58 protein-coding genes and 1 other annotated feature are annotated in these 54,611 nt (G+C 58.3%); of the genes, 35 read left to right on the top strand and 23 right to left on the bottom strand.

All coding sequences use genetic code 11. The features are described 5' to 3' along the window. Positions 1 to 67: 67 nt before the first annotated feature. The 3 genes from D1841_RS06025 to pheS form a co-directional block, all read right to left on the bottom strand. Positions 68 to 676 (bottom strand): DUF1349 domain-containing protein, encoded by a 609-nt coding sequence (locus D1841_RS06025; protein WP_160642286.1) that lies wholly within the window; start codon positions 674 to 676, stop codon positions 68 to 70. A 3-nt stretch (positions 677 to 679) separates the two neighbouring features. Next, a complete protein-coding gene (pheT, locus tag D1841_RS06020; protein ID WP_160642285.1) occupies positions 680 to 3,046 on the bottom strand; it encodes a phenylalanine--tRNA ligase subunit beta in 2,367 nt (788 codons plus the stop codon). Between the two features lie 416 nt (positions 3,047 to 3,462). Continuing rightward, positions 3,463 to 4,491, bottom strand: a complete 1,029-nt coding sequence (pheS, locus tag D1841_RS06015; RefSeq protein WP_160642284.1) for a phenylalanine--tRNA ligase subunit alpha — start codon at positions 4,489 to 4,491, stop codon at positions 3,463 to 3,465. A gap of 153 nt (positions 4,492 to 4,644) precedes the next feature. Then, positions 4,645 to 4,879 (bottom strand) — a binding site (T-box leader). Positions 4,880 to 5,086: 207 nt separating this feature from the next. Here pheS and D1841_RS06010 point away from each other — a divergent pair. Together D1841_RS06010 and D1841_RS06005 are read left to right on the top strand one after the other, a co-directional pair. Then, complete coding sequence (locus D1841_RS06010) at positions 5,087 to 5,980, top strand: metallophosphoesterase (RefSeq protein WP_160642283.1); 894 nt, start codon at positions 5,087 to 5,089, stop codon at positions 5,978 to 5,980. A 32-nt stretch (positions 5,981 to 6,012) separates the two neighbouring features. Next, positions 6,013 to 6,702, top strand: a complete 690-nt coding sequence (locus tag D1841_RS06005; RefSeq protein ID WP_160642282.1) for an MBL fold metallo-hydrolase — start codon at positions 6,013 to 6,015, stop codon at positions 6,700 to 6,702. 130 nt (positions 6,703 to 6,832) lie between these two features. Here D1841_RS06005 and D1841_RS06000 read toward each other — a convergent pair whose 3' ends face one another. The 6 genes from D1841_RS06000 to scfA form a co-directional block, all read right to left on the bottom strand. Beyond that, positions 6,833 to 7,468, bottom strand: a complete 636-nt coding sequence (locus D1841_RS06000; protein WP_160642281.1) for a sugar O-acetyltransferase — start codon at positions 7,466 to 7,468, stop codon at positions 6,833 to 6,835. Between the two features lie 12 nt (positions 7,469 to 7,480). Further along, positions 7,481 to 7,630, bottom strand: a complete 150-nt coding sequence (locus tag D1841_RS05995; protein ID WP_160642280.1) for a VOC family protein — start codon at positions 7,628 to 7,630, stop codon at positions 7,481 to 7,483. Positions 7,631 to 7,666: 36 nt separating this feature from the next. Continuing rightward, positions 7,667 to 8,674: an aspartate--ammonia ligase gene (asnA, locus tag D1841_RS05990; protein ID WP_160642279.1), complete on the bottom strand. Its 1,008-nt coding sequence runs from the start codon at positions 8,672 to 8,674 to the stop codon at positions 7,667 to 7,669. 348 nt (positions 8,675 to 9,022) lie between these two features. Then, the gene (locus D1841_RS05985) at positions 9,023 to 10,372 is read right to left on the bottom strand and encodes a PLP-dependent transferase (protein WP_160642277.1); all 1,350 of its coding nucleotides are present in this window, start codon (positions 10,370 to 10,372) and stop codon (positions 9,023 to 9,025) included. Continuing rightward, positions 10,369 to 11,754, bottom strand: a complete 1,386-nt coding sequence (gene scfB, locus D1841_RS05980; protein WP_160642276.1) for a thioether cross-link-forming SCIFF peptide maturase — start codon at positions 11,752 to 11,754, stop codon at positions 10,369 to 10,371. Before scfB ends, D1841_RS05985 begins: the two co-directional genes overlap by 4 nt. A gap of 145 nt (positions 11,755 to 11,899) precedes the next feature. After that, positions 11,900 to 12,049 carry a six-cysteine ranthipeptide SCIFF gene (gene scfA / locus D1841_RS05975; RefSeq protein WP_160642275.1) on the bottom strand — a complete coding sequence of 50 codons (150 nt, stop codon included), beginning with the start codon at positions 12,047 to 12,049 and terminating at the stop codon, positions 11,900 to 11,902. A 199-nt stretch (positions 12,050 to 12,248) separates the two neighbouring features. On the opposite strand from scfA, the gene D1841_RS05970 reads away from it, so the two are divergent. From D1841_RS05970 to D1841_RS05905, 14 genes are all read left to right on the top strand, one after another. Continuing rightward, complete coding sequence (locus D1841_RS05970) at positions 12,249 to 13,217, top strand: beta-ketoacyl-ACP synthase III (protein ID WP_160642274.1); 969 nt, start codon at positions 12,249 to 12,251, stop codon at positions 13,215 to 13,217. Between the two features lie 257 nt (positions 13,218 to 13,474). Then, the gene (locus D1841_RS05965) at positions 13,475 to 14,419 is read left to right on the top strand and encodes a nitronate monooxygenase (protein ID WP_160642273.1); all 945 of its coding nucleotides are present in this window, start codon (positions 13,475 to 13,477) and stop codon (positions 14,417 to 14,419) included. After that, on the top strand, positions 14,407 to 15,321 hold the full coding sequence (gene fabD / locus D1841_RS05960; protein WP_160642272.1) for an ACP S-malonyltransferase: 915 nt from the start codon (positions 14,407 to 14,409) through the stop codon (positions 15,319 to 15,321). The genes D1841_RS05965 and fabD overlap by 13 nt, the downstream gene beginning before the upstream one ends. A gap of 129 nt (positions 15,322 to 15,450) precedes the next feature. Beyond that, entirely contained in the window at positions 15,451 to 16,188 is a 738-nt protein-coding gene (gene fabG, locus D1841_RS05955; protein WP_160642271.1) for a 3-oxoacyl-[acyl-carrier-protein] reductase, read from the top strand. A 141-nt stretch (positions 16,189 to 16,329) separates the two neighbouring features. Further along, positions 16,330 to 17,565 (top strand): beta-ketoacyl-ACP synthase II, encoded by a 1,236-nt coding sequence (gene fabF, locus D1841_RS05950; RefSeq protein ID WP_160642270.1) that lies wholly within the window; start codon positions 16,330 to 16,332, stop codon positions 17,563 to 17,565. Between the two features lie 65 nt (positions 17,566 to 17,630). Beyond that, entirely contained in the window at positions 17,631 to 18,065 is a 435-nt protein-coding gene (accB, locus tag D1841_RS05945) for an acetyl-CoA carboxylase biotin carboxyl carrier protein (RefSeq protein WP_160642269.1), read from the top strand. 125 nt (positions 18,066 to 18,190) lie between these two features. Further along, the gene (gene fabZ, locus D1841_RS05940; protein WP_160642268.1) at positions 18,191 to 18,610 is read left to right on the top strand and encodes a 3-hydroxyacyl-ACP dehydratase FabZ; all 420 of its coding nucleotides are present in this window, start codon (positions 18,191 to 18,193) and stop codon (positions 18,608 to 18,610) included. A 40-nt stretch (positions 18,611 to 18,650) separates the two neighbouring features. Continuing rightward, on the top strand, positions 18,651 to 19,964 hold the full coding sequence (locus D1841_RS05935; protein WP_160642267.1) for an acetyl/propionyl/methylcrotonyl-CoA carboxylase subunit alpha: 1,314 nt from the start codon (positions 18,651 to 18,653) through the stop codon (positions 19,962 to 19,964). 153 nt (positions 19,965 to 20,117) lie between these two features. After that, a complete protein-coding gene (rbfA, locus tag D1841_RS05930) occupies positions 20,118 to 20,498 on the top strand; it encodes a 30S ribosome-binding factor RbfA (protein WP_160642266.1) in 381 nt (126 codons plus the stop codon). After that, entirely contained in the window at positions 20,498 to 21,460 is a 963-nt protein-coding gene (locus D1841_RS05925) for a bifunctional oligoribonuclease/PAP phosphatase NrnA (RefSeq protein ID WP_160642265.1), read from the top strand. Before rbfA ends, D1841_RS05925 begins: the two co-directional genes overlap by 1 nt. Positions 21,461 to 21,584: 124 nt before the next feature. Beyond that, a complete protein-coding gene (locus tag D1841_RS05920; RefSeq protein ID WP_347563947.1) occupies positions 21,585 to 23,057 on the top strand; it encodes a HAMP domain-containing sensor histidine kinase in 1,473 nt (490 codons plus the stop codon). Then, a complete protein-coding gene (locus tag D1841_RS05915) occupies positions 23,058 to 24,002 on the top strand; it encodes a DUF1385 domain-containing protein (protein WP_160642264.1) in 945 nt (314 codons plus the stop codon). Then, positions 23,999 to 24,862 carry a peptide chain release factor N(5)-glutamine methyltransferase gene (gene prmC / locus D1841_RS05910; RefSeq protein ID WP_160642263.1) on the top strand — a complete coding sequence of 288 codons (864 nt, stop codon included), beginning with the start codon at positions 23,999 to 24,001 and terminating at the stop codon, positions 24,860 to 24,862. Before D1841_RS05915 ends, prmC begins: the two co-directional genes overlap by 4 nt. Positions 24,863 to 25,010: 148 nt before the next feature. After that, positions 25,011 to 25,679: a YitT family protein gene (locus tag D1841_RS05905; RefSeq protein ID WP_160642262.1), complete on the top strand. Its 669-nt coding sequence runs from the start codon at positions 25,011 to 25,013 to the stop codon at positions 25,677 to 25,679. Positions 25,680 to 25,725: 46 nt separating this feature from the next. Here the strand turns inward: D1841_RS05905 and D1841_RS05900 are convergent, their stop codons facing one another. The 11 genes from D1841_RS05900 to D1841_RS05850 form a co-directional block, all read right to left on the bottom strand. Beyond that, complete coding sequence (locus tag D1841_RS05900) at positions 25,726 to 25,992, bottom strand: hypothetical protein (protein WP_160642261.1); 267 nt, start codon at positions 25,990 to 25,992, stop codon at positions 25,726 to 25,728. Between the two features lie 19 nt (positions 25,993 to 26,011). Then, the gene (locus tag D1841_RS05895; protein ID WP_160642260.1) at positions 26,012 to 27,439 is read right to left on the bottom strand and encodes a HAMP domain-containing sensor histidine kinase; all 1,428 of its coding nucleotides are present in this window, start codon (positions 27,437 to 27,439) and stop codon (positions 26,012 to 26,014) included. Then, positions 27,436 to 28,116, bottom strand: coding sequence for a response regulator transcription factor (locus D1841_RS05890; protein ID WP_160642259.1), 681 nt, complete (start codon positions 28,114 to 28,116; stop codon positions 27,436 to 27,438). The genes D1841_RS05895 and D1841_RS05890 overlap by 4 nt, the downstream gene beginning before the upstream one ends. Positions 28,117 to 28,381: 265 nt before the next feature. Next, positions 28,382 to 28,864 (bottom strand): 2-amino-4-hydroxy-6-hydroxymethyldihydropteridine diphosphokinase, encoded by a 483-nt coding sequence (gene folK / locus D1841_RS05885; protein ID WP_160642258.1) that lies wholly within the window; start codon positions 28,862 to 28,864, stop codon positions 28,382 to 28,384. Continuing rightward, positions 28,861 to 29,232 (bottom strand): dihydroneopterin aldolase, encoded by a 372-nt coding sequence (folB, locus tag D1841_RS05880; protein WP_160642257.1) that lies wholly within the window; start codon positions 29,230 to 29,232, stop codon positions 28,861 to 28,863. Before folB ends, folK begins: the two co-directional genes overlap by 4 nt. Continuing rightward, on the bottom strand, positions 29,225 to 30,871 hold the full coding sequence (locus D1841_RS19755; RefSeq protein WP_160642256.1) for a DUF4091 domain-containing protein: 1,647 nt from the start codon (positions 30,869 to 30,871) through the stop codon (positions 29,225 to 29,227). Before D1841_RS19755 ends, folB begins: the two co-directional genes overlap by 8 nt. Before the next feature lie 27 nt (positions 30,872 to 30,898). Further along, positions 30,899 to 31,792 carry a radical SAM protein gene (locus D1841_RS05870; protein WP_160642255.1) on the bottom strand — a complete coding sequence of 298 codons (894 nt, stop codon included), beginning with the start codon at positions 31,790 to 31,792 and terminating at the stop codon, positions 30,899 to 30,901. Positions 31,793 to 31,939: 147 nt separating this feature from the next. Continuing rightward, a complete protein-coding gene (gene pgeF / locus D1841_RS05865) occupies positions 31,940 to 33,625 on the bottom strand; it encodes a peptidoglycan editing factor PgeF (protein WP_160642254.1) in 1,686 nt (561 codons plus the stop codon). Positions 33,626 to 33,666: 41 nt separating this feature from the next. Then, the gene (gene typA, locus D1841_RS05860) at positions 33,667 to 35,502 is read right to left on the bottom strand and encodes a translational GTPase TypA (protein WP_201751227.1); all 1,836 of its coding nucleotides are present in this window, start codon (positions 35,500 to 35,502) and stop codon (positions 33,667 to 33,669) included. 375 nt (positions 35,503 to 35,877) lie between these two features. Further along, on the bottom strand, positions 35,878 to 37,206 hold the full coding sequence (locus D1841_RS05855) for an MATE family efflux transporter (protein WP_160642253.1): 1,329 nt from the start codon (positions 37,204 to 37,206) through the stop codon (positions 35,878 to 35,880). Between the two features lie 8 nt (positions 37,207 to 37,214). Next, the gene (locus tag D1841_RS05850) at positions 37,215 to 37,649 is read right to left on the bottom strand and encodes a MarR family winged helix-turn-helix transcriptional regulator (RefSeq protein WP_160642252.1); all 435 of its coding nucleotides are present in this window, start codon (positions 37,647 to 37,649) and stop codon (positions 37,215 to 37,217) included. A gap of 48 nt (positions 37,650 to 37,697) precedes the next feature. Between D1841_RS05850 and D1841_RS05845 the strand changes: the two genes are divergently transcribed. The 14 genes from D1841_RS05845 (at position 37,698) to trxB (ending at position 48,853) form a co-directional block, all read left to right on the top strand. Next, the gene (locus D1841_RS05845) at positions 37,698 to 38,081 is read left to right on the top strand and encodes a hypothetical protein (protein ID WP_161879918.1); all 384 of its coding nucleotides are present in this window, start codon (positions 37,698 to 37,700) and stop codon (positions 38,079 to 38,081) included. A gap of 28 nt (positions 38,082 to 38,109) precedes the next feature. Next, positions 38,110 to 38,649, top strand: a complete 540-nt coding sequence (locus D1841_RS05840) for a stage V sporulation T C-terminal domain-containing protein (RefSeq protein ID WP_160642249.1) — start codon at positions 38,110 to 38,112, stop codon at positions 38,647 to 38,649. A gap of 190 nt (positions 38,650 to 38,839) precedes the next feature. Beyond that, the gene (gene rimP, locus D1841_RS05835; RefSeq protein WP_237076201.1) at positions 38,840 to 39,328 is read left to right on the top strand and encodes a ribosome maturation factor RimP; all 489 of its coding nucleotides are present in this window, start codon (positions 38,840 to 38,842) and stop codon (positions 39,326 to 39,328) included. 10 nt (positions 39,329 to 39,338) lie between these two features. Beyond that, entirely contained in the window at positions 39,339 to 39,773 is a 435-nt protein-coding gene (locus D1841_RS05830) for a GNAT family N-acetyltransferase (protein ID WP_160642248.1), read from the top strand. Positions 39,774 to 39,822: 49 nt separating this feature from the next. Continuing rightward, positions 39,823 to 40,908, top strand: a complete 1,086-nt coding sequence (nusA, locus tag D1841_RS05825) for a transcription termination factor NusA (protein ID WP_160642247.1) — start codon at positions 39,823 to 39,825, stop codon at positions 40,906 to 40,908. 361 nt (positions 40,909 to 41,269) lie between these two features. Further along, on the top strand, positions 41,270 to 41,560 hold the full coding sequence (gene rnpM, locus D1841_RS05820; RefSeq protein ID WP_160642246.1) for an RNase P modulator RnpM: 291 nt from the start codon (positions 41,270 to 41,272) through the stop codon (positions 41,558 to 41,560). Next, positions 41,550 to 41,879: a ribosomal L7Ae/L30e/S12e/Gadd45 family protein gene (locus tag D1841_RS05815; protein ID WP_160642245.1), complete on the top strand. Its 330-nt coding sequence runs from the start codon at positions 41,550 to 41,552 to the stop codon at positions 41,877 to 41,879. Before rnpM ends, D1841_RS05815 begins: the two co-directional genes overlap by 11 nt. Then, entirely contained in the window at positions 41,876 to 44,263 is a 2,388-nt protein-coding gene (gene infB / locus D1841_RS05810) for a translation initiation factor IF-2 (RefSeq protein WP_160642244.1), read from the top strand. Before D1841_RS05815 ends, infB begins: the two co-directional genes overlap by 4 nt. A gap of 223 nt (positions 44,264 to 44,486) precedes the next feature. Further along, positions 44,487 to 45,761 (top strand): NAD(P)/FAD-dependent oxidoreductase, encoded by a 1,275-nt coding sequence (locus D1841_RS05805; protein WP_160642243.1) that lies wholly within the window; start codon positions 44,487 to 44,489, stop codon positions 45,759 to 45,761. A gap of 2 nt (positions 45,762 to 45,763) precedes the next feature. After that, a complete protein-coding gene (locus D1841_RS05800) occupies positions 45,764 to 46,123 on the top strand; it encodes a DUF1667 domain-containing protein (RefSeq protein ID WP_160642242.1) in 360 nt (119 codons plus the stop codon). A gap of 59 nt (positions 46,124 to 46,182) precedes the next feature. Further along, a complete protein-coding gene (locus D1841_RS05795) occupies positions 46,183 to 46,896 on the top strand; it encodes an HAD family hydrolase (RefSeq protein ID WP_161879917.1) in 714 nt (237 codons plus the stop codon). A gap of 88 nt (positions 46,897 to 46,984) precedes the next feature. Continuing rightward, entirely contained in the window at positions 46,985 to 47,467 is a 483-nt protein-coding gene (locus D1841_RS05790; RefSeq protein WP_160642240.1) for a hypothetical protein, read from the top strand. An 87-nt stretch (positions 47,468 to 47,554) separates the two neighbouring features. After that, positions 47,555 to 47,866 (top strand): thioredoxin, encoded by a 312-nt coding sequence (gene trxA / locus D1841_RS05785; RefSeq protein ID WP_160642239.1) that lies wholly within the window; start codon positions 47,555 to 47,557, stop codon positions 47,864 to 47,866. 75 nt (positions 47,867 to 47,941) lie between these two features. Continuing rightward, a complete protein-coding gene (gene trxB, locus D1841_RS05780; RefSeq protein ID WP_160642238.1) occupies positions 47,942 to 48,853 on the top strand; it encodes a thioredoxin-disulfide reductase in 912 nt (303 codons plus the stop codon). A 138-nt stretch (positions 48,854 to 48,991) separates the two neighbouring features. On the opposite strand, the gene D1841_RS05775 is transcribed toward trxB, so the two are convergent. From D1841_RS05775 to D1841_RS05765, 3 genes are all read right to left on the bottom strand, one after another. Further along, the gene (locus tag D1841_RS05775; RefSeq protein WP_160642237.1) at positions 48,992 to 49,474 is read right to left on the bottom strand and encodes a threonine/serine exporter family protein; all 483 of its coding nucleotides are present in this window, start codon (positions 49,472 to 49,474) and stop codon (positions 48,992 to 48,994) included. Next, on the bottom strand, positions 49,471 to 50,244 hold the full coding sequence (locus D1841_RS05770; protein ID WP_160642236.1) for a threonine/serine exporter family protein: 774 nt from the start codon (positions 50,242 to 50,244) through the stop codon (positions 49,471 to 49,473). The genes D1841_RS05775 and D1841_RS05770 overlap by 4 nt, the downstream gene beginning before the upstream one ends. Positions 50,245 to 50,346: 102 nt before the next feature. After that, entirely contained in the window at positions 50,347 to 50,739 is a 393-nt protein-coding gene (locus tag D1841_RS05765; RefSeq protein WP_160642235.1) for an SdpI family protein, read from the bottom strand. Positions 50,740 to 50,850: 111 nt separating this feature from the next. On the opposite strand from D1841_RS05765, the gene D1841_RS05760 reads away from it, so the two are divergent. From D1841_RS05760 to D1841_RS05740, 5 genes are all read left to right on the top strand, one after another. Then, a complete protein-coding gene (locus D1841_RS05760) occupies positions 50,851 to 51,507 on the top strand; it encodes a response regulator transcription factor (RefSeq protein ID WP_160642234.1) in 657 nt (218 codons plus the stop codon). A gap of 140 nt (positions 51,508 to 51,647) precedes the next feature. Beyond that, positions 51,648 to 53,225: a carboxylesterase/lipase family protein gene (locus tag D1841_RS05755; RefSeq protein ID WP_160642233.1), complete on the top strand. Its 1,578-nt coding sequence runs from the start codon at positions 51,648 to 51,650 to the stop codon at positions 53,223 to 53,225. Between the two features lie 90 nt (positions 53,226 to 53,315). Further along, positions 53,316 to 53,774, top strand: coding sequence for a hypothetical protein (locus tag D1841_RS05750; RefSeq protein WP_160642232.1), 459 nt, complete (start codon positions 53,316 to 53,318; stop codon positions 53,772 to 53,774). A gap of 47 nt (positions 53,775 to 53,821) precedes the next feature. Beyond that, positions 53,822 to 54,190 (top strand): RidA family protein, encoded by a 369-nt coding sequence (locus tag D1841_RS05745; RefSeq protein WP_160642231.1) that lies wholly within the window; start codon positions 53,822 to 53,824, stop codon positions 54,188 to 54,190. A gap of 23 nt (positions 54,191 to 54,213) precedes the next feature. Continuing rightward, complete coding sequence (locus D1841_RS05740) at positions 54,214 to 54,492, top strand: hypothetical protein (protein ID WP_160642230.1); 279 nt, start codon at positions 54,214 to 54,216, stop codon at positions 54,490 to 54,492. Positions 54,493 to 54,611: the final 119 nt, after the last annotated feature.

Genomic DNA, 54,611 nt, shown 5'->3' with positions numbered 1-54,611 from the left:
TGCTCTTTGGGAAAACCCGCCAATCTGTCCTGGCAGATTCCGTATTACTGGATGCAAAGGGCCTTTCTTATGCGTCCGGGGCCTGTCCGGTGTGGGCCTGCCATTGGCAGGGCAGCAGGGCCATGCGGGTGAACACCGCCTTAAAGGAGGAATCCTCCGGGCTGCACGCGTATACCCCGAAGCGCACAGGGCCGTTCCCCTTGTGCAGGTGGCATATGCGCATTTGGCGAAAGCGCGCCCCGTCCTGTGAGCACTCCAGGCAGAAATCGCCCTCCCGGCGGCTGAGACGGTACCACATGGATTTCACAGAAGCCGGAATCTCCGTGGTGGCCCAGTCGGAATAGCCGTTATTGGTCACCACGCTGCCCAGGTGCTGGAACTCCTCATTTTCATACTCCACAGAGGCCTTCAGCCAGTTTTCGCTGTCCAGGTACATCACCACCCCGCACTGGTCGAAGCGGTGATGGCTTTCTGTGAAATCTGTCCTCACCACAAAGGAGAAAAAGGGTTCTGCCGTCTCCATTTGCAGGACGGGGGCGTTATCATTTTGGAAGTGGTAATAGGTGCGCTGCCACAGGTCTGTGCGCGGTTTCGTGACGATTTCGATTTTATCCGGGGCTATGAGGAAGCTTTCCGGCTCCCGCGTCCAGCGCAGGCTGTCTGTTGAAAACTCCATAGCTTACCCCCGCAGCGCCACGCCCATTTGGGCAAGCTTTTCCACGATTCCGTCCACCCAGGGCTGCACTTCCTCCTTGGAAAGGGTTTTCTCCTGGGAGGAGAAGGCGAAGCGCAGGGTGAGGCTCTTCATGGCTCCCTGCTGGAAGGAGTCGATAAGGGATACGCCTGTGAGCAGGGCGGGATCTATCTGCGCCCAAGCGCTCGCCATCCCGCCAAAGGTGACGCCCTCGGGCAGTTGGAGGGAAAGGTCGATGTCAATCCCCGGGAACCGGGAAGGCTCCTGGTAAACAGCGTCCGGGGCGGGCAGGGCGGCAAAAGCGTCCATATCAAGCTGGGCGCACACCACTGCCGCCTTTTTGTCTATCTGGCCCTGCACAGCCGGGTGCAGGGCGCAGAGCCAGCCCAGCTCCTGGCTGCCGCAGGACACTGCCGCTGTGTTCCGGGGATGCTGCCAGGGGTGGAGGGGGGCGCGGTTTGCAAAGGCGAAATCCGCCCCTTTAATCTCCCGGCCCAGGGTGCGCAGGATGCCCAGCAGCTCAAAATACAGCTCCTTTTCGCTGCGTGCGCGGCTGTACAGGGCAAGCCCCAGCTTTTTCCGCTCCCTGCACAGGCCATCTTCGTTCAAACCTTCGCATACCCGGCCTATCTCGAAGAGGCCGAAGTCTGCCCCGAAGGACTTGTTCTCCAGCACAAAGGACAGCAGGGTTGGCCCCATGTTGGTGCGCAGCACCTCGTGATCCGGGGTCTGGGCGTTTATCAGCTTCACGTTCTCCTCTAAGGGGATGCCCAGGCCCTTGCACTTTTTCTGGTCGAACCAGATGTAGGAATGCACCTCGTGGAGGCCCCAGCGCTGCACCAGCAGATCCTTTGCGAAATTGTCCGCCTTGTTCCCCGCGCTCTTTTTCTGGGGATACAAGGGGCTTAAGGTGGTGGAAATCTGGAAGTTGTCATAGCCGTAAATGCGCGTGATTTCCTCAATGATGTCCGCCTTGATGGTCACGTCCTTGGTGGCCCGCCAGGAGGGCACCTGTACGGTGAAGGAGCCGCCTTCCTGCTGTGCCTGGAAGCCCAAGGCCCGCAGCGTCTCCAAAATGCGGCCGTCCTCTATGGCAATGCCGGTGTAGCGGTCTACATAGGCTTTGTCAAAGGTGAGGGAAACGGCGGGGTAGCGCTTTACATATACGTCTGTCAGCCGGGAAACCACCTGGGCGCCTGGATCGATATCCAAAAGCAGCTTCATGAAGCGCCCGATGGCAGGTACGGTCATTTCCGGATCCAGCGTCTTTTCATAGCGCATGGAGGCGTCTGTGCGCAGGCCCAGGCGGGTGGCGGAGCGCCGCACGCTGACCCCGTCAAAGTTGGCGGACTCCAGCAGGAGGCTGTCGGTGTCGTCTTCAATTTCCGATTCCAGCCCGCCCATAATGCCCGCCACAGCCACGGGCTTGCCGCCGGAGCAGATCATCAGGGTGTTTTCGTCCACCTTGCGCTCCACGCTGTCCAGGGTGGTGAAGGTGAAGGGGGCGGGGAAGCGCTTTACTTCAATCTTGTCCACCTTGGCGCAGTCAAAGGCGTGCATGGGCTGGCCCATTTCCAGCATCAGGTAGTTGGTGAGATCCGCCAGCAGGTTGATGGCCCTGCTGCCGCAGTAGAACAAACGGATGCGCATGTCCACAGGGCTTACCTTTTCTTTAATGCCCTGCACCTTCAGCCCGGTGTACCGGAAGCACAGCTCCTTGTCCTCCACCTGGATTTCAATGGGGGGAAGGGAGTCGAAGGCGGAGAGGGCCGCTGTCTCCAGGGGCTTCAGCTCCCGCCCGGCCAGGGCCGCGAACTCCCGGGCAATGCCGTAATGGCCCCAGAGGTCGGGGCGGTTTGTCAGGGATTTGTTGTCCACCTCGAACACCAGGTCTTTTATAGCGAAAAGCTCTGTCATGTCATGGCCGACGGGGGTGCCCTCGGGCAGCTCCATCAGGCCGGAGTGGTCGGCGGAAATGCCCAGCTCGTGCTCGGAGCAGCACATGCCATGGCTCTCGAAACCCGCCAAACGGGCGCAGCCGATTTCCTGGCCCATCACCATGCCGCCTTCTTTTACAAAGGGCACGATAATGCCTTCCCGGGCGTTGGGCGCGCCGCACACCACGTCATAAATGCCGTCCCCCCCGTCCACCTTCAAAAGGTGCAGCTTTTGGGAGTTGGGATGGTTTTCCATTGAGATGATTTTGCCTGCCACCACGTCCCGGAGGTTTTCCCCCATGCGGAAAACCTCCTCCACCTCCGCGGTGGAGAGGGTGAACCGCTGGATAAGGGCGTCTAAATCCAGGCCGCTTAAATCTACAAAATCTTGAATCCAGTTCATGGATATCAACATAACGTTCGCTTCCTCCTTTGTTGAGGCTGCCGCCTCAAACTCTGATTTAGGGCTTGTTTGAAAGTAGAGAAAGTGCCGAGTTTTTGAGACAAAACAGGGCGGTTTCAAGGCGGATGAACCGCAAACGCATATATGCGTTTAGACAGGCTGTCGCCTGTCGAGGATTTCCAACACAGAAAACGCATGTTTTGGACAAAAAGACGGTGTTTGCGATTTTTCAAACAAGCCCTAAGGAACTTTTTGTAAAAAGTTCCTTAAAAATCTTCAAAAACTTTTGTGTACCCCAGTCTCAGGTCAAGCGGTTCGTTTGCGGGAGCCGCGTTCAGCACGGGACAGCCTCAGTAAGCGCGGAAAAAAGTTCTGCGGCGAAAAATTCCCGCTCGCGTTTCCCGCGTCCCAGGTGCAGCAGTATGCTGCTATTCGTGGGTAAACTGGGACAGGGCTTTCAGGTTCCCGCTGTTTAAGTCGCGGATATCCTTCACGCCGTATTTCATCATCACCAGGCGGGTAAGCCCCAGGCCAAAGGCAAAGCCGGTGTACTCCTCCGGGTCAATGCCCCCGGCCTTCAGGACGTTGGGGTGGATCATGCCGCAGGGGCACAGCTCTATCCAGCCGGAGCCTTTGCAGGTGGAGCAGCCCTCCCCGCCGCAGATAAGGCAGGAGATATCCAGCTCAAAGCCAGGCTCCACAAAGGGGAAGAACCCGGGGCGCAGACGGACGCTGATATCCCGCTCGAACACCTGGGAGAGCATGGTTTTCATGAAATAGATAAGGTTTGAAATGGAGATGTCCTTATCAATCATCATGCCTTCCATCTGGAAGAAGGTGTTTTCGTGGCTGGCGTCCAGGGCCTCGTTGCGGAAGCACCTGCCCGGGAATATGGCCCGCAGGGGCGGGCCATATTTGCGCATAATGGCGTTCTGGGCAGCGGAGGTGTGGGTTTTTAAAAGCTGGCCGTTTTCCAGGTAATAGGTGTCCTGCATGTCCCGGGCCGGGTGATCCTTGGGGATGTTCACAGCCTCGAAGCACTCATAGTCCGTCACAATCTCCTTGTAGTCCTCAATGGTAAAGCCCATGGAGGCGAATATTTCCTCCAACTGCCGCTGGACAATGGTGATGGGATGGTAAGAGCCTGCCCCGCTTCCTACAGGCAGGGTTACGTCATACTGCTCGGCGGCTTCCACCAGCCGCTGCTCCTCTGCCCGGCGGATGGCCTCCACCTGCTGGGAAAGCTTGTCCTCCACCGTCTTTTTCAGCATATTGATGTGCTGCCCCAGCTCTTTCTTCTGCTGGGCCTCCACTTCTTTCAGGCCCTTGAGCAGTTGGGTGACAGAGCCTTTCCTGCCCAGATAGGCCACCCGCAGCTTTTCCACTGCGTCGCTGGTGCCCGCCCCTTCCAGCTCCTGCTGGAACTGCCGGGCCAGGGCCTCGATTTTTTCCTTCATGTCCATTCTTCCTTTCCGGCAGCGTGGCGGAGCGCCGCGCCCGCTGCTCTGTGTAAATTTTTCGCTGCTTGCACGGGCATGGCGTACCAGAGGCGCGCCCAGTAAGGCCGGCGCGAAGCTGCGCGGGGGTGGGAACAAAAAAGCCCCGCCCCAACATGGGGCGGGGCATAAAGCCACGCGGTACCACCCAAATTCGGCAGAAAACTGCCCTCATTGTGCCGGCCTGTAACGGGGCCGCGCCGTCGGGGCCTACCCACCGCGACCGGCTTCAGCCCCGCCGCTCCGAAAGGAACTTCCCCCTGCCTGCCCCGTGCCCGGGCTTGCAGCCGATGGCCCAGGCTCTCTGAACGGACGGTACAGGGGTACTTTCTTTCATCCCAGCGTTTCTCATCTGTTTACAAAACAGCCTTCCGGAAAAGCTTTCCCGGAAGCTGGCTTCTGTATCATACCATAAAGCGCAGAAACTTGCAACCCTTTTGTTTGAAAGGGAATGCTTCAAGCAGGACGCCCGGTTTTCCGGCGCCTCTTTTCCTGGGGCGCTTGCCACAAGGCGGGTTTCGTGCTATGATATAGGGGATAAAAAAGGGGGGATCCTATGCTTATAGCGGTGCTCAGCGACATACATGGAAACGCCCGGGCCTTAAAGGCCTGCCTGGGCCACGCCAGGGAGCGGGGCGCCCAGGGGTATGTGTTTTTGGGGGACTATATTTCCGACGGGGCTTATCCCCAAAGAACCATGGAGCAGGTTTATGACTGCGCCGCCCGGTACGACTGCCGCTTTATCCGGGGAAACCGGGAGGAGTATATGCTGGACTACAGGGCCGGGAAAATCTCCGGCTGGCAGGACGGCTCCTCCACAGGCTCCCTGCTGTATACCTATGAAAACCTGACAGCCCGGGATCTGGACTGGTTCCAGAGCCTGGAAATTGCCGGGCGGGAAAGCTTTCCCGGCTCGCCGCCTCTGTTTTACTGCCACGGCTCCCCCTGGGCTGTGGGGGGAAGGCTGGAGCAGGGGGATCCGGTGGCGAAGGAAAAGCTGGGGGAACTGCCGGAGAAATACATCCTGTGCGGCCACACCCACCGACTGGGTTCCTGGTTTTCCGGGCTTTTTGAGCGGGGCTGCCAGCAGGTGGTGCGGGCGGGATCTGTTGGAATCCCCCTTTCCACCCCCGGCAAGGCCCAGATGCTTTTTCTCCACAGCGTGGAGGGGGACATGCCCCGCTGGAGGCCGGAATACGCCCTGGTGCCCTATGACCTGGAGGGGGCTGTGCGGGATCTGGAAGAGTCCGGCCTGCTGGAACGGGGCCGGGTGTGGACAGCCATGGTGCGCCATGCCCTCATTACCGGGGAAAACATGGTAGGCCTCCTGCCGCCCTATGCCCAGGCTCTTTACGAGCGGGACTGCGGGCGCAAGGCTCCTTACCAGGAGATCCCGGAAGAATACTGGCAGCGGGCGGCCCTGGCATACCGCTGTGAAACCGCCTGCTGACTGCCCAATATGGCAAAGAAAGGATGGCCTGTATGAAAGTTACGTTTATACTGCATAGCTGCTACCATGTGGAGCTGGAGGGCTGCTGCCTGCTTTTCGACTATTACGAAGGGGAAGTGCCGGAATCGGACAAGCCCCTGTATGTGTTTGCCAGCCACAGCCATGAGGATCATTTCTCCCCTGCGGTTTTTAGCCTTGCAAAGGAGGGGCGGCAGGTACACTACCTGCTGTCTGACGACATTTTTTCCCGCCGGGTGCCGGAGCATCTCCGCGCCCAGACCACCTTTGTGTCCCCCCACAGCTTCTATGAGGTGGAGGGCCTGCGCATTGCCACCCTGCGCTCTACAGACGCGGGCGTGGCCTTCCTGGTGGAGTGCGAGGGAAAACTCCTCTACCATGCGGGGGATTTGAACTGCTGGGTGTGGGACGGCGCGCCCCGGATGCAGAACGACCAGATGGTGCGCCTTTATAAGGACGAGCTAAGCCCCCTGGGCTGCCGGAAGATAGACGCGGCCTTTGTGCCCCTTGACCCGCGGCAGGAGTCGGACTTCGACCTGGGCATGAAATACTTCTTCGAGGCCGCCAAAGCGGAGAAGGTGTTCCCCATGCACATGTGGGGGGATTACTCTGTGGTGCCCCTGTTCAAGTCCACCCCCACCTACCGGGAATATGCCCCCCATGTAATGGATGTCAGCGCACCGGGGCAGGTGTTTGAGATTTAAGGCAATATGTTTAGAAGTAAATTGCACAAACCTTTTCGGCAGAGGAAGGCCGGCGGAACATGTTCCGCCGGCCTTTTTTGTCCCTTTCAGGCGGCAAAAACCCGGAACCCGCCGGGCCTTCCTCTTTTCTTTACAGCACCTGGTTGTCTGCCAGCACCTCCGGCATATGTGCCATGCTGTCGGCCTCTGTGATTTCCCGTATCACCCGGCAGGGCACCCCGGCGGCAAAGCTGTTTGCCGGGATATCCCGGGTGACAACGCTGCCCGCGCCGATAACGCAGCCATCCCCGATGGTCACCCCGGGGCACACGGTGACATTGGCCCCAAACCAGCAGTCATTGCCGATATGCACAGGCTTTGCGTAGCATAAACGCTTTTCCTCCCCGGCGCCTGTGCGCATAAGCCTGCGCTCGCTGGCCACCATGGGATGCACCGGCGTGACAATGGTAACATTAGGGCCGAAGTTGCAGTCGTTGCCTATGGTCACTTCCCCGTCATCCTGGACGGTGAAATTAAAATTGGCAAAGAAATTTTTGCCGATTTTCGTGTGCTTCCCGTAGTGGAAGGCGATAGGCCCCTGGATACGCACGCCTTCCCCCATCTCCCCGATGATCTCGGAGAGGATGGCGGCCCGCTTTTCCACCTCGTCCTCGTGGGTCTGGTTGTAGTCTACATTCAAATTGTGGGTCTTGCGCTTAATCGCTACAAGCTCTGGTTCGCCAGGGCAGAACAGCACCCCAGCCCTGATTTTTTCTTCTGGGCTCATGGTTTTTCCCTCCTATACGGTAATTTCTATAGCGTTGCCTTCCTTATCCAGCACGCTGCTTTCATAATACCCGTCCTCTGTAACCCGGGGGCCGCTTTTCACAGTGCAGCCGTCCTCCCGCAGCCAGGCGGCGAGGGCGTCCACCTGCTCCCTGCTCCCCATCGCTTTCCTGCGGGGTTTTATAAAAATTGTACAGGATTACAGCAGCGTCACGTGGGCTTCCCGGCAGACCCGGCGGGTTTCCTCGTCCCACAGAGAGGCCTGCACCTCGCCGATGTGGGCCTTGCCCAGAAGCAGCATGCACAGCCGGCTTTGCCCAATGCCCCCGCCGATGGTGAGGGGCAGTTCCCCCCGCAGCAGCATCTGGTGGAAGGGCAGCTCCCGGCGCTCCTCGCAGCCCGCCTCCTGGAGCTGCCGGGCAAGGCTTTCCCCGTCCACGCGGATGCCCATGCTGCTGATTTCCATGGCCTGGCCCAGGGCCTCGTGCCAGAAGAACAGGTCGCCGTTAAGGCCCCAGTCGTCATAGTCCGGGGCGCGGCCGTCATGGCGCTGGCCGCTTTTCAGCTTCCCGCCAATCTGCCCGATAAACACGGTCTTGTGCTCCTTGACAATAGCGTTTTCCCGCTCCTTGGGGGAAAGCTGGGGCCAGCGATCCTCCAGCTCCTGGGCGGTGAAAAAGGCCACGTCCCGGCAAAGCTGGGTGTCCAAATCCGGGAACTGCCATTTCAGTTCGTCTAAGGTGCCGCAGATGGCGCTGACAATGCGCCCCACTGTCTCGCGGAGGTAAGCTTCGTTGCGCATCCCCCGGTCTATCACCTTTTCCCAGTCCCACTGATCCACATATACCGAGTGGAGATTGTCCAGCTCCTCGTCCCGGCGGATGGCGTTCATGTCTGTGATAAGCCCGTTGCCCACAAAGAATTCGTAATCGTGCAGGGCCAGCCGCTTCCACTTTGCCAGGGAATGCACCACCTGGGCCTCCTTCCCCACAGCGGGGATGTCAAAGGCCACCGGGCGCTCCACGCCGTTCAAGTCGTCGTTCAGGCCAGTGGCGGGATCCACAAACAGGGGGGCCGTCACCCGCTTTAAATGCAGGGCGGCGCAAAGCTTCACTTGGAACACATTTTTAATCAGGCCGATGGCCTTCTGGGTTTCATACAGCCGCAGGGCGGCCTTGTAGCGGGAGGGGATGACGGTCATAATCAATCACTTCTCTCTTCTGGTATACGCCTTCCTCAGGCGGTTTCCGGTTTCCTGGGGTTTGTTTGAAAATAGAGAAACTGCCAAATTTTTGAGACAAAACGAGGTGGTTTCAAGGAGGAAACCGCAAAAAACCTGCCGTGTTTCGAGGATTTCCAACACAGAGAACCGCAGACGCATACATGCGTCCCGTTTGGACAAAAAGATGGTATTTGCGATTTTTCGAACAAGCCCTAATTATTATAGCACACCCAAAACCGGGCGGGCAGAAATTTTTCCCGCCGTATCCCCCAGTTTTTTGTCTATTTTTCAGCTTACCGCCTGGAAAGCAGGAGGGCAGCTTGCCCTTTTCCATCATCCTGCCACCACCCGCACGCTCCCTATGCCGTAATATTGGTACACTGCCGCCACAGCCTCTGTGATAACCTCCCCCGGCACTGCCGGGGAAATGGCGGGAGGGCAGGAGGCCGCCGGGGAAGCCGCCGTCCGGCCCAGGGCCGCCTCCAGGGGGACTTCCTCCCAAGGGGAAAGCATGGCCTGCCGGAGGGACATGGCCTGCCGGGGCCTTTCCAGACAGGGAAGCGCTCTCCCGCGGGGAGGCCTTTTTTCTAAGGCCGAAAGGGCCTCATACAGCCGCGCAAAATCCTCCGGCGGGTTTTCCGGGGAGGGCATCAGCACCAGATAGTCCGGGTCGGCATATTCCCAGACAATCCCCTTCCCCGCAAGGCGCGCCCCCGCTTCCTGGCCGGTGTAGCCGTATTCTTTGGCCTTCAGGGTAAGCTTTACAGGCTCGTCCCCTCCAAAGCGCCATCCCCGCCGGGAAAGGCGCTGCCGCAGCTTCTGCACCCGCTCTGCCGTTTCCAGCAGCTTTTCCCTATAGCCCTCTGCCAGATACAGGTTTGCCCTGTCTAAAGACTGCAAAATAAGATAAGACGGGCTGGTGGAGCCGAACAGCCCCATGGCCTCCCTGGCCCGTTTAAAAAACGCCTGGGGCGCCGCGGGGGCAATGTGGAGATAGGCCCCGCCGGTGAGCACAGGCAGGGTTTTGTGGGCGCTGTCGCAGCAGATGTCGGCCCCCTGGTCCATGGGGTGGCGGGAGGGGGAGAGAAAGCGGCGGTATGCCCCGTGGGCGTTGTCCACCAAAAGGGGCACGCCCTTTTTCCGGGATACCCGGGAAAGGGCGTGAATGTCCGCGCAGTTTCCCAGATAGTCCGGGCTGGTAAGGTATACGGCGGCGGCGTTGGGGGTTTCCCCCAGCGCCTTTTCCAGCCGGGCCGGGCTGATATCGCACCGGCACAGGCTGTAGTCCTGGTTTTCCGGGAACAGCCACACAATGTCAAAGTCCAGCAGGGCACAGGCTGTGAGGAAGGACTTGTGGGCGTTGCGCCCGGCGATGATGGCGGGCCTTGCGCCAGGGGATTTTTCCCAAAAAGCCAGCAGGGCCAGGTATGCCATGGCCCGGATGCACTGGGAGGATCCTTCTGTAGAATACAGGGTCTGCCCAGCGCCGAAAAGCCCGGCGGCGTTTTCCTCGCTCTCCCGGATAATGCCCTCCGGGCCATACAGCCAGTCCGCCCCTTCGATTTCGGTGATGTCCAGCCCTTCCCAGCCCAGAAAGGATGCGCCTTTATGCCCAGGCATGTGCATGCGCACCGGGCTTTCCTGTCCATACCGTTTTACAAAGTCGCAGACAGGGGTGTTCATGCTTCCTCCAATGCCTGCTCGGCGGCCTTGAGCATAATGGCGCACTCCATCCGCTTTCTGAAGAGGTCGCAGCCGTACTGGTAGGTGCCGCTGATGGAGCCTGTGGCGTGGTAGGCGTTGGCGGCGCAGCCCCCGGCGCAATACAGCTTTGCCCAGCAGTCCGCGCAGTCCGGGCGGGCATACACGTTGCAGCGGCGGAATTCTTCCTGCACGCCGGGGTTTGCCACCCCCTCGAACACGCTGCCCAGCCGGAACTTCTCCTCCCCCACAAACTGGTGGCAGGGGTATAAATCCCCCCAGGGGGTGACCGCCATATACTCTGTGCCGGAGCCGCAGCCGGATATGCGCTTATAGATGCAGGGGCCGCTTTCCAGGTCTATCATATAGTGGTAGAAGGTGAAGGGCTTTCCCGCCTTTTTCCGCTCCAGCATCTTCTGGGCCAGCTTTTCATACTGCTCCATCACAATCCCCTTGTCCTCCTCCGTCAGGGCGGCGGGATCCTCCGGGGCGCACACCACCGGCTCCATGGAAAGCTCTGTAAAGCCCAGGTCCAGCATGGCCTCTATGTCCTGTAAAAAGTCCGGGTTCCAGTGGGTGAAGGTGCCCCGCATGTAATAATTCCTGTTCCCCCGGGCCTGCACCAGCTTTTGGAATTTGGGCACAATCTGGTCAAAGCTCCCCTGGCCCTGATAGTCCACCCGGAAGCGGTCGTGCACCTCCTGCCTGCCGTCCAGGCTCAGCACCACATTGTGCATCTCCCGGTTTGCAAACTGGATAACATCCTCGTCAATGAGCATCCCGTTGGTGGTGAGGGTGAAGCGGAAGTTTTTCCCCCTTTCCTTCTCCACCGACCGGGCATAGGCCACCAAGCGCTTTACCACATCCCAGTTCATCAAAGGCTCCCCGCCGAAAAAGTCCACCTCCAGGTTGCGGCGGCTGCCGGAATTTTCCATCAGGAAATCCAGCGCCCGCTTGCCCACCTCAAAGGGCATCAGCGCCCGCTCCCCGTGGAATTTCCCCTGGGAGGCAAAGCAGTAGGAGCAGTTCAAATTGCAGGTGTGGGCTACGTGCAGGCATAAGGCCTTCACCACATTGCCGCTGCGGGCCTTGAAATCTCCCGCCATAGGGGCGAAGGCGTCCGGCGTGAACAGTTTCCCGGCCTTCTCCAGCTCCCCCACGGCGTCCAGGCAGGCTTCCACCTCCTCCGGGGTGATTTCCGGCCTGTGGGCGTATTTTTCCAAAACAATCCGGGCAATTTCCTCCCGGCTCTTTTCTTTATATAAGGCGATAATGTCATAGGCTGCCTCGTCCACCACGTGGACTGACCCGGAGCAGGTGTCCAGCACGATGTTCCAGCCGCCCAGCTTATATTGATGCACCATGTTTTCCATTCCTCTTTTCTATAGGCCATACCGCTTAAGGCTCTGTACACAATAGCAGGAAATTGGGCGTATTCAGCGGCGCTGCCTGTATCCATATAACGAAAAAGTGCCGCCCATTACGGCGGCACCGAAACAAACGGCCGTTTTATTCCTCGCTGTCGTTTTCACAGGGCTGGTTTGCGATGCCGCAGCTTGTTTTGCAGGCGGACTGGCAGGAAGTCTGGCACTCGCCGCAGCCGCCGTTTTTGGCGCTTTCGCAAAGATCCCGGGTCTTGAGCGTTTTAATCATCTCCATGGCATATCCCTCCGTTAAAGCCCCTAAGGGCATATTATTTTATTATTTTAGCATATGCTGCCCGGGTTGTCAAGCATGACGGGCAGCGCCCGAATCGCCGCAAACGTTGACAAAGCTGGGCAAATTCGGTAAAATAAAGTGAAACGCCTTTTTCCGGCAAACCGGGGCAGGCGGGCAAATTCAGGACGGGAGAAAAAAGATGAGCTTTCAGATACTGGGCACCGGCAGCTTTGTGCCGGAGAGGGTTGTCACCAATGAGGAGCTTTCCCAGATGGTGGATACCTCCGACGAATGGATTGTAAAGCGGATAGGGGTGCGCAAGCGCCGCGTGTGTACCTCTGAGACAGTCACTGATTTAGGCGTGGAGGCCGCCCGCAGGGCCTTGGCAGACGCGGGCGTGCAGCCGGAGGAGCTGGATCTGATTATCGCCGCCACCATCAGCGCGGACACCATCTCCCCAGGGCTGGGGGGCATGGTGCAGAACCGGCTGGGCGCCCGCTGCCCGGCATTTGACATGAACGTGGCCTGCCCGGGCTTTTTGTTTGCCTTGGACGTGGCGGCGGGCTTCTTTGCGCGGAAGGCGGTTAAAAAGGTGCTGGTGGTAAGCGCTGAGCGCATGAGCGGCCTTATGGACTGGGAGGACAGGGCTACCTGCTGCATTTTCGGGGACGGCGCGGGGGCTGTCGTGCTGGGAGAAGGGGACGCGTACCTGGCTTCCGAGCTGCATACCCAGGGCGGGGACGATATTATCAGCATTCCTGTTAAATGGGACAACTCCCCCTTTTACCAGCGCGAGCTGCCGAAAAATAAGGTAAACATGGAGGGGCAGGCCACCTATAAATTTGCCGTGACTTCCATGGTGTCGGATATTAAATCCGTACTGGAGAAGGCCGGGATAACCGGGGAGCAGGTGAAGGCGGTTATCCCCCACCAGGCAAACTACCGGATTATTAACGAGGCAAGGCGGCGCCTGCCGGAAATAGCCCCGGAAAAGTTCCTTCTCAACATTGAGGAATATGGCAACACCTCCTCTGCCAGCGAACCCCTCCTGCTGGACGAGGCCCGCCGCAAGGGGATGTTCCAGCCCGGGGACTATATCCTGCTTTCCGCTTTTGGAGGCGGGCTTTCCAGCGCGTCCTGCGTGGTACGGTGGACTAAAGCAAAGTAAGAAGCCGTACCAATAGGGCCTAGCACAAATCTTTCCGGCAAGTTTTGCGGGCTTCTGTGTTGGAAATCCTCGACATGCGACAGCATGTCTTGCGGTTTCCGCCTTGAATCCCACAAAATTTTCTCGAAAATCTTTGCACCACTCCTATCGGTACAGCTTCTAAAAGTTTTTGAGGATCCTTAAGGAACTTTTTTCAAAAAGTTCCTTAAGCGGGGGGATGGGGGCGGCGCCCCAAATAGAGAAAGGATGGTTTCATCATGATAAAAACACCGCTGTGTGATTTGCTGGGAATTGAATATCCCATTTTCCAGGGGGGCATGGCCTGGATATCCGACGGGAAGCTGGCGGCCGCTGTTTCAAACGGCGGGGGATTAGGCATTATCTCCGCCATGAACGCCAACGCCCAGTATGTAAGGGAACAGATACAGCTTGCCAGAAGCCTGACAGACAAGCCCTTTGGGGTGAACATTATGCTTATGTCCCCCTTCGCGGAGGAAGTGGCCCAGGTGGCGGCGGAGGAAAAGGTGGCGGTTGTCACCACCGGCGCCGGGAACCCCTCTAAGTTCATGCCCCTGTGGCTGGAGGCAGGGGTGAAGGTTATCCCTGTGGTGGCAAGCGTGGGCATGGCAAAGCTTGTGACAAAGGCCGGGGCCTCCGCCATTATCGCGGAGGGAGGAGAGTCTGGCGGCCATGTGGGGGAACTGACCACCATGGTGCTGGTGCCCCAGGTATGCGACGCCACAAACCTGCCTGTTTTGGCGGCAGGGGGCATCGGGGACGGCAGGGGCATTGCGGCCTCCTTTATGCTGGGAGCCGTTGGCGTGCAGGTGGGCACCCGGTTCTTGGTGGCCCACGAATGCGGCGTACACCCCAACTACAAGAAAAAGGTTTTAAAGGCAAACGACATTGCCACTATGACCACCGGCAAGCGGCTGGGCCATCCGGTGCGGCAGATTAAGAACCAGTTCGCCAAGGATTTCCTCAAGGCTGAGTACAGCCAGATTTCCGACGAAGAGCTGGAGAAGCTGGGCAGCGGGGCGCTGTACCGGGCCGCTGTGGAGGGCGACGAAAAAACCGGGGACTTCCTGGCCGGGCAGATTGCCGGCATGGTGAATAAAGAGCAGCCCGCCGCCGAGATTATCAAAGAGATGTTCACAGAAGCGGAAGAAGTGCTGAAGGGGGCGGGGAAATGGGTAAAATAGCCTTTGTGTTTTCAGGCCAGGGGGCGCAGTATCCCGGCATGGGGGAATCCCTGTGCGGGATAAGCCCTGCCGCAAAAGAGGTTTTCGCCCTGGCGGACTCTTTGCGCCCGGGCACCTCTGCCCAGTGCTTCTCCGGCACAGCGGAGGAACTGGCTGTCACCAAAAACACCCAGCCCTGTGTCTACTGCGTGGATCTGGCGGCGGCAAAGGCCCTGGAGGAAGCGGGGATACGCCCGGACTTCGCTGCGGGTTTTTCCCTGGGAGAGGTTGCGGCCCTCACCTTTGGAGGCGTGTTCACCCCAGAAGCAGGCTTTGATTTCGTGTGCAGGCGGGCGCAGGCCATGCAGCAGGCGGCAGAGGACAATCCTGGCGCTATGGCGGCAGTGCTGAAGCTTTCAAACGAAAAGGTGGAGGCGCTGTGCGGGGAATTTTCCCGGGTGTGGCCTGTCAATTATAACTGCCCGGGCCAGCTTGTTGTGGCGGGGGTTCCGGAGCAGCTTGCGGCTTTCCAGGCAAAGGTGAAAGAGGCCGGAGGCCGGGCCGCGCCCCTGGCTGTAAGCGGGGGGTTCCACTCGCCGCTGATGGAAAGCGCCGCCGGGAAGCTTCTGGAAGCCTTGGGGGAAATTCCCCTGGGGAAGCCCTCTCTTCCCATTTACGCAAACGCCACCGCCCAGCCCTACGAAGGGGATATGGGCGCTTTGCTGGTGCGGCAGGTGAAAAGCCCGGTGCGCTGGCAGGAGACAATAGAAGCCCTGGCGGCAGAGGGTGTGGACACCTTCTTTGAGTGCGGCCCCGGCAAGACCCTCTGCGGGCTGGTTAAGAAAACCGTAAAAACCGCAAAGACATACCAGGTGCAGGACGCCGAGACGCTTCAGGCCGCTTTGGAGGCTTCCCGCGCTTAAGGCCGCGGGACTTCTCTCGCCTGCCACACTTAAGGCCGTGAGGGCGCTGCCCTCACACTCCCGCAGCTTTCTTTCGGAGAAAGCTGGCAAAGAACTCGCGTCCACGCCAAACCAAAGGAGGAAACACACATGAAGCTGGAAAACAAGATTGCCCTTGTGACAGGGGCTTCCCAGGGCCTGGGAAAGGCCATTGCCCTGAAGCTTGCTGAAAACGGAGCGGATATCGCTGTGATTTATGTAGGCCCGGAAGAGCCTGCCCTTGCCGTCTGCAGGGAAATAGAAGCCATGGGCCGCAGGGCCAGGGCCTATTTCTGCGACGTGCGGGAGGAAGAGGCTGTGAACGATACCGTTAAGGCGGTGACAGAGGATCTGGGGAAAATTCACATCCTGGTGAATAACGCCGGGGTTACCCGGGACGGCCTGCTGGTGAAGATGGACGAGAAGGATTACGACATGGTGCTGGACATCAACCTGAAGGGCGCTTTCCATATGACAAGGGCCTGCTGCCGGGGCTTTATGCGCCAGCGCTATGGAAAGATCATCAATATCAGCTCCATTGCGGGGCTGGTGGGCAATGCCGGGCAGGTAAACTATGCCGCCTCCAAGGCCGGGCTTATCGGCATGAGCAAGTCTGTTGCCAAGGAACTGGGAGGCCGGGGCATCTGCTGCAACTGCATTGCCCCCGGTTTCATTGAGACAGACATGACAAAGGACATCAAGGAGGACAACCCCCTTTTGCAGCAGGTGCCTATGAGGAAAATGGGCAAGCCGGAGGACGTGGCAAACGCGGCCCTGTTCCTGGCTTCCCCGGATTCCGACTATATCACAGGCGAAACCATACGGGTGGACGGGGGCCTGGCAACGTAAGAATCCCGGATACAGGGCGGGAAGCCCTGGAAACGCACGACCTTTGTGCGCCGCAAGGTTTTGAAGATTCTTCAAGGGGCCTGGCAAAGGCAGGTTCCTTCAGCCGCCGGAGGCGGAACAGGGAAAGGAGACGTTTACACATTGCGTAGAGTTGTGATAACAGGCATGGGCGCCGTAACACCCATAGGCAACGACGTGCCCAGCTTCTGGGAGGCTTTAAAGGCCGGGAAATGCGGCATAGGGCCGATTACGAAATTCGACGCGGCAGAATACAAGGTAAAGGTTTGCGCAGAGGTAAAGGATTTCGATCCTTTGCGGTACATGGACAAGGGAGACGCGCGCAAGTTTGACCTTTTCTGCCAGTATGCCATGGCAGCGGCCGGGCAGGCCGTGGAGGAAAGCGGCATTGTGGGCACTTTGGAGCCGGAGCGCATCGGCACCTATTTCGGCTCTGGCATTGGGGGCATTGAAACCTTTGCCGCGCAGCAGCAGGCGCTGATGGAAAAAGGCCCCCGGCGGGTGTCCCCCTTCTTCATCCCCGCGCTGATTATCAACATGGCAAGCGGCCTTATCGCCATTAAATACAAATTCCAGGGCGCTGCCATCCCGGCTGTGACAGCCTGCGCCACAGGCAACAACGCTATTGGCGAGGCCTACCGGGCCATTAAGCATGGCTATCTGGACGCGGTGCTGACAGGCGGCGCGGAAGCGGCTATTATCCCCCTGGGGGTGGCGGGGTTTGCCAGCATGAAGGCCCTTTCCACTACAGAGGATCCGGAAAAGGCCTGCGTGCCCTTTGACGCCAGGCGCAACGGCTTTGTTATGGGCGAGGGCGCGGGCGCTTTGATGCTGGAGGAATATGAGCACGCCAAGGCCCGGGGCGCAAAAATTTTCGGGGAGCTTTGCGGCTACGGGGTCACCTGCGACGCGCACCATATCACCGCGCCGGATCCGGAGGCTGCCGGCGGCGCCCGGGCCTTGAAAATGGCCTATGACGAGGCAGGGGGCTGCGGGGATCCCGCGAAGATATACGTAAATGCCCACGGCACCAGCACCCCCTTGAACGACTCCTGCGAAACCCTGGCCATTAAAAAGGGGCTGGGGGAAGAAGCGGCCCGCAAATGCATGGTCAGTTCCACCAAGTCCATGACAGGGCATATGCTGGGCGCCGCAGGGGCTGTGGAGGCCATTGCCTGCGTGAAGGCCCTGGAGGAGGGCGTTGTGCCCCCCACCATCGGATATGAAGAGCCTGACCCCAACTGCGATTTGGACTATGTGCCGAACACAGCCCGGCAGGCGGAGATAGAGCTGGCCCTGTCGGCTTCCCTGGGCTTTGGCGGGCACAACGCCTATCTGGCCTTTAAAAAAGCTTTATAAAAACTTCCAAACCGGGGACTGTCCCGAAAACCGCGGGCAGTCCCTGAACCAGAAAGGATGCAGGTATGGAAATAAAAGAGATTGAAGCCCTGGCAAGGCTGATGAAAGAAAACGGCCTGACCAGCCTTGCGTTTAAAGAAGGCGAGGTTTCCCTGAAGCTGGAGCGCCGGCAGGAGGCCGCGGCCTTCCCCCAGGCAGAGGGTTCCCCCTTTGTGCCGGCCCCTGTGGAGGCCCCGGCCCCGGAGCAGGCCCCTGCCCAGAAGGAAGGCACCCTGGTGGCGTCTCCCACAGTGGGGGTGTTTTACGCGGCGGCTTCCCCGGAGAGCCAGCCCTTTGTGGCTGTAGGGGATCAGGTGGAAAAAGGCGACACTTTATGCATTATCGAAGCCATGAAGCTGATGAACGAGATCCCGGCGGAGGTTTCCGGCAGGGTGGCGGAAATCTGCGTGAGCAACGGCCAGGTGGTGGAATACGGGCAACCACTATTTAGAATAATATAATACTTCTGTTTTGGAATAGTTTAGGCGCAAGCCCTTTTTAAAGGGCTTGCAGGGGATTGGGGGCGGACCATGAGCCGACCGAGTCGGCAGACGAGACAGTTCCCAAGGTCTTAGGAGGTACTGGTATGAACAAGGAAGAAATCAAAAAGCTGCTGCCCCACCGGGAGCCGATGCTGCTGGTGGACGAGGTGGAGCTGATAGACGGCAAGGCCCATGGCAAATGCCATATTAAAGGGGACGAATACTTTCTGCAGGGGCATTTTCCCGGGAACCCGGTGGTGCCGGGGGTTATCCAGTGCGAGATGATGGCCCAGTCGGCCTGCGTGCTGCTTATTGGAAGCGCGCAGGGAAAAACGCCCCTGTTTACAAGCCTGAACAATGTGAAGTTCCGGGGGCAGGTGAAGCCTGGGGACACCCTGGAAACAGAATGCGAGCTTACCCGGCAGCGGGGCAGCTTTTACTTTGCCAAGGGCGTGGGCCGCGTAAACGGCAAGGTGTGCGTAAGCGCGGAATTTTCCTTTGCCCTGGTAGACGGGGCGGAATAAGGGGCGGGCTTTTGGCTCCTCTTGAAAGGATGAAAACAAATTGTTCACGAAGATTTTAATTGCGAACCGGGGGGAAATCGCCATCCGCATTATCCGGGCCTGCAAGGAGATGGGCATCTCCACAGTGGCGGTGTATTCCCAGGCGGACAAGGAGTCCCTTCACGTGGCCCTGGCGGATCAGGCTGTGTGCATTGGAGGCGCACGGGCGGAGGAAAGCTATCTGGACGCAAAGCGCATTGTCAGCGCCGCCATCGCCACAGGCGCCCAGGCTATCCATCCCGGCTACGGCTTTTTGGCGGAAAACGCCGGGTTTGCCGGAATGTGCAAGCAGTATGGCCTGGTGTTTATCGGCCCTCCCGGAGAGGTTATCTCCCAAATGGGGGACAAGGACGCCGCGCGCCGTTTAATGCAGGCAAACGGCGTGCCTGTCACCCCCGGCACAGACATCCTGCAAGACGCCGGGGAGGCCTGCGAGGCAGCAAAAGCCATCGGATATCCTGTGCTGATTAAGGCCAGCGCCGGCGGCGGCGGCAAGGGCATCCGGCTGGTGAAAAGGCCGGAGGACATGGAAAAAGCCTTTGGCACAGCCAGCCAGGAAGCGGAAAAGGCTTTCGGTGACGGCAGGATGTATCTGGAAAAATATCTGGCCCCTGTCAAGCACATTGAGGTACAGCTATTGGCGGACAAGGCGGGGAACACTGTGTGCCTGGGAGAGCGGGAATGCTCTATCCAGAAGAATAACCAGAAGCTGATAGAGGAGTCTCCCTCCCCCGCCGTCACCCCGGAGCTGCGGGAAAAGCTGACGGAAACAGCCGCCCGGGCCGCCAAAGCGGCGGGCTATGAAAACGCGGGGACAGTGGAATTCCTCATGGACAAGGCGGGCCATTTCTATTTCATGGAGATGAACACCCGCCTGCAGGTGGAGCACCCTGTGTCAGAGCTTGTAACCGGGGTGGACATTGTGAAGTGGCAGATCCGCATAGCGGCGGGAGTGCCGCTTGACTTCACCCAGGAGGATATCCAGGTGCGGGGGGCTGCCATTGAGTGCCGCATCAACGCCTTGGGCGCAGGCAAGGTGGGCTTTTTCCACACGCCTGGCGGGCCTTGGGTGCGCTTTGACACCTTCCTTTACCAGGGCTATGACATCCCGCCTTATTATGACTCCATGCTTGGGAAGATGATTGTCTATTCCTCCACCCGGGGGGAAGCCATCCGCAAGATGCAGTCCGCTTTGTGCGAGCTGGTGGTGGGAGGCACCCGCAATAACATTGAGAGCCAGATTGAAATTGTCCGGGACGCCCGCTTCAAAGCCGGGGACTATTATACAGATTTTATGCAGCGCTTTGGGGGATAATCCCGCCCTGCTGTAAAGAATAAATGCAGGAATGAAATAAATGACCGTTCTCCAAGGTTTTTGGAGATGCATAAGAACCTTTTTCCTGAAAAAAGTTCTTATGCCGCCGGAGGCAGAAGCGTTTTGCCTCTGGCAGAGAGGAGCAGCGTAAAGATGGCAGGAAACAAGATAGCCCGGGTGACGGAGGACGTACACCGGGAACTGACGGCAATCCTGCGGGAGGTGAAGGATCCCCGGGTGAAGGACTGCCTGCTGAGCATCGTGCGGGTGGAGGTGACAAACGACCTCTCCTACTGCACCGTATACGCCAGCACCATGGAGGGCATGGAGCGCACAAAAACTGCTGTGCAGGGGCTGAAATCTGCCGGGGGATATATCCGGCGGGAGCTGGGCCGCAGGCTGAAGCTGCGGCACGTGCCGGAACTGATTTTCAAGGCCACAGATTCCATTGCTTATGGCGCGTCCATTTCCCGGATGCTTCAGGATCTGGACATTCCGGAGGAAGAAGAGCCAAAAGAGGAGGAAGAGGACTGATGGCAGACTGCATGAAGGCAGCCGCGCTGCTGCGGGGCTGGGACGACATCCTGGTGCTGTGCCACGCTTCTCCGGACGGGGATACCCTGGGTTCTGCCGGGGCCTTGGTGCGGGGGCTTGGCGCCTTGGGAAAGCGGGCTTTTTTTGCCTGCGGGGACAAAATTGACGAAAAATACAGCTATCTTTTTGAGGGGCTTGCGCCCCTTGACCGGGAGCCTGCCCATATCGTGTCGGTAGACGTGGCCACGCCCTCCCTGCTGGGGGGGCTGGAAAAGGAATATGCGGGCCGGATAGATCTGGCCATTGACCACCACAGCGGGCATGTCCCCTTTGCTTGGGAAAGCTGGGTGGAGCCGGATGCCGCCGCCAACAGCGAGCTTATTTACCTGCTGCTGGAGGAGCTGGGGGTCTCCGTTGACAAGGCCATGGCGGACTGCCTGTACACCGGCATTACCACAGACACCGGGTGCTTCCGTTATGCCAGCGTGACCCCCCGCACCCACCGTATCGCGGCGTCCCTGCTGGAGCGGGGGGCTGACGGGTTCGGAATAAACCGGAAGATGTTTGAAAATAAGTCCAGGGCCCAGGTAGAGGCCGAACGGCTGCTGATGGAGGGCATGGCCTTTTCCTGCGGCGGGAAGTGCGCCATGATGCAGGTGCCCCTTTCCATATATGAACGCACAGGCGTGCGGGACGGCGAACTGGAAGGGGTGGCATCCCTGCCACGGCAGATAAAGGGCGTGCTTTTAGGCGTCACCTTAAAGGAGAAGGAGGACGGCACGGTGAAAGGCTCTGTGCGCAGCAACCCCCCTGCCAACGCCCGGGAAATCGGGGAAAGCTTTGGCGGCGGCGGGCACCCGGGAGCCGCCGGGTTCACCCTGCCCGGGATGACCCTGTCCCAGGCGGCGGAGAAGGTGGAAGCGGCCTGCCGGGAACAGCTTCTGGGGCTGGGGCTGCTGTAGAGACTGCCCCTAAAAAGAAAAAGAATAAAACGCGGTTTTAGGGTCAACCCCTTTTTTCAAAAGGGGTTGCGGGGTGTGGGGCAGCGCCCCACGGCCTTCCCCGCCCGGAGAAAGGAGGCGCGCCGTGACAAGAGGGATTTCCCGCCGGTGGTTTATCAACACCATCGGGGTGGTGTTTCTAATTCTGCTGGTTTCCATCCTCACCCTTTCCATGATGGTGCAAAGCTCCACCTATAACGGCATGGAGCTGGCCCTCACCGGGCGGCTGGAGGAACTGCTCAACTGGCTTCCAGGAAGCTCTGGGGGATATGAAACCTCCGAGTTCACCGCCATTACCCGGGACTACATCGAAAACGTGTTCCAGGAAAAAAACCGGATGGAAATTATGGCTTTAAGCAAGGACGGCAAGGTGTTCATCACCTCCACAGGCTTTGAGCCTGACCAGCAGCAGGCCATGCCCGACTATGAAATGGCCTTGAGAAGCGGGGACAATGCCGGCAAATGGGTGGGGGAGCTGGACACAGGGGAAAAGGTGATGGCTGTCACCCGGGCTGTGCGGGACAGCAGCGGAAGCCTGATTGGGGCCATCCGCTATATGGTTTCCCTGGAGCGGGCCGACCGCCAGACAGCTTTGGTCATAAGCGCCCTGGTGCTGGCCGGAGCCTTTATCATGCTGCTGCTCACTTTAAGCGGCGCCTACTTTATCCGCTCCATCCTGGTGCCTGTGCGGCAGGTAAGCCAGAGCGCCCGGCAGATTGCCCAGGGGGACTTTGAGGTGCGCATTGAGAAGTCCAAGGATGACGAGATAGGCCAGCTTTGCGATGCTATCAACGACATGGCGGGAGAGTTGGGGGCGGCGGAGCGGATGAAAAACGACTTTATCTCCTCTGTCTCCCACGAGCTGCGCACCCCCCTTACAGCCATTAAGGGCTGGGCCGAAACCCTCCAGGGCGGGGCGGATCCCGGCACAGAGGAAAAGGGCATCGGGGTGATTATCCGGGAGTCGGAGAGGCTTTCCGGCCTGGTGGAAGAATTGCTGGATTTCTCCCGGCTGCAAAGCGGGCGCATGCGCCTGATTGCCGAGCGGCTGGATTTGATTGCGGAACTGGACGAAGCGGTGTACCTCTTTACCGACCGGGCCAGGACAGAGCGCAAGGAGCTGCGCTATGCGGAGACAGACCAGTTGGCCCCGGTTTACGGGGACAGGGACAGGCTGCGGCAGGTGTTTGTGAACATCCTGGACAACGCCCTGAAATATACAGGGGAAGGCGGAGCCGTCAGCGTGGCGGCCTCTGTAGAAGCGGGCTATGTGAAGGTGCTGGTGACAGACACAGGCTGCGGCATTCCGGCAGAGCACCTGCCTAATGTGAAGAAGAAGTTTTACAAGGCAAACCAGCTTGTGAGAGGTTCTGGCATTGGCTTGGCGCTGGCAGATGAAATCACCGCCATGCATGGCGGCGCCCTCGCTTTGGAGAGCCAGGAAGGGGCGGGTACCTGCGTTGCCATTTCCCTGCCCTTGTGCGCCACCCTGGAGGCGTCGCCCGGGCTTGTGGAGACGCCGGAGATACAAAAGCTGCTGGAAAGGAATCGGGAATAAATGGAAAAAACAAAGAAAATTACCACCATCGGGGGGCAGGCCCTGATTGAAGGCATTATGATGGTTGGCCCCAAGCGCACCACAGCCGCTTTCTGCGACGAAAAGGGCCGCATCACCACAGAGGACATTACAGCCCCCCGGCTGCGGGATAAATGGCCCATTCTGGGCAAGCCCTTCATCCGGGGCATTTTCTCCCTGGTGGACACCTTCCGCCTGGGCTACAAGGCCTTGTCCATCTCCGCGGACAAGCTGACGGAGGAGGACGGGGAAGAGGAGCTTTCCGGCCTGGACAAGTGGCTGTATGATCACCTGGGGGAAAAGCTTACCGGGGCGGTGATGGCAATTGGCGGCGTGCTGGGCGTGGCCCTTGCCATTTTGCTGTTCTTTTTCCTGCCCACAGTCCTCTTTAACCTGCTGCAAAAAGCCTTTCCCGCTGACATCGCCCCCTGGCGCTCTGTTTTTGAGGGCTTCCTGCGCATTGCCATCTTTGTGGGATACATCCTGCTGGTATCCCTGCTGCCAGACATGCGCCGCACCTTCCAGTATCATGGGGCGGAACATAAAACCATCTTCTGCTATGAAAACGATCTGCCCCTGACTGTGGAGAATGTGAAAAAGCAGAAGCGGTTCCATCCCCGGTGCGGCACCAGCTTCCTGATTCTCATGCTGCTTATCGGCATTATCGTGGGCTTTTTCATTCCCTTTGAAAACCCCTTCCTGCGCACAGTGACAAAGCTTTTGTGCATCCCTCTGATGGTAAACATCGGCTTTGAGCTGCAAAAGGCCTGCGCCAAACACACAGGGCTTCTCTCCCGGATTGTCACCGCCCCGGGGCTTTGGATGCAGCGCATCACGGTGAAGGAGCCGGATGATAAAATGATAGAGGCCGCCATTGCCGCCATGGAGGCGGTTATCCCGGAAAACGGGGAGGATTTGCTCTCGTGACGGAAAAGGCGGACACCTACCGGCAGCTATACCTGCACTGCCTTTCCCGGCTGCGGGCCGCTGGCATAGAAGATCCCGGCACAGACGCGGCACTGCTGTGCCGGCACTTTTTCTCCTTAGACCGCCCCGGCCTTGCGGTTCATGGGGAAGAGCATTGCCCGGAACCTGCCCGGCAGGCCTTTTTGCAGGCAGTCCGGGAGCGGGCAGGCCGCAGGCCCTTACAATATATCCTGGGGCGCTGGGACTTTATGGGCCTTACCCTGCAGGTGGGGGAAGGGGTGCTGGTGCCCCGGGAGGACACAGCCGTTCTGGTGGAGGCCCTTGCCCGGCAGCTTGCGGGAAGGGAGTGCCTTTCGGGGGTGGATCTCTGCGCGGGCACAGGGGCTGTGGCCTTGGGGCTTTGCTCCCTGTGCCCAGGGCTTCAAATGGACTGCCTGGAGCTTTCCTCCCAGGCGTTTTCCTATCTGGAAAAAAACCTCCAAGCATATCCCCAATACCCTGTCAGGGCTTTTCAGGGGGACATCCTTTCAGGGGAAACCGCAGCCCGGTTCCAGGGGCTGGACGTGATTGCCGCAAACCCTCCCTATGTTGCCAAAGACATTCTCCCCTCCCTCCAGCCGGAGGTGCAGAGGGAGCCTGCCATGGCCCTGGACGGCGGCCCGGACGGCCTGCTGTTTTACCGGGCCATTGCCAAGGAATGGGTTCCCCTTCTGAACCAGGGCGGCGTGCTGGGGGTGGAGATCGGGGAGGAGCAGGGAGAGGCTGTTATGGGGCTTTTCCAGGCCTCCGGCCTTTCGCAGATTGTCCTCCACAAAGACTGGGCCGGGCTTCCCCGGGCAGTCACCGCTTTGGCCCTGTGAGGATTCTGTAGAAAAAAAGCGGGGCTGGGAAATGGATTTCAGTGAAAACGTGGAAATTCTTCTGGCGGGGGAAAAACCAGCGGCAGGGGGATTGCGCTTTTCCTGATATTTGTGTAGACTGTACCTGACAAAAAAAGGAGGCAGTGAGATGGGGAAGCGGATAAAATACACAGGCCGGTATGCCGGGCAGCGGCTGCCCAGGCGCATCACCGCCATGCTGGCAGCGGTTATCATTATGGGTATAGGGGTATCCCTGTATGTACTGGGGGGCATGGGCGCGGATCCCTTTTCCACCCTGAACCTGGGCGTCTCCTCCAAGCTGGGGCTGACCTTTGGCACGTGGCAGATTATCTTTAACGGCATCCTGCTGGCAGCCATATTTTTTATTGACCGTTCCATGCTGGGGCTGGGCACCCTGGGCAACATGTTCCTCATCGGCATCACAGCAGACATCTGCAACTCCCTGCTGGCGGACATAGCCCCGCCCACAGAGGAACTGGGCATACCCCTGCGGGTGGCCCTCACCCTCCTGGGCGTGGTGTGCCAGATTTTAGGCTGTTCCTTTTACGTAACCGCCAACCTGGGCATGGCCCCTTATGACTGCGTGTCCTTTATCGTCCCCAACAGGACGAAAATCCCGTTCCGCTGGTGGCGCATTATCAGCGACTTTACCTGTGTGGCCATCGGTTTCCTCTGCGGGGCCACTGTGGGATTGGGCACCTTGATTATGGCCTTTGGCACAGGCCCCCTGCTGCCCCTTTGCAACAAATATATTGCCGCTCCGGCTTTAAAAATTGCGGACATCCCCAAAGGATAAGGCGGGAACCCAAAAGCCCCCCAGGCTCTCAAGGGAGCCTGGGGGGCTAGGCAAAATACCTAAGAAAGCTTTTTACAGTTTTCTTAGGTATTTTTATTTGAGAACCTGTATTCCACAACCTGTAACCACCATCTGAGCGGCCTTTTTTGAAGCCATTCTGTGTTAAATTTTTTGCCACGCGCCAGCATGCCCGCGAAAATCCGCCTTGACTGGCTCCAAAATTCTCGCTCAACTGGCAATTTCGATTATGAATACAGGTTCTGAGTTTGTTTTTTTCTTTTGCTTGATGGCTCAACAAAACATATATTTCCAAATGGCTCCCTTTTTCTATATCACTCCGGCCCGCAGGCGGGCAGCTCGAACCAGAAGACGCTGCCCTGGCCCAGGGTGCTTTCCACCCCATAGGCTCCGCCGTGAAGCTCCAGCACGTTTTTCACAATGGCAAGCCCCAGCCCGGTGCCTATCTGTGCCCGGCGGTGCTCTTTGTCCACTTTATAATAGCGCTCCCAGATGTCCTTGAGCTTGTCCGGCGGAATGCCTTCCCCTGTGTCGGAGACGCTGATGCGCACCCGGCCCTCCAGGACTGTCTGGGCAAGGGAGACGGTTTTATCCGCCCCGGCATAGTGGATGGCGTTATTCACCAGGTTATACACCACCTGGGAGATTTTCAGCTCGTCTGCCTCCACCCAGATTTCCTCCTCAAAGGCAAAGGGGAAGCTGTAATCTGCCAGCTTGTCATAGCGGGTGAGGATCCCCTTAATGCAGGCGGTGAGGTTGAACCTGGACTTCACCAGCCCCACAGCCCCGGCTTCCAGCTTAGAGAGATCCAGCAGGTCGTTGACAAGGTTTGTCAGACGCTCTGTTTCCTCCACAATCACCTGGACATTCTCCGGGGTGTTTTCCCCGGGCAGGTCGCGCATGACTTCGGCATAGCCCTTTATCATGGTAAGGGGCGTGCGCAGGTCGTGGGATACATTTGCCAGAAGCTCCCGGCGGAGCTTGTCCACCTTGGAAAGCTCCCCGGCGGCATAGTTGAGGGTTTGGGCCAGTTCGCTGACCTCCCTGGCCCCTTGGGACTGAAAGCGGATGGAATAATCCCCCTGCCCCAAAAGCTTGGCGGATTCGCTCATAGCGGTGAGAGGCCCAGCAATCCGCCGGGACAGGAAGGCTGCCAGAGCCGCCCCCAGCAGGAGCATCACCAGGGTGACGCAGAAAAGCTGCACCCGCAGCGTGTCCACTGTGGCGTCTACCGGGGTGATTTCCGATTCCACCAGCACCAGCCAGTATTCCTCCGAGGCAGTGGGGGCCATCACCCCTAAAAGCATGATCTGGGCGCCGCCGCTCCGGGAGGTGAAGGTTTCCATATAAGAGCCGCCTAGAAGGTTTACCTTGTCAAAGGCCGCAATGCGCTCCAGGCGGCCCATGCCCGCCACCAGGCTGTCCTTAAAGCTCTGGCGGTAAGCCACCAGGCTGCGCCCGATAGGGTCGGTGATAAAAATATTCACGCCTGTGTGCAGGCAGGTATCATAGGCCAGGGAATCCAGTTCCGGGCTGTCGATGTTTTTCGCAATAGAATCGGCAATGCGCCGTGCCTCCCCGGTTTTAATGGCCCGGTAGAAGGGGTTTAGCAGGACGGTTTGCAGCACCCACAGCAGCAGCAGGATGAGCAGGGCAAAGAGGCAGAACCCCGCCGTAATCTGCGCCCGCAGCCCCAGGGGCCTTGGGGGCAGGCCCTTGCCCCCTTTCTCCCGCCCTCTCATGCGTCAAAGCGGTAGCCCACGCCCCGCAGGGTTACGATAAAGCGGCTGTAAGGCCCTAAAGATTTGCGCAAAAGCTTGATGTGGGTATCCAGGGTGCGGTCGTCCCCGTAAAAGTCATAGCCCCACACATTTGTGATGAGCATCTCCCGGGTGAGGGCCAGGCCCTTGTTTTCCACCAGGTAGGTGAGCAGTTCGTACTCCTTGGGGGAAAGCTCTGCCCGCTGCCCGTCCACTGTCACCACCCGGGCGTCAAAGTCAATGCAGAGGCCCTCCAGCGCCACCTGCCTGCGCTTTGCGTTTTCTTCCTGGGGCCTGGCCCGGTTCATAATGGCGTTTACCCGCAGCATCAGTTCCTTGGGGGAAAAGGGCTTTACCACATAGTCGTCCACTCCCAGCTCAAAGCCATGGATGCGGTCGTATTCCTCCCCCCGGGCAGAAAGCATCAGCACCGGCATGGGGGAAGCCTTCCGGATTTCCCCTGCCGCGGAGAAGCCGTCCAGCTCTGGCATCATCACGTCCATAATCACCAGGTCAAAGCCCTCCGGGCTGCGGCGCACCAGTTCCACCGCTTCCATGCCGTTTTCCGCTTCCGTCACCTGGTGCCCCTCAAACTCTGCGTATTTCCGTATCAGCTTCCGGATTTTTTCTTCATCATCCACAACCAGCAAACGGTACATCCCGCTCCCTCCTTTTTGCTAAAGCGCGCCGGGATTCCGGCGCTTTGCCTCCGGCGGCTTAAGAACTTTTTTGAGGAAAAAGGTTCTTAAGAATCTCCAAAAACCTTTGTTTTTCATTTTTCTGCCCGGTGCCGCGTGGCCCGCTGCAAACTCTATAGTCACCACACTTGAAAAATGGAATTCTTCAAGTGTGCCGATTGTAGTATACCCCGGCAATGTGAAGGCTGTATGAAGGCCCGGTATAAAAATAAGGGCCATATGGCCCCTATTTATATAGCCGCACCCCGGTTTTGTCCACCGCTTGGTATGCTTCGGAAAAATCGAATTGAAAAGGCGGGGCAATGTGCCCGGGGAACAAATCGGACAGGGGCGCCAGCACGAAGGCCCGCTCCAGCATCCGGGGGTGGGGCAGGGTGAGGCGCTCTGTGTCCTTCCGGCAGCCCTCAAACAGCAGCAAATCAATGTCCACAGTGCGGGCGCCATGGTATTCTGTGTGCACCCGGCCGAGCCTGTCCTCAATGGCAAGGCACTGCTCTAAAAGCTCTTCCGGGGAAAGCTTTGTCTCCGCCAGCACGCAGCAGTTAAGATAGTCCGGCTGCTCTGACGCCACGTCAAAGGGAGCCGTCTCATAAAGGTTTGACATGGCAAGAAGCCGCGTGCGGGGCAGCTTTTCCAGTTCTTCCACAGCCATTGCCAGGTTTTCTTCCCGGTTCCCCAGGTTGCCGCCCAGGCCCAGTACGGTTTTCATGGATTTTCCTCCCTCTTTTGGGTGATTTCCACTGCCGCATAGTCAAACACGGCGTTCATGGGGGCCTCCGGCTTTTTAAGCCGGAGGGTGATTTCCTCCACCTGGGGGAAGCCTGCGAACACCGCGTCGCACACAGCCTGGGCCGCCCGCTCTATCAGGTTGTATTTCGTTTCGGTAAAGGCCCCTTGTACGGTTTTGCGCACAGCGGCATAGTTTACCGTATCTTCCAGGCTGTCGCTTTTCCGGGCTTGGGAGAGGTCGGCAAGCAGGGTGATGTCCAGCACAAAAAGCTGCCCATCCCGCTTTTCCTCCGGGTTCACCCCATGATAGGCAAAAATCTCCAGGCCCCTAAGGATTACCTTATCCATCTGCCTGCTCCTTTTCCGCCATGTGCTTGGCAATTTCCCCGTTCACTGTCTCCCGCCAGGCCAGAAGGCTTCCAGGGGATCGGGGATAGGTGGAGAAGGTCATGCCGCCAAAGCCGGGAAGGGCCTGCACGGCCTCCGGGCCTCGGAGGGATTCCAGCAGCTCTAAGGCCCGCATATCCTGGAGGGCGTGATGGAACACCTTCATGCGCAGGGATTTAATGGGGCCGTCGGGGCCGGGATACACAGAGAAGGGGTCGCCCCCGGGGAAGGCCCGGCCTGCGTCTGTTACAGTATAGGGGTCTATCCGGCTGCGGGAGTTCTGGCTGTTCCAGAAGTTCAAGCCCCAGTGGAGGAATCCCGCGATTTTGAATTTATAAAGCTGCCAGCCTAAAATGCGGTTCCGGTAGGAGGGCATAGCCAGGAAGCGGTTCGCCACGTCTACGTTCTGGGAACAGCAGGTGTAGGCCCACAGCCCCGGCGCCTCCCGCTGGAGGAAGCCCTCTATGTGATTGGTGGCGGCAATGGGGTTGCTGACCAAACCTTTGTCAAAGAAGGCTGTGTCGGAAAGTGCGTCATACAGAGGGAAGCCGTCTAAGTAAGGCAGAACCGATTCCCGGGCCTTTTTGTAAGCCTCCAAGTCTTTTTCCTCCGGTTCGTCGGAGATGTGGAAAACCACCTTGCCCTCTAAGCCTGTCCGGCGGAAATATCCTGTGAGGGCAGGAAGGAACTGGGCAAGGAATTCCCGGTAGGCCGGGGAAGAAGCCGGGGTATCCCAGCCGAACAGCCGGAGGGTGGACCCGTTTTCCACCACATAAATGGCGGGGGCAAAGCCCGCGCCCCACTGGGTGAACAGGTGGGAAACCTCAAAGTATTCCATGCCTGCCTCCTGGGCCACACGGATGAAACGGCCCAGATTGGAAAAATCAAAGGTATAGGTATTTTTCGTTTTCCGGATGTTTGCAAGCTGGGTGCGGGGCCGCTCGGCCCCTACCTCTGTGTCCAGGGCAGGGGTGAGCACAGGGGTGAGCACCATGTTCATGCCCTCCTCTGCCGCGGCCCGCAGATAGCGGCCAAGCAAAGACCAGTATTCCTCGCTATATACAGGCACCCCGTACCACTGGGCCAGGCAGTCCCCATGAAGCCATTGGGTATAGATCAGCTTTTGCTTGGGCAGGGAAGCCCCTATAACCTCCAGGGTAAAGGTACACTGGGCGCTTTCCTCCCCGCCTTCTGCCAGCAGGGTGACAGGGTATTCCCCTGGGGAGCAGTCCTCCGGCACCAGGACGTCCACCCACACCACAGTTTGGGTGAAGCCGTTTGCCTCCAGCGCCCCGGAAAGAGGGAACAGGGGATCCGGGAACAGGCCGGGCTTTACGGAAAGGTAGTCGCTGTCGTGGCGGGCGGGATAGGCAGGCAGCTCGCAGGGGACATTCCCCACCCGGTAGAGCCGGATATGCTCCTTTAAAGGGGAATCCACCTGGACGCGCAGGGGTTTTGTGCCCCAGCCGTCCCATTTGATGGCAGCCTGCCAGGCAAAGCTTTCCCCTCTGAGGCTGCTTCCCCTGCCATACTCCGTGCGGAAATCCTCCGCGTCCGGGAAGATTTTTTCCAAGGCCGATCTGCTGTGGATGTGTATCACGCCAAAACGCCTCCTTTTGGATTTTCGTTATAGAAGGGCTGGGCCTTCTGTTTCAAACTGGTGGAAGTCCGGGATGTATGCTTCCCCCTTGGCGCTTCGGGACTGCACAAAGCCTGGAAGATCCAGGCTGAACAGGCAGTCCTGCACCTTTTGCAGCTCCCGGCGGGTGATGGGCCGGGAAAGCTCCGGGCAGCCGGGCACGGGGCGCTGGGGGGTGTATTGGGCCATGAGGCTTACAGGGATGCCGGGGAAGTTTTCTTTGATAAGCTTTAATGCTTCCAGGGAATTTTTTGTGTGGCCCGGCAGAATCAGGTGGCGGATGAGCACGCCCTTCTGCATGATGCCTTTTTCGTCGCAGACAGGGGCGCCTGCCTGCTCCACCATCTCTTTGATGGCGGCAAGGGCGGCCTGCGGATAATCCTCTGCCTGGGAAAGGCCTTTGGCAAGGGCGCTTTCCGCGTATTTGAAATCTGGCAGGTAGATATCCACTAAGCCGGAAAGGCTGCGCAGGGTTTCCACCCGCTCATAACCGGAGGAGTTGTACACCACAGGCACCGGGGGCTTGTACAGCATGAGGGCCTCCCGGATTTGCGGGACAAAGTGGGTGGGGGTTACCAAGTTTATGTTGTGCGCCCCCTGCTCCACAAGGGCCTGCATGATGCCGCAAAGCGCCTTTGGGCTTATTTCCTTGCCGGGATTTTCCAGGCGGCTTATCTCCCCGTTCTGGCAATAAACGCAGCCCAAAGGGCATCCTGTGAAGAAGATGGCGCCGGAACCCCTTTCCCCGCTGAGAGGCGGCTCTTCCCAGTGGTGCAGGGCTGCCCGGGCAATGCGCATGGCGCTGCCGCTTTTGCAGCGGCCCGTTTGCCTGCCGCGATCTACCCCGCAGGCCCGGGGGCACAGGGTGCAGCCTGTTTCCATAGGTTTCCTCCCTTTTCTCCGCTGGATGCCAGCGGCAGGGCGCCCCGGCCAAGGGGAGCGGCGCTCCCCTTTTGCGCGGCCTTTCAGGCCGCGCCCGCCTCCCAAAGGGAGGCGGGGCCGGGGCCTGCCCTGCCCCTTGCTCCCAGCTTATTGCAGAGCCAGCATGGCGCAGTTTGATCCCCTGTGACCCCGGGTGCGGCGGTGGGAGAAGATGAGGTCGCTTTCGCACATGGTACAGACGCCGCCTACGGTGATGTTTTCCTCCCGCACCCCTGCCTGCAGCAGGAACTGGCGGTTGCATTCCCACAAGTCCACATGGTATTTTACGTCTGCCTCTGTGGGCAGGGAGACAAACTTCTCCGCATTCTCCAGCTTGAGAAATTCCGCTGCCACTGGTTCGTCCACCTCAAAGCAGGCCTTGCAGATAGATGGGCCGATGGCGGTTATCAGCTTCCGGGGATCCGTGCCAAAGGCCGCCTGCATCCGCTCCGCCATTACCTTTGCCATGCCTGCCGCCGTACCCCGCCACCCGGCGTGGGCCAGGCCGATGGCATGGTGCTCCGGATCCACAAAATAGAGGGGCACGCAGTCTGCTGTGTAAATCACCAGGGTAACCCCAGGCACGTCTGTACACAGGCCGTCTATGCTTTCCATATCCTTTTCCCGCCAGATGCCGATGCCCCGCTCGGGAAGCCCTACCTGCCGGATGTTCACATGGTGATCCTGCGCCCCGGCAACGAGGGACTCGGCCTCAAACCCGGCGGCGCGGCAGAAAAGCCGGAAGTTTTCCGCTACGTTTTCATTCGGGTCGCCCCGGTTGGTGCCCAGGTTCATAGAGGCAAACTCCCCCTTGCTCACCCCGCCCACCCGGGTGGAAAAACAGTGGTTTACCACGGGAAGGCTGTCAAAGGCGGGGAAGCGCAGAAGGCCCACGCCCTCCGGCATTTCCAGCCGCATATTGCCCAAAAGGCCGGGGACAGCCTTTCTAGGCTCCTGTATCTCTGGCAGGGGAAATGTTTTCTTATTCACAGATAAACCCTCATATTTCTGTTTGATAATCAGCCTGCCCCCAAAGGGATGCCCGCAGCTTTTGCAGGCAAACTCCGCCCGGAAGCTTTTGTTTTTCAGGTTCCAGCGGGTAACCCGCTTTGCCTCCCCGCCGCATTTGGGGCAGGAAAAGCGCAGGTGCCCGGCCTCAATCAGCGGGCTGCCCAGGTCGCAGACATAGCTGGTTTTAAAGGTCATGCGCCGGTAAAACTCCCGGTCGCATATGTCCACAAAAGGCGCTATGGCTTTTTCGTCATACACCTGCTTTAAAATTTCCAGGGTCATCAGGCTGTCGTCCTTTGCCCTGTGGTGCTCCATGCCGCTTACATCCAGCTCTAAAAGCTCTGCCGCCCTGGAAAGCCCCACCTGGGTGCTGGTGCCCCAGCCCATTTGCACCTGCGCATACCGCTGCAGATCCACATAGTGGGACAAAAAGGGCACTTCCTCCCTGCCGCTGAAATAGCGGCAGTTTTCAATGAGGGTGAGGATGTCCGAGGTACCCCAGGTCATCAGCACGCAGTCTCCAGCCCAGCGCTTAAAGCGGGCCGCTGCCTGCATGAAGGAAAGGCCCTCCTCCAGGTTTTCGTCTGTGATGCTGGTGAGGCTGGAAATGGTGCTGCTGATGTGTTTGCCCACCTGGGGCTTCACAAAGCAGGAAAACACAGACCGGGCCTTTAGATCCGGCCCGCATTTCACAGCGCCAAACTCAATAATTTCGTTGATATACCCCCGGAGCCTGCGGCTGTAGGCCGCGTTCCACTCTAAATCTAATATAACTATATCCATTGGCTGCCACCTCCTTTCCCGCAAAACCTGCCGGCCGGATCTCACCCCTTGCTCTTGCTGGCCTTCTTCATCCGCAGTTCTTTTGACAGGATGGTTTTGCGCATCCGGATGCTCTGGGGGGTCACTTCCACCAGCTCGTCAGGGGCAATAAACTCCAGGCACTGCTCCAGGCTTAAAACCGAATGGGGCGTCAGCTTCAGGGCCTCGTCTGCCCCAGAGGAACGGGTGTTGGTGGCGTGCTTTTTCTTGCACACGTTTACCACAATGTCCTCGTTTTTGGGGTTTGCCCCCACTACCATGCCCTCGTATACCTCTACCCCCGGGCCGATAAAGAGCCTGCCCCTGTCCTGGGCATAGAACAGGCCGTAGGCTGTGGAAGCCCCTGTCTCATGGGCAATGATGGATCCCTGCTGTCGCTGCTGGATGTCCCCTTTATAAGGCTCATAGCCGTCAAAAACATGGTTCATAATGCCATTGCCATTGGTGTCGGTTAAAAATTCCGAGCGGTAGCCCATAAGGCCCCGGGCAGGGATTTTAAACTCCATGTGGGTGGAGCCGGTTTCCCGGGAACCCATGTTGAGCAGCTCTGCCTTGCGGGCGCCGATTTTCTCCATCACCGCCCCCACATAGTTGTCCGGCACCTCGATCATCAAAAGCTCCATTGGCTCCAGGCGCTTGCCGTCCTTTTCCTTATATATTACGCTGGGGGGCGATACCTGGAACTCGTACCCCTGGCGGCGCATCTGTTCGATAAGGATGGACAGGTGCAGCTCCCCCCGCCCGGACACCTTGAAGGTGTCTGTGGAATCTGTCTCCTCCACCTTCATGGCCACATTTGTCTCCACTTCTTTAAAAAGCCTGTCCCGCAGGTTCCGGGAGGTGACATATTTGCCTTCCCGCCCGGCAAAGGGGGAATTGTTGGCCATGAACATCATGGACACAGTAGGCTCGTCGATTTTCACAAAGGGCAGAGGCTCCACATGCTCGGTATCGCAGGCGGTCTGGCCGATGTTCAGATCCGCAATGCCGGACACAGCGATAATGTCCCCCAACCCTGCCGATTCCGCCTCCACCCGCTTTAAGCCCTCGAACTGGTAGAGCTTTGTCACCCGGGCATTTTTCCGGGTTTCTTCCCCGCCGCCGCAGATGGTGACAGTCTGGCCCACCCGCAGGGAGCCTCGTTCCACCCGGCCTATGCCAATGCGGCCTACGTAGTCATCATAGTCGATGTTGGAAAACAGCACCTGGGTGGGGCCTTCCAAATCTCCCCTGGGCGCGGGCACTTCATTGATAATCATCTCGAACAGGGGGGTCATGTCTGTGCCGGGCGCCGAAGGATCCAGGCTGGCATAGCCGTCCCGAGCAGAGGCGTATACTACGGGGAAATCAAGCTGGTCGTCATTGGCCCCCAGTTCGATGAACAGATCCAGCACCTCGTCCACTACCTGGGCGGGCCGGGCGCCAGGGCGGTCTACCTTGTTCAGAACCACCACAGGCTTTTTCCCCAAAGCCAGCGCCTTTTTCAGCACAAAGCGGGTTTGGGGCATACAGCCCTCAAAGGCGTCTACCAAAAGCAGCACGCCGTCCACCATCAGCAGCACCCGCTCCACCTCCCCGCCGAAGTCCGCGTGGCCGGGGGTGTCTACAATATTGATTTTAACATCGTTATACAGCACCGCCGTGTTTTTGCTGAGAATGGTGATGCCCCGCTCCCGCTCCAGGTCGCCGGAGTCCATCACCCGCTCTGCCACCGCTTCATTTTGCCGGAAAATGCCGCTTTGCCGCAGAAGCTGATCCACCAAAGTGGTTTTGCCATGGTCTACGTGGGCGATAATCGCCACGTTCCGCAGATTTTCTCTCTCGCTGATGCTTCCCATTTTAATTCCTTCACATTCCTTTCCTTGTCTCTCAATTATTATGTGTACAGCTTGCGCTGGTATCGGCCTTAAAACCCGGCAACTATTATAGCAAATTTGCGTCCTGCCGTCAAATAGATATAGAGAACCGGAAAGGCTCTTTTTGTGAGGCCCTGTCTGCCTATGCACAAAGCAAAATCCCCGGCAGAACCAGGGATAAGTTTTCGTGCAATTTTTAGGGCTTGTTGGAAAATAGAGGAAATGACGAATTTGGGGTCAGAAGTGGACAGATTCCAGGAAAAACCGCAGGCCAACCTGCCGGTTGACGAGGGTTTTTGACGCAGAAGCCGCCCGTTTGGGGCAAAAAGACGGTGTTTGCAATTTTTCAAACAAGCCCTAGTAATGGAACTTTTTCCGCTTCCCCAGAAGGAACGCCCCTGTGGTGAGGGCTGCCATAACCTCCGCCGCCACAATGGACAGCCAGACGCCGTCTATACCCCAAATCAGGGGGAGCGCCAGCACAGCGCCCACCTGGAACACCAATGTGCGCAGGAAGGAGATGAGGGCGGAGGTCAGGCCGTCGTTGAGGGCGGTGAAAAAAGCGGAGCCGAAAATGGCCAGCCCGGAAAAAAGGAAGGAGAAGGAATAGATGGCAAAGGCATGTACAGTCATTTGGAAAAGGCCGGGATCATAGCTGACGAAAACAGCGGAAAAAGGCTGGGCCAGGGCTTCCGCCAGGGCCAGCATGACAGCGGAAGCCGTGAGGGTGATTGCCAGGCTCTTGCGGTACAGGCTGCGCAGCTCTGTATGGCTGCCTGCCCCATAGTGGAATCCCACCACAGGGGCCACGCCTGTAGAATAGCCTATAAATATAGCTGAAAACACGAAGCTCACATACATCAGCACGCCGTAGGCCGCTATGCCGTCTTCCCCGGCATAGCGGATAAGCTGGGCATTGTAGAGCATACTGACAATGGACATGGAAATATTGCTCATCAGCTCGGAAGATCCGTTGGCGCAGGCCTTTAAAAGGGCCTTGCCGTCAAACCCTGTCCCGCACAGCCGCAGGAGGCTTTTGTTTTTCCGCCCAAAGTAGAACGAAGGCACAATGCCGCCCACCAACTGGCTTACCGCCGTGGCCGCTGCCGCGCCTGCCAGCCCCCAGGGGAATATGGCGGTAAAAAGCGCGTCCAGCACCATGTTGGTGCAGCCTGCCGCCACCGTGACAGCCAGTCCCAGGCCGGGCTTTGCGGCTGTGATAAAGAAGCTTTGAAACTCATATTGCAGCATCAGGGCAGGCAGGGCCAGCAGGGTAATCCTGCCATACAGCACGCAGTCCTCCAGCATGGATCCTTCCGCGCCCAGCCAGGCCGCCACAGGCCGGACAAGCACAAACCCCAGCGCCCCGATAACCGCGCCTGCCGCCGCAGTGGCATACACAAAAAGGGAAAACATCCGCTGCGCCTTTTTTCCGTCCCCTTCCCCCATGGTTTTGGCGATGAGGGCGCTGCCTCCTGTGCCGAACATAAAGCCCACAGCCCCCAGGATCATCAGGAAGGGCATGATGAAGTTCACTGCCGCAAAGGGTGTTTTCCCTACAAAGTTGGACACGAAAAACCCGTCTACCACCCCGTATATAGAGGTGAACACCATCATCACCACAGAGGGCAGGGTAAACCGGAATAATTTTTTAAAGTCGAAATGGTCTGAAAGCTGAATTTGCATATTTCCTCCTATTTTAGAGCCTGTATCTCTTCCCGCAGCATGGCAAGATACCGCCGGGTCAGCCGGAGATAGGTTTCCCGCTCCTCCGGCGTCCAGGAGGCGAATATCTCGTTCTCTATTTCCATAATCCGCAGGGCTGTTTTTTCTGCCAGCCCCCTGCCCTTCTCTGTCAGGCACACCCGCTTTTTCCGGCCTTCTGCCTCCAGGTATACCACATCCTCCCCCTCCAGCTTGCGCAGAGCGGAGTTTACTGTCTGCTTGGGCAGGCCGGACAGCGCCACAATGTCCCCTAAGGGGCAGGCCCCCGCAAAAAGGCAGATGGTGTATAAAATAATCATGGCGCTGTCGGAAAGGCCCAGCTTTAAAGTGGCCTCGTGGTAGGCCGCGTCGATTTCTGTAGCCAGCAGGTTAAAGCGCCTTACCTGCTCCCGCATCCCGTCCATAGATTCCTGGCCTCCTTTGCAAAATCCGGCGTCCTGGATTCTCTGAGTATGAAATCGTACTATGCCAGTATAGTACGATTTCATACTAAAGTCAAGGGCTTTTTCCTAGGGCCTGTTCACACAAGCGCTTGCAAGCGTCTTTTTGGCGGTTTTTTGCCATCTTCTTTGCCAAAAATTCTTGAGGTACGCAAAGTACATCTGCGAATTTTTGACTTGATTCTGCCAAAAACCTGCTCAAAAATCCACATGCTCATCTTATGTGAACACGCCCTAAAAACCGCATCTGTTTCTGCGGCTTTTAGGAATGGGAAAGCCCTAATCTTCCCATCCAGAAAAAAGGATAACGCGCAAAATCCGGCAAATACTAAGACGGAAAAAGCCGGCAGGGCGGCGGGCATTTTGGAATGGGAAGCGCCGCCCTGCCAGGCCTGATAAATTTGCGCGAAAGGGAGCTATTGATATGAAAGCGACTGGCATTGTTAGAAGGATAGACGACCTGGGGCGGGTAGTTATCCCCAAGGAAATCCGGCGGACCCTGCGGATCCGGGAGGGGATGCCCATGGAAATTTTCACAGACGTATCCGGCGGGGTAATCCTGAAAAAGTATTCCCCTGTAGGGGAGATGTCCCAACTGGCTTCCGCCTATGCGGAAACCCTGGTACACCTGACCGGGCACGGGGCTGTGGTGTGCGATACCGAGCAGATTATCGCCGTAGCCGGCTCTGCCAAAAAGGATCTGCTCCACAAGCCCCTTTCCCCCCAGCTGGAGGAGCTGGTGCAGGGGAAGCGGAATTTCATTTCCAACGCGGAAAACACCGTGCTGGTGGCCCAGGGCCAGCCGGCCACAGCGCTGGCTGTGTTCCCGGTGGTGTCTGTGGGAGACGTGATGGGGGCTGTGATGCTTCTGAAAAGCGAGAAGTCTCCCGCCCGGGTCAGCGCGGAGGCCGCCGAAAGCGCCAAGGCCGCAGCCATGTTCCTCTCCCGGCAGTTAGAGGCCTGACAGCAGCCGGGAGAGAGGCCCGCAGGCCTCTTTGCCGGCAAAAAGGCCTGTAAACCTTGGAAAAACTGTAGGTTTGCCCTTGATTTTTGGGGAACCGGGTGGTATACTAGATATGGTAATAGGAAGGATGATGAAAGAGTGGGGCGACCCGCTCTTTCGTTTGCTTTGGCAGGAAAGGAAGGGGAGGCGCTTGGAAGCAGGGACAAAAAAGAAAGGCAGCGTGGCGGAACGGGTGCGGCAGATGGCAGAGCCGTTAGCCGCTGGGCTTCACCTGATGCTGTGGGACGTACAGTTTGTAAAGGAAGGCGCCCAGTGGTATCTGCGCATTTTCATCGACAAGGAAGACGGCGTGGGCATAGACGACTGCGTGGACATGACCCACGCCCTCAGCCCGGAGCTGGACAAGGAGGATCCCATCCCCCAGGAATATATGCTGGAGGTGTCCTCGCCGGGGCTGAACCGGAAGCTGACACGGCCCGAGCATTTTGAAGCGTATCTGGGCGCGCCGGTGAAGGTGAAGCTGATCCGGCCCCTGGAGGACGGCAGGCGGGAGCTTTCCGGGGAGCTGGTGGATTTCACGCCTCCCGGTTCCTTTGAAGTCCGGCTGGACGAGGAAACCTCCGCAAGCTTTGAAAAGAAGGAGTGCGTTTCTGTTACGGTAATGGACGACGATTTTTAGGAGCAGTAAAATGGAGTTCACCATACAGGCAGAAAGGCTTGCGGCAGCGGAATATATAGAGTTTTTAAAGCACACAGACCTGAGCAGCCAATATCCCCGGGAGCGCTTTGAGGCCCGCATAGAAAAGCTGGTGGGAAACGCTTCCATTTCCCTTACAGCCCGGGACAGCGCAGGCGCCCTTTCAGGGGTGTGCTTCGGCATTACAGACTTTGCCTACTGGCTGTTTATCACAGACCTGGGCGTGATACGCTCCTGCACTGGCCAGGGGATTGGGCGGGCGCTGGTGGAAAAGGCCCTGGAAACAGCCGGCGGCGAAAAGGACATTATACTGTACACCTGCCCCCATGAAAACGCCGTCCCCTTTTATGAAAAGCTGGGAATGGAAAAAACAGATGACATTATGATGCATAACAAAATAGAGTGGACGGGTTTTACCGTCACATGACTCTGGCACAACGGCAAGTATTTGATATAATAAGGAGTGGTTTGGAAAAATGGCGCGGAAGAAGAAGGAGCCGGAGCAGCAGGGCAACGAGGAATTGTTTGTGGCCTTGGGGCTTTTGGAAAAGGAAAAGGGCATCCCGGTAGATTTTATGCTGGACAAAATCAAGAAGGCGATTGCCACAGCCTGCAAAAACAACTATGGCAACGAAGAAGTGGACGTGCGGGTGGATGCAAACACCGGGCGGTTTGACGTATACCTGCTGAAAACCGTGGTGGAAGAGGTGGAGGATTCCAACCGGGAAATCCTCTATGATCTGGCAAGGGAGATAAACCCCCTGGCCCTTTTAGGGGAGCAGGTGGGCATTAAGCTGGACACCAAGCAGTTTGGGCGCGTGGCAGCCCAGACAGCCCGGAACATTATCCGCCAGGGCATCCGGGACAGCGAGCGGGGCCAGATGATGCAGGAATTCCAGAGCAAGCACCAGGAGCTGGTAAGCGGCCTGGTGGAGCGCATTGACCCGAAAACCGGGGCCATTTCCCTGCGCATCGGCAAGGCGGAAGCTGTGCTGCCCAAGAACGAGCAGATTGGCGGGGAAAGCGTAAACGAGGGAGACTACATAAAAGTATATGTAGTCGATGTAAGGGAAACGGAGAAAGGCCCCAAGGCCATTATCTCCCGCACCCACCCGGACTTGGTAAAGCGCATGTTTGAGACGGAGGTGCCGGAAATCTATGACGGCACAGTGGAGATAAAGGCTGTATCCAGGGAGGCCGGCTCCCGCACAAAGCTGGCCGTGCAGAGCCACAACCCGGACGTGGACGCTGTGGGCGCCTGCATTGGCACCCGGGGCGCCCGGGTGTCGGAGATTGTGGACGAACTGGGCGGGGAGAAAATCGACATTGTGGAATACAGCGACGATCCCCAGAAGTTCATTGCGGCAGCCCTGTCCCCGGCAAGCGTGCTGAAGGTGGAGGCCGCCGAGGACGGTTCCCGTTCCTGCAAGGTGACAGTGCCCGACAGCCAGCTTTCCCTGGCTATCGGCAACAAGGGCCAGAATGCCCGCCTTGCCGCCAAGCTGACCGGCTGGAAAATTGACATCAAGCCCGAAAGCGGCTTCTACGGCGAGGAAGCGTGACGCCAACGTAACGTTGGCTCTGAGACGCGGGGAACGCAGGCGGAAACCTTTCGCCGCGGAAGCGTGACGCTTCACCCGAGACGCGGGGAACGCAGGCGGAAACCTTCCGCCGCGGAAGCGTGACGCTTCACCCGAGACGCGGGGAGCGCAGGCGGAAACCTTTCGCCGCGGAATAAATTCCGCGCTTACAGAGGCCATCGCGTGTTCAGGGCGCTCCCGAAGCGCCCTTATATACAGAGACAGTAAGGATAGTAGGCCGATGCGCTGCGGCCTGTAGCTTGGTTTTTGGATCAAACCTTTTTACAAAAAGGTTTGCGGGGTGTGGGGCGAAGCCCCACGGCCTCAGGAGGGAGGGCAGGAAATGAAGCAGAAGAAGATCCCCCTGCGGATGTGTACGGGCTGCGGGGAAATGAAGCCCAAAAAAGAGCTGGTACGGGTGGTGCGGGGGCCTGAGAAGGAAGAAGGGGTCCCGCCGGAAATCTCCCTGGATTTGACCGGGAAGAAGCCCGGGCGGGGGGCCTATATCTGCCGGAGCCTTTCCTGCCTGCAAAAGGCCAGGAAGGCAAGAAGGCTGGAACGTGCGTTTTCCTGCAAGATCCCGGACGGGGTATATGAACAGATGGAAAAGGAGATGGGTGCCGATGGCGGATAAGGTGCTGTCGCTGCTGGGGCTGGCAAGGCGCGCCGGCAAGGTGCTGGGCGGCTTTGACCTGTGCGCCCAGGCCGCCCGGGACGGCAAGGCAAGGCTGCTGCTGGCGGCGGCTGATATTTCCGGCAAGACTTACAAAAATTTGCGTTTTGAAGCGGAGAGGGCGAAAATTCCCTGCGTGCGGGTGGAAGCGCCTATGGCAGAGCTGGGAAAAGCCTGCGGGGTCAGGGCCGGGGTGCTGGCTGTGACAGACGAGGGGTTTTCCAAAGCCCTGCTGGAGCTTAAAGAGGCTGTGAAGCGAGAAGGAGGAATTTGCTTATGATGGTGAAATACAGAGTGCGGGAGGTGGCGAAGGATCTGAACATCCCCAACAAGGAGGTTATAGATACTTTGGCCAAGTTCTTTCCCGAACCCAAGAAATATATGACCGCGCTGGAGGAAAACGAGCTGGACATTGTGCTGGAAAGCTTTACCCAGCAGCGGAACATGGAAAGCCTGGACAGTTATTTTGCCGAGCGCACCGCCGCTCCCGCGGCGCAGGCGGAAAAGCCCCAGGAAGAGGCCCCGGCCCAGAAAGCGGGGAACAGGCAGCAGCCGAATAAGGGCGCGAAGCCCCAGGAAAAGAAGGGGCAAAAGCCCCAGCAGGCCCAGGCAAAGCAGCCGGAGAAGCCCGCCGCGCCTGCTTCCGGAAAGCAGCAGGCCCCTGTGCAGGTGCGGGAGCCGAAGCAGCCTGTGCGCCGGGTGGTGGATACCCGCACGTCTAACGTGAACATTGACAAATACAGCGAGAAATACGACCGCCTTGCGGATCAGAAGGTGGGCGCCCGGAACGACAATGTTGTGACAAAGCAGAAGTTCACCAACCGGAACCAGCAGCGCCGGGGCCAGCAGCGCCGGGGCAAGCGGGAGACAGAGGCCGAGCGTTTGCGCCGCATTGCCCAGGAGCGCAAGGCAAAGCATATCACCATTGAGGTGCCGGAGGAAATCACGGTGGGCGAGTTTGCCCTGCGCTTAAAGGTTTCCGCCCCGGAGGTTATCAAAAAGCTGATGGGCCTGGGGGTGTTCGCCGCTATCAACGACGCCATCGACTTTGACACCGCGGTGTTAGTGGCAGACGAATTCCACGCCAAGGTGGAAAAAGAAGTGGTGGTCACCATTGAGGAGCGCATTATTGACGACAGCGAGGACGAAGAGGCAAACCTGGCGCCCCGCGCCCCTGTGGTGGTGGTTATGGGCCACGTGGATCATGGCAAAACCTCCATTCTGGACGCCATCCGCCACTCTAATGTGACAGAGGGCGAGGCAGGCGGCATTACCCAGCACATCGGCGCATACCGGGTAAAGGTGGGCGACAGGGACGTAACCTTCCTGGACACCCCCGGCCATGCTGCCTTTACCACCATGCGCGCCAGGGGCGCCCAGGTGACGGACATTGCTGTGCTGGTGGTGGCGGCGGACGACGGCATTATGCCCCAGACGGTGGAGGCCATCAACCACGCCAAGGCCGCCGGGGTTTCCATTATTGTGGCTATCAACAAGATGGATAAGGTGGGGGCAAACCCGGAGCGGGTTATGGAGCAGCTTACGGAATACGAGCTGGTGCCCGAGGCCTGGGGCGGCGACACCCCTTGCATCCCAGTGTCTGCCCACACCAAAGAGGGCATGAACGACCTTTTGGAGATGATCATCCTCACTGCCGATATGATGGAACTAAAGGCCAATCCCGACCGCGCCGCCAAGGGCACTGTGGTGGAGGCGCGCTTAGACAAGGGCATGGGCCCCATTGCCACTGTGCTGGTGCAAAACGGCACCCTCCACGCAGGGGATATTATTGTGGCCGGCACCACCGTGGGCCGGGTGCGCTCCATGATGGACGACAAGGGCAGAAGGGGCCAGGAGGCCGGGCCTTCTGTGCCTGTTGAGATTACGGGCCTGAACGACGTGCCTGTGGGCGGCGACATCTTCAACGCCGTATCGGACGAGCGCCTTGCCCGGGAACTGGTGGAGCAGCGCCTTACCGAGCAGAAGGAGGAAACCTTCCGGGCGCAGACCAAGGTTACCCTGGATAACCTCTTCGAGCAGATGAAGGAAGGCGAGATGAAGGAGCTGAAAATCATCGTCAAGGCAGACGTGCAAGGCTCTGTGGAGGCTGTGCGGCAGTCTTTGGAAAAGCTTTCCAACGAGGAAGTGCGGGTACACATTATCCACGGGGCTGTGGGCGCTGTGAACGAAAGCGATGTCATGCTGGCAAACGCTTCCAACGCCATTATCGTGGGCTTTAATGTCCGGCCGGATCCTGTTGCGGAGGAAAGCGCCAAGCGGGACGGGGTGGATATGCGGCTGTACCGCATTATCTATGACTGCATTGAGGAAATTGAGTCTGCCATGAAGGGTATGCTGGCGCCCAAGTACCGGGAGGTTTCCCTGGGCCGCGCCGAGTGCCGGGAGACTTACAAGATTTCCAACGTGGGCATGGTTATCGGCGGCCATGTGACAGCCGGAAAAATCACCCGCAACGCTCTTGTCCGGGTGGTGCGGGACGGCATCATCGTGGCAGACGACAAGATTGCCTCCCTGCGGCGCTTTAAGGACGATGTGAAGGAGGTTGCCGACGGCTATGACTGCGGCATCACCCTGGAGAAGTTCTCCGACATCAAGCAGGGCGACATCCTGGAAGCCTACGAAATGGAAGAGTACCGCGACTAGCCAACGTAACGTTGGATCTGTGACGCGGCAACGTAACGTTGCATCTGGGACGCGGGGGACGTGGCAGAAAGTCTTTCGCTGCGGAATAAATTCCGCGCTTACAGAGGCCATCGCGTTCCCGGGGCGGCTGTAAATTGGAAGTTTTTAAAGAGTCCAGGGAAGCTTTTTTCAAAGAGTTTCCCTGGCGGGGTTTGGGGCAGCGCCCCAACAGGGAGGAATTGCCATGAAGCATGACATTGTTATCATCGGCGGCGGCCCGGCGGGGCTGGCGGCTGCTATTGCGGCCCGGGAAAGCGGCGTGGAGGATGTTATTATCCTGGAGCGGGAAAAAGAGCTGGGAGGCATCCTCAACCAGTGCATCCACAACGGCTTTGGGCTGCATACCTTTAAAGAAGAACTTACCGGGCCGGAGTATGCCGCCCGGTACATAGAAAAGGCCCGGGAAATGGGCATCCCCCACCTTTTAAGCACTACGGTGGTGGATTTGCAGCGCCAGGGGGATTCGGTGGTTGTCACCTCCGTAAGCCGCCAGGACGGCCTTCTGCAAACAGAGGCCAAGGCCGCCGTGCTGTGCATGGGCTGCCGGGAGCGGCCCCGGGGCGCCTTGAACATCCCGGGCACCCGGCCTGCGGGCATTTTCTCTGCGGGCACGGCCCAGCGCTTAGTGAACATGGAGGGATACCTGCCCGGGCGCCGGGTGGTCATCCTGGGCAGCGGCGACATCGGCCTGATTATGGCCCGCCGCATGACCCTGGAGGGTGCTAAGGTGCTGTGCGTGGCGGAGCTGATGCCCTATTCCGGGGGCCTCAAGCGGAACATTGTCCAGTGCCTGGACGATTACGGCATCCCCCTGAAACTGAGCCACACAGTGGTGGACATTGAAGGCAAGGAGCGCGTCACTGGCGTAACCATTGCCCGGGTGGACGAAAAGCTCAAGCCCATTCCTGGCACAGAGGAGCACTTCGACTGCGACACCCTGCTGCTTTCCGTAGGGCTGATTCCGGAAAACGAGCTTTCCAAGGCTGTGGGCGTGTCCCTTTCCCCTGTCACCAGCGGGCCTGTGGTCAATGAACAGTTAGAAACCAGCATCCCCGGCGTATTCGCCTGCGGCAACGTGCTGCATGTCCACGACCTGGTGGATTACGTCTCTGAGGAGGCCCAGCAGGCAGGCCGCAGCGCCGCCCGGTTTGTCCGGGAGGGCCGGGAAGGGGGACAGCAGGAAATCCCCTTACAGCCCGCAGGGGCTGTGCGCTATACAGTGCCTGCCAGCATCTCTCCCCAGCGCATGGGGGATGCGGCTGTGGTGCGCTTCCGGGTGGGCCGCAACATGCGGAAGGCCGCAGTACGGGTGCTCATTGACGGCAAAGAGGTCTTGAAGCGCCCCAGGCCTGTGATGGCCCCCGGGGAAATGGAACAGGTGCTGCTGAAGAAAGAATGGTTTACAGGAACGGAACAGGAAATCGTGGTGGAAGCCACTGACGGGCAGGAGGGGAAATAAGGATGGTACGGGAACTTACATGTATTAGCTGCCCTCTGGGCTGTCCTTTAAAGGTAGAGCTGGACGAAAGTGGCAAGGTGGTGTCTGTCACCGGGAACACTTGCAAGCGTGGGGAGGAATACGGCAGAAAAGAAGTGACCGCCCCCACCCGCACGGTCACCTCCACAGTGAAGGTGGAGGGGGCAAGCGTGCCCGTTACCTCTGTGCGCACCAAAACCGACATTCCCAAGGAGAAGATTTTTGCCTGCATGGAGGAAATCCGCAGGGCCGTCATAAAGGCCCCTGTCCATATCGGGGACGTGGTCATTCACAATGTGGCCGGAACTGGGGTGGATGTGACGGCAACGAAAGCGGCAGTGTAGCAGGTCGCCCCAGAGCGGGGCCGCGGCCCAGCGAAGGCAGAAGAAAGGGAAATGTTTTGTTGGAAAAAAGCGTAACCACTATTCTATTTGATTTGGACGGCACCCTGCTGCCCATGGACGCAGAAGCCTTTGTCAGAACCTATTTCGGCCTGCTGGCGAAAAAGGCCGCTCCCTTTGGGTATGAGCCAAAGCCCCTGACAGACGCTGTGTGGAAGGGCACAGAGGCCATGGTACAGAACGATGGCGGCGCGCCCAACTGCGAGCGCTTCTGGCAGGTGTTCGGGGATATCCTGGGGGAAAAGGCCCGGCTGCTCCGCCCAGAGTTTGACGATTTTTATGCCCGGGAGTTCCACGAAGCCAGGGCTTCCACAGGGGAAAACCCTCTGGCGAAAAAAGCCGTGCAGGGCCTGCGGGAAAAGGGCTATGACGTGATACTGGCCACAAACCCCGTTTTCCCGGAGGTTGCTGTGAAAACCCGTTTAAGCTGGCTGGGGCTTGCCCCAGAGGACTTCTCCCTGGTGACTGCCTATGAAAATTCTTCTTACTGCAAGCCAAACCCAGCCTACTACCGGGAAATTTTGGAAAAAACAGGAAAGCGCCCGGAAGAATGCCTGATGGCAGGGAATGACTGCAGGGAGGATTTGGCGGCCATGCAGGCTGGCATTGCCGTATACCTGATAACAGACTGCCTGGAGCACAGGGAAGGCGCGGACATAACCGGCGCGGAAACAGGCAGCTTCCAGGATTTTATGGCATACACGCTGGGCGCATAAATAAAACTTGACGAAAGGGCGGTACCGGGTGCAGAGGCAGGCGTTTCTTCCTGCTTTGTCCACATGCCGATCCGCATGGCAATAAAGCATGAAGCTGTATTTTGACAAGCGCCCCTTTAGCTGGGAGGCTGACTACACCATTTACGAGGAGACAGGCCATCCGGCTTACCAGGTGGTGGCAGCGCCAGAGGAAAAAGAAAATGTAATCCGCCTTTTTAACCAAAACGGGGTGGAGCTGGGCCGGGTGCGCTGCCGGAAAACGATTTTCGGAAAATGGAAATTTTCCATCTGGCAGGATGAAAACCAGATTGGCACTGTGGAAAAGTACAGCAGCCATGGAGTTGCCCGGTATGAGCTGAAATGTTACCGCTGGCGGCTGTTTGGGAACATCATGGCCTATGAGTATGATATCTATGACGGCAAATATATGGTGATGCACGCCGGCAACGAGGACAACGCCTTTCCCGGCAAATTCGTTATCGACACCAGCTATTCCAACAACGAGCAGCCAGCGCTGCTGGTAGCCCTTGCCATGGAAGCCGCCAACAGCACCCTGCCTCCCAGAAAGTGATTTTTCTGGACGCCTTTCATGTCCCGCTGGTTTTGGGGCAGGATATTTGCAGGAAAACCTATATGACACAGAGAAAGGATGAGAGAAATGGCAGTAAAAACCTTTACGCAGGAAAACTTTGATCAGGAGGTGCTGGGCGCCCGGGGTCCCGTATTGGTGGATTTCTGGGCAAGCTGGTGCGGCCCCTGCAAGATGTTCTCCCCCATTGTAGACGATTTTGCCGCTTCCCACAGCGGGGACGTGCTGGTGGGCAAGGTAAACATTGACGAGGAGCCGGACTTAGCCGCCCGCTACGGGGTGATGAGCATTCCCACTGCCATCCTCTTTAAGGGCGGGGAAGTGGCAGGCACCCTGGTGGGGGTACAGCCCAAAGAAAACCTGGAAGCCCTGCTGAAATAACACAAAAGCGCACAGGCTTGCGGGAATGTTCCCGGCAGGCGTGTGCGCTTTTCCATTGGAAGGAGACGATGGTTCATGCTATACGATATGATTGTAATAGGCGGCGGCCCGGCGGGTTATACGGCGGCGCTGTATGCGGGCCGGGCAAACCTGTCTGTGCTGGTGCTGGAAAAGCTGGCGCCGGGAGGACAGATGGGCACTACGGATCAGATTGACAATTACCCCGGCTTTCCTGAGGGCATAAACGGCTTTCAGCTTGCCATGGAGATGAAAAAAGGGTCCGAGCGCTTTGGGGCCGAAACCAAGCTGGCAGCGGTTACAGCGGCGCGGCTGGCAGGGGATATCAAAGAGGTGGAGGCAGGCGGGGAGCGCTTCCAGGGGAAAACAGTTGTGCTGGCCTGCGGCGCGCATCCCCGGGAGCTGGGCCTCCCTGGGGAAAAGGAGCTGCGGGGCCGGGGCGTTTCCTACTGCGCCACCTGCGACGGCATGTTCTTCCGGGGCAAAACCGTGGCTGTGGCAGGCGGCGGCAACACAGCGGCGGCTGACGCGCTGTACCTTTCCCGGATTTGTGAAAAGGTGGTCATGATCCACCGGCGGGATAAGCTGCGGGCTTCGGCAGCTTATCTAAAGCCTCTGCTGGAAACCGGGAACGTGGAGTTTTGCTGGGACAGCCAGGTGGTTTCCCTTTCCCACGAGGCAGCCCTGACCGGGGTGGAGCTTCTGCATAAAAAGACCGGGGAGAAAAGCTTCCTTCCCTGCAGCGGCTTGTTCGTGGCCATCGGGCAGGTGCCGGACACAGGGCTTTTCGCCGGGCAGATCGATTTAGACAGCGCGGGCTATGTGCAGGCAGACGAAAGCACCCGCACCAGCCTTCCCGGCGTGTTTGCGGCGGGGGATCTGCGGGCAAAGCCCCTGCGCCAGGTGGTCACAGCCTGTGCCGACGGCGCCTGCGCAGCCCAGGCCGCAGAGGAATATCTCTCCATATGACAGCCAAACATTGGCTTGCCGGCTCTTTTGGGCCGCAAACAGGGCATCCTCCTGGGGGAGGATGCCCTTCGCGCTTTGCGCGGCAGCGGTTTTGCAAAAACCGCTGGTTTGCGGCCAGGGGCGCTGGGGAAAGCGCTGTCATCTGCCTGTCCGGGCAGTGCTTTTCCCCTCCTGGCTCCAGGTGAAAAAGAACTTGGGCATGGACAGCACGATGCCAATGCCCAGGGCAATGGCTATGGCTATTTTGATCGTCTCCAAGCCAGTGCTCAGGGCCAGGGAGTTGTCGCTCATAAAAAAGTGGTAGCCTGTGTAATAAATGCCTGCCCCGGGCACCAGGGGGAAAATGCCGCAAATCAAGAAAACGGTTACCGGGGCCTTGCGGGCAAAGGAAAACACCCGGGAAAACCAGGTGAGGGCTACAGTGGCGAAAAAGGAAGCCCCTACAGTGCCCGCGCCCAGTTCCATGCTGACAAGGTATACCAGCCAGCCCACAGCGCCGGTTGTGCCTGTGCAGAGCCACTCCCGGCGGGGCGTGTGGAAAATAATAGAAAAGGCCACTGTGGAGACAAAGGCTATGAGGGTCTGGAAAAGCCAGGTGAGAATGATAATGGGAGGAATCATAACAGGGCACCTCCTGTCAGCAGGGACAGCGCCCGCACCACCACGCCAACGCCAACGGCAATACAGCCGCCCACCAGCACAGCGTCCAGCATACGGATGGCGCCGCTCAAATAGTCGCCGTTAAAGAAATCCCGGATAGAGGTGGTGAGGGCCACGCCGGGCACCAGCCGGATAATGGATCCAATGATAATTTTATCCATGTTGTCCCCCAGGCCCAGCAACAGGAAAACCGCCCCGCAGAAGGTGACCAGGGCACTGGCGGAAAGGTTTGTGAGAAACTTGGAAAGGCCCTTCCTGCCTGTCCAGTACAGGTAAAGCTCCAGAGCAATGCCGCAGAAAAAGGCAATAAGAGCGTCCCGCCAGCTTCCGCCGAACAGGTAGCTGAAACAGGCGCTGCCTACAGCGCAGGCCAGCACAGCCAAGGGCAGGGTGGAATACGGCATGTCCCGCACCTGTTCTAAAACGGCAAAGGCCTCTTCTACAGTGTGCCTCCCCTGGACAATCTCCCGGGAAAGCTGGTTCACAGCAGAAATCCTGCCAAAATGGATAGCAGTGCTGGGTACATGCTTCAGGCGGGCAGCGTGCTCTATCCCCTGCTCAACGCCTGTGGCGAAGATGGCGTTTGTCAGCACGTACACGTTAAAGGTGTCGATTTCATAGGCTGTGGCCACCCGTTCCATGGTTTCCTGGACGCGGGAAATTTCCGCGCCGTTTTTTAAGAGAACCTCCCCCATCTGGAAGGAAAGCTCCAACGCGCTTGTCTTGTTCAAATTTGTCCCTCCTGCCGGGGGTGAAAGCCGCCCATGTTCCCCAAATCCCTCTAGCTGCATACTAGCCACAGGGTTTGGCGGCGATACCCCAGGTCTGAATCCTTACTCCTCCGGCCCCCGGGGCGTGCCGTCTTTGTTAAAATTCCTGTGCAGGGCAAGCTCTGTGGGCAGGATGGTGATGAGCATCACGATGCACTCCAGGATAATCAGGCCGCCGCCTATCCAGCCGGTGGTATCCTCGTCCAATTGCAGCACCAGCAGGACAATAAGAGTGATGAGGGTGACGGGCAGCGACACCAGCCCGATTATCCACCACAGCCTGCCTATGTACTGGTGGGCGAAAGCATTTGCCAGGTCGCTTTTGGAGGACATAGGGGTGCGGTAGCCAAAGGCGCTGTTTCTGCCCGGCGTGTGCCGGGTGAAATACCAGCCTGTCCCCAAAAACGTGGCGGGTATCAGCAGGCTGCAGAAAAAGAGGAAAAACCAGAACACCATATTGCGCGGCCTCCCTTTTTAGGTGTATAATATTTTTGTATTACTATAGTTGATATCATGTTGATATTATAAAGTGGGCAAAAGCCAAAGTCAAGGCCTGTGGAGGAAAAAATGAAAACCATTGCCATCGTAGACGACGACATTTATATAGGCGACATGCTGGAGGATCTGCTCCACCGGGAGGGCTATGCCACTTTGCGGGCCTATTCAGGCACAGAGGCCCTCTATCTGCTTTCCCAGCACAAGCCTGACCTGGTGCTGCTGGATCTCATGCTGCCCGGCCTTTCCGGCGAGGAGGTGCTGCCCCGGATAGAGGGGGTTCCTGTGCTGGTGTTAAGCGCCAAGGCGGCAGTGGCAGACAAAGTGAGCCTGCTGATGGGGGGCGCCGCAGACTATATCACCAAACCTTTTGACACAAAGGAACTGCTGGCCCGCATTGTGGCGGCCCTGCGCAAAAGCCAGGGGGCAGACAGCGGCGTGCTGGCCTTTGAGGGCCTGCGGCTGGATGTTAAGTCCCATGAGCTGACAGCGGACGGCGTGCCTGTAAAGCTTACCCGGACGGAGTTTGCCATCCTCCGCATGCTGCTGCAGAACCCAGAAAAAGCCATTGCCAAAAGCGCGGTTTTAGAGAGCATTGCCCTGGACACCCCGGACTGCACCGAGTCCAGCCTCAAGCAGCATGTAAGCAACCTGCGCAAAAAGCTGCGGGACGCCTGCGGGAAAAATTATATCGAAGCTGTGTGGGGCATTGGCTTCCGGCTGGGCTGACAGCTTGCCGCAGAAGCCTTCTTTCCGGAAATATGGCTTGCAAAGGGCATCTGCGGGGTGTATACTGGAAACATATAAAACCGCGCGCAAAGGCTTTTACAAGGCTGCCACACAATCATCAGTAAAAGGAGTTGTGTCAAATGGATTTCTGCTTTTCCAAAACCGCGCCTATTGTGGAAACCGCCAAAGGCAAGCTGCGGGGCTTCCGCTTTAAGGGCGTAGATCATTTCTATGGCGTGCGCTATGCCAAAGCCAGGCGTTTCCAAATGCCCAAACCTGTTGAGCCTTGGGAGGGTGTGAAGGACGCGGGCAGCTATGGCATGATCTGCCCGGTGCTGGGCGAGCCGCAGCCCTCCGGCGAGGTGCTGATTCCCCACCGCTTCTGGCCCAGCAGCGAGCACTGCCAGTATCTGAACGTGTGGACCAGCAGCTGCGACCGGCTGGCAAAAAAGCCTGTGATGTTCTGGATTCACGGCGGCGGGTATGCGGCTGGTTCTTCCATTGAGCAGGTGTGCTATGACGGCTTCAACCTGGCAAAGCTGGACGACGTGGTGGTGGTCAGCGTGAACCACCGGCTCAATGCCTTTGGCTATCTGGACATGTCCGCCTTTGGGGAGAAATATAAAAATTCTGTCAATGTGGGCATGGCTGACCTGGTGGAGGCCCTGCGCTGGGTGCGGGAGAATATTGCGGGATTCGGGGGCGATCCGGATAACGTGACCATCTTTGGCCAGTCCGGCGGCGGCGCCAAGGTGACAGTGCTGGGGCAGATTCCTGAAGCGGAGGGGCTGTTCCACAAGGCCATTGTGATGTCCGGCGTAATCCCCTCTGACATGAACCAAAACCTTGTAAGCGGCAAGGAGCTGGTGCTGGAAATCCTCAAGCCGCTGCATATTCCCGAAAACCAGGCAGAGCGCCTGGAAAAAGTGCCTGTGCCTCAGTTTATCTGGGCTGTGAACAAGGCTGTGCGGGCCATTTACAAGCAGGGCAAGCGGGTAAGCTGGGGTCCTGCTCCCAACGGCTACTATGTTTGCGATCCCCTGGAGGGCAGCTTTACAGCCCACTCCCTGACCGTACCCACGATGGTAGGCTCTGTGCTGGCGGAGTTTGCCTTTGGCCCGGGCCGGGACATAAAAAACATGACGGAAGCGGACAGCGAAAAGCTGGTAAAAGATTTCTACGGGCCTGAGGGCGGCGGGAAAATCCTGGCAGAGTTCCGCAAGGCCTATCCCAACACCCCAGTGGCTTTCGCCGCGGATATGGACGACATGTTCCTGCCCGCCACTGTGGAATATGTGAAGAAAAAGGCAAAAGACGCCAGCGCGCCGGTGTATAACTACCTGTTTGCAAAGGTGTTCGATTATGACGGCGGCAAGGCTGCCTGGCACTGCTCGGATATCCCCTATTTCTTCCACAACGCCGGGATGATCCCTGTCTGCCACCAGGAAAACTGGGAGGTGCTGGACAGAGTAATGTCCAGCGCGTTTGTAAGCTTTGCCCGTACAGGCGATCCCAACACCCAGGGGCTGCCCCAGTGGGACAGGTGCCAGGATGGCAGGATGGTGACCATGGTGCTGGACGACCAGTGCTATACCCGGGCCAATATGCAGGATGAGCTGCTGCCCCTGCTGGCTGCCTACAAGCCCCATGCATCCTTTGACTTTGGCGCGCCTGCCGAGGAAGAGGAAGAGGAAGGCGGAAACGCCTGGGTGTTCTAAGGGTATTTTTCACGATAAAAGATGGCAAAGGCCATGGGAATATGGCCGCACAGCCAGAAAACAGTTTCTGTTTGGAAAGGAGCGATCTGCATGAAACAATGCCCTGTCTGCGGCGCTTTGCATGGTGATGAGCAGGCCCAGTGTGCCTGCGGCGCCGATCTCACCCGGCAGCAGCCGCTGCCCCCGCCTGCCCAGGCCGCCCCTCCCGTGCAGATGGGCAGCCTGCCTCCAGTCCCGCCTTTTGCGGGGCGGCCCTTTGTCCCCAGCCCTCCGCGCCCTGCGTTTGTCCCCAAAACCTACACCTGGGCGGACGTGCTCACGGTGCTGGGCTTCACCGCCGCGCTGACCGGCTATTTCCGGGCCGGCATCCTGCTGCTGCCCTTAGGGCTTGTTGCATCCCTTGCCGGCTTTTGGGGGAACAAGCAAAGGGGGCTGGCTGTGGCAGGCGTTGTCATCTCTGCTGTGGGCCTGCTGCTGGAAATTATGTCCATTCTGGAGAAAAACTGCCTGCTGCCTTATTGGCTGACTGACGGCGTTTTTTTCCTGTAGTCCCTGCCCGGTATTTTTGAAAATCCACAAAAGGAAGGATGTTATTTATGAACGTACTGGAAACAAGCAAGGCCCCTGCCGCCATAGGGCCTTATTCCCAGGGGTATGAAGTAAACGGCCTGGTGTATACCTCCGGGCAAATCCCTGTAGACCCTGCCACCGGCGATGTGCCAGAGGGCATTTCCGCCCAAGCCCGGCAGAGCTGTGAAAATGTGGGAGCTGTGCTGGCTGCGGCAGGCTCAGATTTCTCCAAGGTGTTCAAAACCACCTGCTTCCTGGCTGATATGGGGGATTTTGCCGCTTTCAACGAGGTGTATGCCGGATATTTCACCTCAAAACCCGCCCGGAGCTGCGTGGCGGTTAAGGCGCTGCCCAAAGGCGTACTCTGTGAAATCGAGGCCATTGCTGTGAAATAAGGAAAGGCGGCGCGCCGGGGCTGATGGTTCTGGCGTCCGCAAAAAAGCACTCTCTTTCCATACCGTACATGATGAGGATTCAGAGATTTGTAAAAAACGGAATGGATATTTCGCCGCTGTTGATGGGCTTGACTCTGATGGCTGAAATTGGAAAAACCATGTATGGAGATGCTATCCGGCCAGGGCTTACGGCAGATCAACTGAAGAAGAGGTACGATAAACGTGCCCAGACGTATAACCAGCAGTGGGAGGAGCCGGACAAAAAACCTGGGATTTCAGGAAGCCCTTCACGAAACAAATGAAGCGGAGCAACGGGAAAAAGAGCATATAGAGATTTAACAATGAAAACAAAAAGCAGGAAAGCCCGGATTTTCCCGGCTCTCCTGCTTTTTTGCGGTTTTAGGGCGTGTTCACATAAGAG

The organism is Neglectibacter sp. X4 (assembly GCF_009917365.1).
Classification (GTDB): Bacteria; Bacillota; Clostridia; order Oscillospirales; family Acutalibacteraceae; genus Acutalibacter.
This window is presented reverse-complemented; position numbering and strand designations above follow the sequence as displayed.

Excerpts from the sequence above, each read along its gene's own strand:
- D1841_RS06025 (WP_160642286.1), bottom strand. The coding sequence starts at position 676 with ATGGAGTTTTCAACAGACAGCCTGCGCTGGACGCGGGAGCCGGAAAGC.
- pheT (WP_160642285.1), bottom strand. The coding sequence starts at position 3,046 with ATGTTGATATCCATGAACTGGATTCAAGATTTTGTAGATTTAAGCGGC.
- pheS (WP_160642284.1), bottom strand. The coding sequence starts at position 4,491 with ATGAAGGAAAAAATCGAGGCCCTGGCCCGGCAGTTCCAGCAGGAGCTG.
- D1841_RS06010 (WP_160642283.1), top strand. The coding sequence starts at position 5,087 with ATGCTTATAGCGGTGCTCAGCGACATACATGGAAACGCCCGGGCCTTA.
- D1841_RS06005 (WP_160642282.1), top strand. The coding sequence starts at position 6,013 with ATGAAAGTTACGTTTATACTGCATAGCTGCTACCATGTGGAGCTGGAG.
- D1841_RS06000 (WP_160642281.1), bottom strand. The coding sequence starts at position 7,468 with ATGAGCCCAGAAGAAAAAATCAGGGCTGGGGTGCTGTTCTGCCCTGGC.
- D1841_RS05995 (WP_160642280.1), bottom strand. The coding sequence starts at position 7,630 with ATGGGGAGCAGGGAGCAGGTGGACGCCCTCGCCGCCTGGCTGCGGGAG.
- D1841_RS05985 (WP_160642277.1), bottom strand. The coding sequence starts at position 10,372 with ATGAACACCCCTGTCTGCGACTTTGTAAAACGGTATGGACAGGAAAGC.
- scfB (WP_160642276.1), bottom strand. The coding sequence starts at position 11,754 with ATGGTGCATCAATATAAGCTGGGCGGCTGGAACATCGTGCTGGACACC.
- scfA (WP_160642275.1), bottom strand. The coding sequence starts at position 12,049 with ATGGAGATGATTAAAACGCTCAAGACCCGGGATCTTTGCGAAAGCGCC.
- D1841_RS05970 (WP_160642274.1), top strand. The coding sequence starts at position 12,249 with ATGAGCTTTCAGATACTGGGCACCGGCAGCTTTGTGCCGGAGAGGGTT.
- D1841_RS05965 (WP_160642273.1), top strand. The coding sequence starts at position 13,475 with ATGATAAAAACACCGCTGTGTGATTTGCTGGGAATTGAATATCCCATT.
- fabD (WP_160642272.1), top strand. The coding sequence starts at position 14,407 with ATGGGTAAAATAGCCTTTGTGTTTTCAGGCCAGGGGGCGCAGTATCCC.
- fabG (WP_160642271.1), top strand. The coding sequence starts at position 15,451 with ATGAAGCTGGAAAACAAGATTGCCCTTGTGACAGGGGCTTCCCAGGGC.
- accB (WP_160642269.1), top strand. The coding sequence starts at position 17,631 with ATGGAAATAAAAGAGATTGAAGCCCTGGCAAGGCTGATGAAAGAAAAC.
- fabZ (WP_160642268.1), top strand. The coding sequence starts at position 18,191 with ATGAACAAGGAAGAAATCAAAAAGCTGCTGCCCCACCGGGAGCCGATG.
- rbfA (WP_160642266.1), top strand. The coding sequence starts at position 20,118 with ATGGCAGGAAACAAGATAGCCCGGGTGACGGAGGACGTACACCGGGAA.
- D1841_RS05925 (WP_160642265.1), top strand. The coding sequence starts at position 20,498 with ATGGCAGACTGCATGAAGGCAGCCGCGCTGCTGCGGGGCTGGGACGAC.
- D1841_RS05915 (WP_160642264.1), top strand. The coding sequence starts at position 23,058 with ATGGAAAAAACAAAGAAAATTACCACCATCGGGGGGCAGGCCCTGATT.
- D1841_RS05905 (WP_160642262.1), top strand. The coding sequence starts at position 25,011 with ATGGGGAAGCGGATAAAATACACAGGCCGGTATGCCGGGCAGCGGCTG.
- D1841_RS05895 (WP_160642260.1), bottom strand. The coding sequence starts at position 27,439 with ATGAGAGGGCGGGAGAAAGGGGGCAAGGGCCTGCCCCCAAGGCCCCTG.
- D1841_RS05890 (WP_160642259.1), bottom strand. The coding sequence starts at position 28,116 with ATGTACCGTTTGCTGGTTGTGGATGATGAAGAAAAAATCCGGAAGCTG.
- folK (WP_160642258.1), bottom strand. The coding sequence starts at position 28,864 with ATGAAAACCGTACTGGGCCTGGGCGGCAACCTGGGGAACCGGGAAGAA.
- folB (WP_160642257.1), bottom strand. The coding sequence starts at position 29,232 with ATGGATAAGGTAATCCTTAGGGGCCTGGAGATTTTTGCCTATCATGGG.
- D1841_RS05870 (WP_160642255.1), bottom strand. The coding sequence starts at position 31,792 with ATGGAAACAGGCTGCACCCTGTGCCCCCGGGCCTGCGGGGTAGATCGC.
- pgeF (WP_160642254.1), bottom strand. The coding sequence starts at position 33,625 with ATGGATATAGTTATATTAGATTTAGAGTGGAACGCGGCCTACAGCCGC.
- typA (WP_201751227.1), bottom strand. The coding sequence starts at position 35,502 with ATGGGAAGCATCAGCGAGAGAGAAAATCTGCGGAACGTGGCGATTATC.
- D1841_RS05855 (WP_160642253.1), bottom strand. The coding sequence starts at position 37,206 with ATGCAAATTCAGCTTTCAGACCATTTCGACTTTAAAAAATTATTCCGG.
- D1841_RS05850 (WP_160642252.1), bottom strand. The coding sequence starts at position 37,649 with ATGGACGGGATGCGGGAGCAGGTAAGGCGCTTTAACCTGCTGGCTACA.
- D1841_RS05845 (WP_161879918.1), top strand. The coding sequence starts at position 37,698 with ATGAAATCGTACTATGCCAGTATAGTACGATTTCATACTAAAGTCAAG.
- D1841_RS05840 (WP_160642249.1), top strand. The coding sequence starts at position 38,110 with ATGAAAGCGACTGGCATTGTTAGAAGGATAGACGACCTGGGGCGGGTA.
- D1841_RS05830 (WP_160642248.1), top strand. The coding sequence starts at position 39,339 with ATGGAGTTCACCATACAGGCAGAAAGGCTTGCGGCAGCGGAATATATA.
- nusA (WP_160642247.1), top strand. The coding sequence starts at position 39,823 with ATGGCGCGGAAGAAGAAGGAGCCGGAGCAGCAGGGCAACGAGGAATTG.
- rnpM (WP_160642246.1), top strand. The coding sequence starts at position 41,270 with ATGAAGCAGAAGAAGATCCCCCTGCGGATGTGTACGGGCTGCGGGGAA.
- D1841_RS05815 (WP_160642245.1), top strand. The coding sequence starts at position 41,550 with ATGGCGGATAAGGTGCTGTCGCTGCTGGGGCTGGCAAGGCGCGCCGGC.
- infB (WP_160642244.1), top strand. The coding sequence starts at position 41,876 with ATGATGGTGAAATACAGAGTGCGGGAGGTGGCGAAGGATCTGAACATC.
- D1841_RS05805 (WP_160642243.1), top strand. The coding sequence starts at position 44,487 with ATGAAGCATGACATTGTTATCATCGGCGGCGGCCCGGCGGGGCTGGCG.
- D1841_RS05800 (WP_160642242.1), top strand. The coding sequence starts at position 45,764 with ATGGTACGGGAACTTACATGTATTAGCTGCCCTCTGGGCTGTCCTTTA.
- D1841_RS05790 (WP_160642240.1), top strand. The coding sequence starts at position 46,985 with ATGAAGCTGTATTTTGACAAGCGCCCCTTTAGCTGGGAGGCTGACTAC.
- trxA (WP_160642239.1), top strand. The coding sequence starts at position 47,555 with ATGGCAGTAAAAACCTTTACGCAGGAAAACTTTGATCAGGAGGTGCTG.
- trxB (WP_160642238.1), top strand. The coding sequence starts at position 47,942 with ATGCTATACGATATGATTGTAATAGGCGGCGGCCCGGCGGGTTATACG.
- D1841_RS05775 (WP_160642237.1), bottom strand. The coding sequence starts at position 49,474 with ATGATTCCTCCCATTATCATTCTCACCTGGCTTTTCCAGACCCTCATA.
- D1841_RS05765 (WP_160642235.1), bottom strand. The coding sequence starts at position 50,739 with ATGGTGTTCTGGTTTTTCCTCTTTTTCTGCAGCCTGCTGATACCCGCC.
- D1841_RS05760 (WP_160642234.1), top strand. The coding sequence starts at position 50,851 with ATGAAAACCATTGCCATCGTAGACGACGACATTTATATAGGCGACATG.
- D1841_RS05755 (WP_160642233.1), top strand. The coding sequence starts at position 51,648 with ATGGATTTCTGCTTTTCCAAAACCGCGCCTATTGTGGAAACCGCCAAA.
- D1841_RS05750 (WP_160642232.1), top strand. The coding sequence starts at position 53,316 with ATGAAACAATGCCCTGTCTGCGGCGCTTTGCATGGTGATGAGCAGGCC.
- D1841_RS05745 (WP_160642231.1), top strand. The coding sequence starts at position 53,822 with ATGAACGTACTGGAAACAAGCAAGGCCCCTGCCGCCATAGGGCCTTAT.
- D1841_RS05740 (WP_160642230.1), top strand. The coding sequence starts at position 54,214 with ATGGTTCTGGCGTCCGCAAAAAAGCACTCTCTTTCCATACCGTACATG.